The organism is Propionibacterium acidifaciens DSM 21887 (assembly GCF_000426605.1).
GTDB classification, from domain to species: Bacteria; Actinomycetota; Actinomycetes; order Propionibacteriales; family Propionibacteriaceae; genus Propionibacterium; species Propionibacterium acidifaciens.
In genome coordinates this window covers 1-57671 of the sequence record NZ_AUFR01000011.1, presented here as the reverse complement: position 1 = coordinate 57671, position 57671 = coordinate 1, and the positions used below count along the sequence as shown (strand labels likewise).

52 protein-coding genes and 1 pseudogene (1 of these 53 running past the window's edge) are annotated in these 57671 nt (G+C 71.1%); 30 read left to right on the top strand and 23 right to left on the bottom strand.

What is annotated here, in order from left to right; translation table 11 throughout:
• Together K336_RS0105540 and K336_RS0105535 are read left to right on the top strand one after the other, a co-directional pair.
• On the top strand, positions 1-892 hold the 3' portion of the coding sequence (locus K336_RS0105540) for a MalY/PatB family protein (protein WP_021796392.1). 299 nt of this gene lie to the left of the window's left edge; only the last 892 of its 1191 coding nucleotides appear in the window; its start codon lies off the left edge, out of view; its stop codon occupies positions 890-892.
• A 3-nt stretch (positions 893-895) separates the two neighbouring features.
• Complete coding sequence (locus tag K336_RS0105535) at positions 896-2026, top strand: hypothetical protein (protein ID WP_028706496.1); 1131 nt, start codon at positions 896-898, stop codon at positions 2024-2026.
• Between the two features lie 66 nt (positions 2027-2092).
• On the opposite strand, the gene K336_RS0105530 is transcribed toward K336_RS0105535, so the two are convergent.
• Complete coding sequence (locus K336_RS0105530) at positions 2093-2968, bottom strand: hypothetical protein (RefSeq protein ID WP_123826091.1); 876 nt, start codon at positions 2966-2968, stop codon at positions 2093-2095.
• 224 nt (positions 2969-3192) lie between these two features.
• Between K336_RS0105530 and K336_RS0105525 the strand changes: the two genes are divergently transcribed.
• From K336_RS0105525 to K336_RS0105405, 24 genes are all read left to right on the top strand, one after another.
• A complete protein-coding gene (locus K336_RS0105525) occupies positions 3193-4422 on the top strand; it encodes a glycosyltransferase (protein ID WP_233418726.1) in 1230 nt (409 codons plus the stop codon).
• Between the two features lie 75 nt (positions 4423-4497).
• Positions 4498-5295 (top strand): PIG-L family deacetylase, encoded by a 798-nt coding sequence (locus K336_RS0105515; RefSeq protein ID WP_021796376.1) that lies wholly within the window; start codon positions 4498-4500, stop codon positions 5293-5295.
• 553 nt (positions 5296-5848) lie between these two features.
• The gene (locus tag K336_RS0105510; protein ID WP_051245442.1) at positions 5849-6784 is read left to right on the top strand and encodes an ABC transporter ATP-binding protein; all 936 of its coding nucleotides are present in this window, start codon (positions 5849-5851) and stop codon (positions 6782-6784) included.
• Positions 6785-6904: 120 nt separating this feature from the next.
• Positions 6905-7630 carry an ABC transporter permease gene (locus K336_RS14730; protein WP_043120194.1) on the top strand — a complete coding sequence of 242 codons (726 nt, stop codon included), beginning with the start codon at positions 6905-6907 and terminating at the stop codon, positions 7628-7630.
• 37 nt (positions 7631-7667) lie between these two features.
• Complete coding sequence (locus K336_RS14725; protein WP_021796381.1) at positions 7668-8558, top strand: ACP S-malonyltransferase; 891 nt, start codon at positions 7668-7670, stop codon at positions 8556-8558.
• Entirely contained in the window at positions 8555-10027 is a 1473-nt protein-coding gene (locus K336_RS14720; protein WP_155945001.1) for a class I adenylate-forming enzyme family protein, read from the top strand. Before K336_RS14725 ends, K336_RS14720 begins: the two co-directional genes overlap by 4 nt.
• Positions 10028-10058: 31 nt before the next feature.
• Positions 10059-10298, top strand: a complete 240-nt coding sequence (locus K336_RS18955) for an acyl carrier protein (RefSeq protein ID WP_021796388.1) — start codon at positions 10059-10061, stop codon at positions 10296-10298.
• 10 nt (positions 10299-10308) lie between these two features.
• Positions 10309-11484, top strand: a complete 1176-nt coding sequence (locus K336_RS0105485; protein ID WP_021796378.1) for an aminotransferase-like domain-containing protein — start codon at positions 10309-10311, stop codon at positions 11482-11484.
• Positions 11481-13847, top strand: a complete 2367-nt coding sequence (locus tag K336_RS14710) for a lantibiotic dehydratase (protein ID WP_021796379.1) — start codon at positions 11481-11483, stop codon at positions 13845-13847. Before K336_RS0105485 ends, K336_RS14710 begins: the two co-directional genes overlap by 4 nt.
• On the top strand, positions 13844-14932 hold the full coding sequence (sbnA, locus tag K336_RS14705) for a 2,3-diaminopropionate biosynthesis protein SbnA (protein ID WP_081660613.1): 1089 nt from the start codon (positions 13844-13846) through the stop codon (positions 14930-14932). The genes K336_RS14710 and sbnA overlap by 4 nt, the downstream gene beginning before the upstream one ends.
• Complete coding sequence (gene sbnB, locus K336_RS0105470) at positions 14929-15957, top strand: 2,3-diaminopropionate biosynthesis protein SbnB (protein ID WP_021796409.1); 1029 nt, start codon at positions 14929-14931, stop codon at positions 15955-15957. The genes sbnA and sbnB overlap by 4 nt, the downstream gene beginning before the upstream one ends.
• Positions 15957-16718, top strand: a complete 762-nt coding sequence (locus K336_RS0105465) for an SDR family oxidoreductase (RefSeq protein WP_043150363.1) — start codon at positions 15957-15959, stop codon at positions 16716-16718. Before sbnB ends, K336_RS0105465 begins: the two co-directional genes overlap by 1 nt.
• Positions 16719-16797: 79 nt before the next feature.
• Positions 16798-17094, top strand: coding sequence for an acyl carrier protein (locus tag K336_RS0105460; protein ID WP_028706492.1), 297 nt, complete (start codon positions 16798-16800; stop codon positions 17092-17094).
• Positions 17091-17618, top strand: a complete 528-nt coding sequence (gene fabZ / locus K336_RS0105455; protein ID WP_233418725.1) for a 3-hydroxyacyl-ACP dehydratase FabZ — start codon at positions 17091-17093, stop codon at positions 17616-17618. The genes K336_RS0105460 and fabZ overlap by 4 nt, the downstream gene beginning before the upstream one ends.
• A gap of 43 nt (positions 17619-17661) precedes the next feature.
• Entirely contained in the window at positions 17662-19734 is a 2073-nt protein-coding gene (locus K336_RS14700; RefSeq protein ID WP_081660612.1) for a GNAT family N-acetyltransferase, read from the top strand.
• Between the two features lie 104 nt (positions 19735-19838).
• Positions 19839-20852, top strand: a complete 1014-nt coding sequence (locus K336_RS0105445; protein WP_028706490.1) for an aminomethyltransferase family protein — start codon at positions 19839-19841, stop codon at positions 20850-20852.
• A 5-nt stretch (positions 20853-20857) separates the two neighbouring features.
• Positions 20858-21631, top strand: coding sequence for a beta-ketoacyl synthase N-terminal-like domain-containing protein (locus K336_RS19690; protein ID WP_233418724.1), 774 nt, complete (start codon positions 20858-20860; stop codon positions 21629-21631).
• Positions 21558-23159: a beta-ketoacyl synthase N-terminal-like domain-containing protein gene (locus K336_RS14695; protein ID WP_233418729.1), complete on the top strand. Its 1602-nt coding sequence runs from the start codon at positions 21558-21560 to the stop codon at positions 23157-23159. The genes K336_RS19690 and K336_RS14695 overlap by 74 nt, the downstream gene beginning before the upstream one ends.
• Positions 23156-23791 (top strand): hypothetical protein, encoded by a 636-nt coding sequence (locus K336_RS14690; protein ID WP_021796373.1) that lies wholly within the window; start codon positions 23156-23158, stop codon positions 23789-23791. The genes K336_RS14695 and K336_RS14690 overlap by 4 nt, the downstream gene beginning before the upstream one ends.
• A gap of 5 nt (positions 23792-23796) precedes the next feature.
• Positions 23797-24966: a hypothetical protein gene (locus tag K336_RS0105430; protein ID WP_028706489.1), complete on the top strand. Its 1170-nt coding sequence runs from the start codon at positions 23797-23799 to the stop codon at positions 24964-24966.
• Positions 24967-25033: 67 nt separating this feature from the next.
• Entirely contained in the window at positions 25034-27469 is a 2436-nt protein-coding gene (locus tag K336_RS14685; RefSeq protein WP_043150361.1) for a class III lanthionine synthetase LanKC N-terminal domain-containing protein, read from the top strand.
• Positions 27470-28015: 546 nt separating this feature from the next.
• A complete protein-coding gene (locus K336_RS16880) occupies positions 28016-29041 on the top strand; it encodes a sensor histidine kinase (RefSeq protein WP_155945000.1) in 1026 nt (341 codons plus the stop codon).
• 19 nt (positions 29042-29060) lie between these two features.
• A complete protein-coding gene (locus tag K336_RS0105410; protein WP_051245438.1) occupies positions 29061-29708 on the top strand; it encodes a response regulator transcription factor in 648 nt (215 codons plus the stop codon).
• 125 nt (positions 29709-29833) lie between these two features.
• Positions 29834-30811, top strand: a complete 978-nt coding sequence (locus tag K336_RS0105405) for a ribose-phosphate diphosphokinase (protein ID WP_028706487.1) — start codon at positions 29834-29836, stop codon at positions 30809-30811.
• 44 nt (positions 30812-30855) lie between these two features.
• Here K336_RS0105405 and K336_RS0105400 read toward each other — a convergent pair whose 3' ends face one another.
• The 6 genes from K336_RS0105400 to K336_RS19905 form a co-directional block, all read right to left on the bottom strand.
• On the bottom strand, positions 30856-31686 hold the full coding sequence (locus K336_RS0105400; RefSeq protein WP_155944999.1) for an ABC transporter permease: 831 nt from the start codon (positions 31684-31686) through the stop codon (positions 30856-30858).
• Position 31687: 1 nt separating this feature from the next.
• On the bottom strand, positions 31688-32608 hold the full coding sequence (locus K336_RS0105395) for an ABC transporter ATP-binding protein (protein WP_051245449.1): 921 nt from the start codon (positions 32606-32608) through the stop codon (positions 31688-31690).
• A 168-nt stretch (positions 32609-32776) separates the two neighbouring features.
• Complete coding sequence (locus K336_RS14675; RefSeq protein WP_051245437.1) at positions 32777-34120, bottom strand: MFS transporter; 1344 nt, start codon at positions 34118-34120, stop codon at positions 32777-32779.
• Positions 34121-34642: 522 nt separating this feature from the next.
• Complete coding sequence (locus tag K336_RS0105385) at positions 34643-35305, bottom strand: response regulator (RefSeq protein ID WP_021796393.1); 663 nt, start codon at positions 35303-35305, stop codon at positions 34643-34645.
• A 267-nt stretch (positions 35306-35572) separates the two neighbouring features.
• On the bottom strand, positions 35573-36772 hold the full coding sequence (locus tag K336_RS14670) for a sensor histidine kinase (protein WP_051245436.1): 1200 nt from the start codon (positions 36770-36772) through the stop codon (positions 35573-35575).
• Between the two features lie 494 nt (positions 36773-37266).
• Positions 37267-37401 carry a hypothetical protein gene (locus tag K336_RS19905; RefSeq protein WP_267879355.1) on the bottom strand — a complete coding sequence of 45 codons (135 nt, stop codon included), beginning with the start codon at positions 37399-37401 and terminating at the stop codon, positions 37267-37269.
• A gap of 261 nt (positions 37402-37662) precedes the next feature.
• Here K336_RS19905 and K336_RS0105370 point away from each other — a divergent pair, with 261 nt between their 5' ends.
• From K336_RS0105370 to K336_RS0105360, 3 genes are read left to right on the top strand one after another with little or no spacing between them, the layout of a single operon-like run.
• Positions 37663-38112, top strand: coding sequence for an HIT family protein (locus K336_RS0105370; protein ID WP_021797930.1), 450 nt, complete (start codon positions 37663-37665; stop codon positions 38110-38112).
• 3 nt (positions 38113-38115) lie between these two features.
• Entirely contained in the window at positions 38116-38664 is a 549-nt protein-coding gene (locus K336_RS14665) for a MogA/MoaB family molybdenum cofactor biosynthesis protein (protein ID WP_021797938.1), read from the top strand.
• The gene (locus tag K336_RS0105360) at positions 38661-39632 is read left to right on the top strand and encodes an SLAC1 family transporter (RefSeq protein ID WP_028706484.1); all 972 of its coding nucleotides are present in this window, start codon (positions 38661-38663) and stop codon (positions 39630-39632) included. The genes K336_RS14665 and K336_RS0105360 overlap by 4 nt, the downstream gene beginning before the upstream one ends.
• 160 nt (positions 39633-39792) lie before the next feature.
• Here the strand turns inward: K336_RS0105360 and moaC are convergent, their stop codons facing one another.
• The 13 genes and pseudogenes from moaC to moaA all read right to left on the bottom strand — a co-directional run bounded on the left by moaC (position 39793) and on the right by moaA (position 54767).
• Positions 39793-40293 (bottom strand): cyclic pyranopterin monophosphate synthase MoaC, encoded by a 501-nt coding sequence (moaC, locus tag K336_RS0105355; protein ID WP_081660611.1) that lies wholly within the window; start codon positions 40291-40293, stop codon positions 39793-39795.
• 264 nt (positions 40294-40557) lie between these two features.
• A complete protein-coding gene (locus K336_RS18455; RefSeq protein ID WP_155944998.1) occupies positions 40558-40947 on the bottom strand; it encodes a hypothetical protein in 390 nt (129 codons plus the stop codon).
• A gap of 275 nt (positions 40948-41222) precedes the next feature.
• Positions 41223-42467 carry a molybdopterin molybdotransferase MoeA gene (locus tag K336_RS0105345; RefSeq protein ID WP_028706481.1) on the bottom strand — a complete coding sequence of 415 codons (1245 nt, stop codon included), beginning with the start codon at positions 42465-42467 and terminating at the stop codon, positions 41223-41225.
• A 48-nt stretch (positions 42468-42515) separates the two neighbouring features.
• On the bottom strand, positions 42516-43271 hold the full coding sequence (locus K336_RS0105340; protein WP_226906014.1) for a HesA/MoeB/ThiF family protein: 756 nt from the start codon (positions 43269-43271) through the stop codon (positions 42516-42518).
• Between the two features lie 74 nt (positions 43272-43345).
• A complete protein-coding gene (locus K336_RS0105335; protein ID WP_021797931.1) occupies positions 43346-43765 on the bottom strand; it encodes a molybdenum cofactor biosynthesis protein MoaE in 420 nt (139 codons plus the stop codon).
• Positions 43766-43840: 75 nt separating this feature from the next.
• On the bottom strand, positions 43841-44077 hold the full coding sequence (locus K336_RS0105330) for a MoaD/ThiS family protein (RefSeq protein WP_021797934.1): 237 nt from the start codon (positions 44075-44077) through the stop codon (positions 43841-43843).
• A 36-nt stretch (positions 44078-44113) separates the two neighbouring features.
• Positions 44114-44983 carry a helix-turn-helix transcriptional regulator gene (locus K336_RS14660; protein WP_155944997.1) on the bottom strand — a complete coding sequence of 290 codons (870 nt, stop codon included), beginning with the start codon at positions 44981-44983 and terminating at the stop codon, positions 44114-44116.
• Between the two features lie 50 nt (positions 44984-45033).
• Entirely contained in the window at positions 45034-45837 is an 804-nt protein-coding gene (gene narI / locus K336_RS14655) for a respiratory nitrate reductase subunit gamma (RefSeq protein WP_043150376.1), read from the bottom strand.
• Positions 45838-45842: 5 nt separating this feature from the next.
• Positions 45843-46487, bottom strand: a complete 645-nt coding sequence (gene narJ, locus K336_RS14650; protein ID WP_196807793.1) for a nitrate reductase molybdenum cofactor assembly chaperone — start codon at positions 46485-46487, stop codon at positions 45843-45845.
• Positions 46488-46693: 206 nt separating this feature from the next.
• Positions 46694-48217 carry a nitrate reductase subunit beta gene (narH, locus tag K336_RS0105310; protein WP_021798519.1) on the bottom strand — a complete coding sequence of 508 codons (1524 nt, stop codon included), beginning with the start codon at positions 48215-48217 and terminating at the stop codon, positions 46694-46696.
• Positions 48217-51918 (bottom strand): annotated as a pseudogene (locus K336_RS14645) (nitrate reductase subunit alpha). The gene narH and the pseudogene K336_RS14645 overlap by 1 nt, the downstream one beginning before the upstream one ends.
• A 168-nt stretch (positions 51919-52086) precedes the next feature.
• Positions 52087-53418 carry a nitrate/nitrite transporter gene (locus K336_RS0105300; protein ID WP_081660610.1) on the bottom strand — a complete coding sequence of 444 codons (1332 nt, stop codon included), beginning with the start codon at positions 53416-53418 and terminating at the stop codon, positions 52087-52089.
• Positions 53419-53732: 314 nt separating this feature from the next.
• Positions 53733-54767, bottom strand: coding sequence for a GTP 3',8-cyclase MoaA (moaA, locus tag K336_RS0105295; protein WP_021798521.1), 1035 nt, complete (start codon positions 54765-54767; stop codon positions 53733-53735).
• Between the two features lie 328 nt (positions 54768-55095).
• On the opposite strand from moaA, the gene mobA reads away from it, so the two are divergent.
• The gene (gene mobA / locus K336_RS0105290) at positions 55096-55734 is read left to right on the top strand and encodes a molybdenum cofactor guanylyltransferase (RefSeq protein ID WP_051245435.1); all 639 of its coding nucleotides are present in this window, start codon (positions 55096-55098) and stop codon (positions 55732-55734) included.
• Positions 55735-55921: 187 nt separating this feature from the next.
• Here the strand turns inward: mobA and K336_RS0105285 are convergent, their stop codons facing one another.
• The 3 genes from K336_RS0105285 to K336_RS19320 all read right to left on the bottom strand — a co-directional run.
• Entirely contained in the window at positions 55922-56437 is a 516-nt protein-coding gene (locus K336_RS0105285; RefSeq protein WP_155944996.1) for a hypothetical protein, read from the bottom strand.
• Between the two features lie 73 nt (positions 56438-56510).
• Positions 56511-56957, bottom strand: coding sequence for a hypothetical protein (locus K336_RS14640; protein ID WP_211223455.1), 447 nt, complete (start codon positions 56955-56957; stop codon positions 56511-56513).
• Positions 56958-57388: 431 nt separating this feature from the next.
• A partial coding sequence (locus tag K336_RS19320) for a hypothetical protein (RefSeq protein WP_211223454.1) occupies positions 57389-57671 on the bottom strand: 283 nt, incomplete at its 5' end.

Sequence of the window (57671 nt, the reverse complement as noted above, 5' to 3'; positions counted from 1 at the left end):
CTCGTCCTTCTACTGGATGATCAGCGCCTTCACCGAGCCCGGCGACGCCGTCCTGCTCACGACGCCGGTCTACTACCCGATGCACAGCGCGGTGCGCGACACCGGCCGCCGGCTCGTCACGAGCGAGCTGGTCCGCGACGGGGCCGGCGAGTACGGCTTCGACCTCGACGGCTTCGAGCGCGCCGTCGTCGACGGCGGCGTGCGGCTGTGGATCGCCTGCTCCCCGCACAACCCGGTCGGCCGCGTGTGGACCGAGGACGAGCTCGACGCGGTGCTGGGCATCTGCGCCCGCCACGACGTCCTCGTCGTCGCCGACGAGATCCACCAGGACATCCTGCCCGGCACCCGCCCGTTCATCGCGATGTCCGAGGTGGCCGGCGGACGCCACCGCGACCGCGTCATCACGTTGAGCGCGGTCTCCAAGACCTTCAACCTGGCCGGCCTCGTCCACTCGCACATCGTCATCCACGACGAGGGCCTGCGCGCCCGCTACGACTCCTGGGCGAGGGCCTACGTGCAGACCGAGCCGAACATCCTGGGGCTCACCGCCGCCGAGGCCGCCTGGCGGGGCGGCGCGGACTGGCTGGACGGCTTCACCGAGCTCCTCCGCGTCAACGACGCGGGCTTCCGGGCCCGGGTCCGCGAGGTCGCCCCGACCGCCCTCATGCCGACCCTCGAGGGCACCTATCTGCTGTGGCTCGACCTGCGCGACTACGTCCGGCCCGCCGACATGCGCTCGTTCCTCCAGGACACCTGCGGGCTGGCCGTCGACTACGGCGAATGGTTCTCGCCGCAGGCGAAGGGCTTCGTCCGCTTCAACCTGGCCACCACCCCGGCGATCCTCTCCCAGGGGGTCGAGCAGCTGGTCAACGGCCTGTCCGGGCTCGCCTGAGCCATGGCCGCCGGACCGGCCGGGGGCTCGCGCGCTGCAGGGGCCCGGGACGGGCGGCGCGCCGGGGGACGACGGGCCCTGCGCCTCGGCGGGACCGTCTGCGCCGTCGCGGTGACCGCGGCGCTCGGCTGCGCGGTGGCCCCCGGTCTCGTGGCCCGCGCCGGGGCCGAGGCCCCGCTGGACGACGCCGTCACGAGTGCCCCGTTCCTCGCCTGGGCGGTGAGCAGCGTGCGCGCCGACTCCGGGGCGACCGGTTTCGTCTCCGCGTCCATCGCCCGCGCCGAGCTCGAGCTGACCGTCCGCGCGCCCGACGGCCGGGACCAGCTGTGGAGCGTCCGCCCGCAGTCGCTGCCACGGCTCGTCTCCGGCTCCCCGCCGCGCACCGGGGAGACGGCCGGCGAGTTCTTCCAGGCCGACGCCGAGCAGCTCTCGCGCGCCTGGACCCGCTACGCCGGGTCGATGACGGCCTGCGGCGAGGAGTTCACACGGGTCGAGGCGGCCGCCGGGGCCGGCGGGGCCGCCCGCATCACCGCGCACTGCACGCGCGGCGACTGGACCGGCACGCCGACCGTGGGCATCGTGCAGGACTGGATCGGGACGCGCGTCGTCCAGGTGCACAGCGATCTGGGGACCGCCGCCGCCCTCGGCTCGGTGCTCGGCGACCTGGACCGTCTCGCCCCGGCCGGGGGCGCGGCCGTCGTCCGGCTGGCGAACCGGCAGGACTGCGCGGCCGAGGCGCTGTGGCCGGCCGAGGACGCCGGCGGCGCGCCGGGCGGCGGCCGGCCCTGGATGGACCAGACCCGCCTGTGCTCGGGAGGGGGCCCCTCGGAGGGCAAGCTGCCGCTCACCGTCGTCGACGAGCCCTCGGCCCCGGACGGCGTCGGGGATGCCGGGGCCGGGGATGCTGCGCACCGCGTCGATCCGGGCGGGCTCGACGCCGGGCTGCTCGCCCGGCTCCTCGCCGTCCCCGAGCTGCCCACCGCGTCGCCGACCGCCGAGGCGCTGAGCATCGGCTGGTCGGACGCCCACGGGCAGGTCGTCATCGTCGCCGACAGCCGCATCGGCCAGGACGCCGGCGCCCGGCGCCTCACCATCACCTACGCGCTGGACGGCGCCGAGCTGGCCCGCGGCTGAGGGGCCGGTCCGAACCCGCCCGGACGGGCGCAGGGCCGTCCCGGTCGGACGAGCGGTGGGCGCCGTTCAGCCGTTGGCGACGCCCACCTCGTCGGTGTAGGCGCAGTACCAGGTGAGCGAGTCGCCGTCGGCGCGGAAGAGCACCTGGTGGAAGCCGTTCGTCGTCTGGTCGCGGCCGCCGCCGAGGGCCACCCACGTGACTCGGTCGAGCGGGAGCTCGGGGGCGCCGGCATCGGGCGCCAGTTTGAACGGCCTGGTGGCGATCTCGGTGGTCGCGCGGCCGTCGGAGGCCGGGTTGAGGCACGGGCCGGCCGAGGCGCGGACCGGGGCCGTGCGGATCGGCACGCCGTTCTCGAGCGTGATCGTGTTGGTGACCTCGTGCGACGGAAGATCCGAGCAGGCCTCGCCGTTGCGGATGAGGCGCGTCGCCGTGATCGTGCCGGCCGCCGCGTCGACGCTCAGGGACTTCGTCGCGTTGCCGCACGAGGAGTCGTCGGTGATCGGGTACGGCGACTGGACGGCGGTGCCCCGGGCGGCGTCCCAGGTCCAGATGTAGGCGTGGTGCCAGTAGCCGTTGCCCTCGCCGCTCGTCAGCCAGACGACGGCGTCCTCGTCGCCGTCGTGGTCGAGGTCGGCGTACTGCACGGGGTTGCCGCTGGTCCCGGTGTCGACCTGCCACCAGAAGTCCTGCGAGGGCGTCGAGCCGGCGTGGAGCGTCTGCCCCGAGCGGGCGTCGTACCAGTCGGCGCCGGCGAAGTCGAAGCCCTCGATGGCCTTGGCCCCGTCGGTGCTCGTGGCGCCGGGGGAGGTGCTCGTGGGGCCGAAGCCCGACGGGTCGCCGTTCTTGGCCGAGGGGTTCTGGGCGCAGCCGGCGGCCGACAGGACGGCGGCGGCGAGGAGCGCGGGGACGATGCGGCGGGTCACGGGGCCAACACGGTTCATGGGGCCAACCCTAGGCGAGGCGGCCGCCCTCGGGCCGCAGCGACCGGCCCGGGCCCGTCGGTCGACCCCGAGGCGCTCCCCGATGACGGGGCGTCGACGACCCGGGCGGGCCCCCTGCGGACCCCGTCGGGCGTCCCCTGAGGGGCCCCCGACGGCGGCGCCCCCCGACCAGGGGCGATCCCCGGATGCGATTCTTTCGCCCGGCCATCTGTGGAACACTTGCCGTGACGACGGAGGTGGACTCGATGGTTGAGCTGGCGCGCATCGCCTTCGTCTCGTTGCACACCTCGCCCGTCGCGTCCCCCGGCACGGCCGACGCCGGCGGCATGAACGTCGTCGAGCTGAACTCCGCCATGGCGCTGGCCCGGGCCGGCCACGAGGTCGACCTCATCACCCGGCGCGACGACCCCGACGCGCCCGACCGGGCCGAGATCGCGCCCGGCGTGCGGCTCATCAACCTCGACGCCGGCCCGGCCCGGGTCGTCGCCAAGAGCAGGGCCGAGGCGCTCATCGAGCCCTTCCGCGAGGCGATGGGACGGCTCGACCACGACTACGGGCTCGTCCACTCGCACCACTGGTTCAGCGGGGTCGCGGCCCTGCCGCTGGCGCGGCGCTGGGGTGTCCCGCACGTCCAGAGCTTCCACTCGGTGTCGGCCCCGCCCGGCACGCACTCCCTGTCGGACGGCGAGCCGCCCGAGTCGCCGGGCCGGCCCGGCGGCGAGGCGCTCGTCGCCGAGGGCTCCGACCTCATCGTCTCGGTCTCCGAGGCCGAGAGGCGGACCATCATTGAGCGCTACGGGCCGCTGTCGACGCCCATCGTGCCGGTGCACCCCGGCGTCGACGCCGACCGCTTCCACCCCCTGCAGCCCGGCGAGCGGCACTGGGCCTGGGGCGCCACGGGCGGCTGCTACTACCTGTTCGCCTCGCGCCTCCAACCGCTCAAGGGCCCCGACCTGGCCATCCGCATGATGGCCGAGATCCCCGAGTACGACCGCCCGCACCTGATCGTCGCCGGCGAGGCCTCGCAGGACTTCACCGACTACGAGGGGCGGCTGCACCGGCTCGTGCACGAGCTGGGCCTCGACGAGCACGTCGTCTTCCTCGGCTCGCAGAACCGCGACGAGCTGGCCTGCATGCTGCGGGGCGCCTGCGCGCTCATCAACCCGAGCTACTCGGAGACCTTCTCGCTCGTCTGCCTCGAGGCCGAGGCCAGCGGCGCCCCGGTCATCGCCGGCCGCGTCGGCGGCATCCCCGAGGCGGTCCGCGACGGCGTCACCGGGATCCTGCTCGAGGGCCGCGACCCGGCCGAGTGGGCCGCGGCCGCCCAGTCGGTCCGCAACGACGAGGCGCTGCGCGAGCGCATGGTGCGGGCCGCCCGCGACTTCGCGCGCGAGCGCAGCTGGGACCGCACCGCGGCGGGACTGCTCGCCGCCTACCGCCGCGCGACCGGCTGACCGGTCGTCCCCCGGCGGGGCGCCCGGCGGACGGGGCCGGCCCCGCTGACCGTCCGGGAGAAGAGGAGCAGCACCGTGCCCATCGACAACACCGCCGTGATCGAGCGACTCATCGGCGACCCCGCGGGCCTGCGCGTGCTGCTCGTCCACGCCCACCCCGACGACGACACCCTCTCGACCGGCCCGCTCGCCGCCCGGGTGACGAGCCGGGGAGGCCGCGTCGACCTCGTCACCTGCACGCGCGGTGAGCGCGGCGAGGTCGTGGACGGCGTCCTGCCCGCCGGCACCTCGCCCGACGGGCTCGTCGCCGTGCGCGAGGGCGAGCTCGACGCCGCCTGCGCCGAGCTGGGCATCGCCGAGCGGTGGTTCCTCGGCTCCGCACCGTGGCGCGCCGCCGGGCTGCCCGAGTGCCGCTACGAGGACTCGGGGATGCGCTGGGTGACGCCGACGCTGGCCGGGCCCGCCGCCGGCGCCGGCGCGCGCGCCCTCACGAGGGCGCCGCTGGAGCAGGAGGCCGCCGACCTGCTCGCAGGGCTGGAGGGCCGCGGCTACGACGCGCTCGTGAGCTACGACGACGGCGGCGGCTACGGTCATCCCGACCATGTGCGCTGCCACGAGATCGTCGCCCTGACGTGCGAGCGCGCCGGCCTGCCCTTCGTCCAGGTGCTCTCGCAGGAGGACAACCCGGCCGCCGGCGACGCCGCCGCGGCCGCCTGGCTCGACGTCGACGACCCGGCGCTCGAGGCCCGGGTCGTCGCGGCGCTGCGCCGCTTCCGCACGCAGCTCACCGTCGTCGGCTCCGGCGCCGAGCGGTGCATCCGCCACGTCGGCGGCCAGCGCCAGGCGATCCCGCGGAGGATCGGCCTGCTGTGAGGGCTGGGGCGGACCGGGGGCGTTCGTCGTGACGAGGATGCGTTCGGGGCGGGACCGGCGGGATCGATTCACGCACGGCGACAGCCTCCGCACCGACTCGCGGGGCGGAGGACGGCGGCCATCCCAACGGGCGGGTCCGCGTCTTCCCCGCCGACGCTGACGGATTCGGCGCGCAGCCCGCCCGATCGGGGCTGAGCGCGTGCCGTCCGCGAAACCGACAACGATCCGGAGAACGTCCGGCCCCTCGCGGCGCGCCCGAGCGGTTCGTCTGCTGCGACTTCATCGATCTCTCCTCCGACCGGGACCCGCCCATGCATGACGGCTGGTGGATCCTTCCGCGCAGTGATCCGGGAGGGCCCGGTGGACTTGCCGCGCCGTTCCGCTGAACAAGCGTGCGTGGCGGGCTGTCATGACATCTGTCACATCGACCGGCACACAGGTGCCCCGACTTCTCATGAGCCTCCCATGTTCCCTCGCCAGAACGGTTCCCGGCGTCACAGGATCGATGGCGGAACAAGGATTACCCGCTCCTCGGCGCACTGAAAGGATCCTCATGGCCCAGTACCTGAATGACCCGTTGACATCTCGTGAGCATGATCCGAATGCAGCGATCCGTCTCGAATCCCTCACGAAGACGTTCCGGGCCCCGAGCGGAGGAACCATCACCGCCGTCGATGACGTCTCGTTCACCATCGACCGGGGCGAGGTCGTCGCCTTTCTCGGCCCCAACGGCGCTGGAAAATCCACGACGATCGACCTGGCCCTGGGACTGCTCGGGCCGGATTCCGGAAGCGCACGCATCTTCGGACTCGACCCGATCACTGCCGCCCATGCAGGACTGGTCTCCGCCGTCATGCAGTCCGGAGGCATGCTCCCGGACCTCACCGTGCGCGACCTGATGCACATGGTCGGAGGCCTGTTCCGCGAAGCCGAGGTCGACAGGTGCATGGCGCGGGCCAACATCAACGAGCTGGCGGACCGGAAGATCTCCACGTGCTCGGGCGGGGAGATCCAGCGCGTCCGCTTCGGGATGGCCCTCATCCCGAATCCTGAGCTGATGATCCTCGACGAACCCACCGCCGCCATGGACGTGGAGGCCCGGAGGACCTTCTGGGAGCGCGTCCACGAGGACGCGGACCGTGGCCGCACGGTTGTCTTCGCCACCCACTACATCGAGGAGGCGGACCAGTTCGCGGACCGGGTCATCCTCATCCAGGACGGTCGGATCATCGCCGATGACACGGCGGACAACATCCGAGCCGCGAGTTCGGGCCGCATCGCCTCCTGCGTCCTGCCGGCTGACGCCGCGCGGACGGTCCTCGATGACCCGGGGGTCAGCATCGTCAAACGGTCCGCGGGCCGCACCTATCTGCACAGCACCGACTCCGACGCCCTCGTGGGCGATCTCGTACGAGTCGGAGCCACCGACATCGAAGTTCTCCCGCAGAGCCTCGAGGACGCCTTCCTCACCCTCACCCGCAAGAACTGAGAGACCATCATGTCCCTGCTCACCACTGCACCTGTTCTCGCCGATCACGCTCCGGCCCGGGCTGTCAAGACATTCGCCCCCGTCTCCGCGAGGCCGGCCGGTGGCCTCAGCCTCACCTACTTGGGCCACGAGTTGAAGCGGCCCTTCAACAGGCAGGCCCTGCTCATCAATGTGGCGCTTCCCGCAGTCCTCTATCTCGCGCTCCACCGGACCGGCAGCTCGCACACCGCTCCCCCGCACGGAAATTTCGCCATGTGGATGATGATCGGCATTGCGGTGTACGGATCGGCCACGGCCTCCACGTCGACCGCAGTGGGAATCGCCATTGAGAAGTCTTCGGGCTGGATGCGCACCATGCGTCTCATGCCGATCTCATCGGTCGGATATGTCCTGTCCAAAGTGGCTTCCGCCATGCTCTCGGCCGTGCTGCCCGTCGTTGTCGTCGGTCTTCTCGGCTGGGGGACCGGCGCCGAGGGGAATCTGCGGGTCTGGATTCTCGGTCTGCTCACCGCATGGGGCGGTTCAGCGGTCTTCGCCGCATTCGGGCTCGGTATCGGGTTGACCCTGCGCGCCGAGATCGTCACGTCGATCCCCGGTCTCACGACGACTGCACTCGCCTTCATCGGCAACCTCTTCCTCCCCCTGTCGGGCAGGGTGCTCCAAGTCGGCCGCTGGACTCCGATGTTCGGGGTGTCCGACATCGCTCGTCGTGCCCTCACCGATGGCTGCTCCCTGTCCGGTGTCCACTCCTCGTTGACCTTCGTGCTCCTCGACGTCGGCGGCTGGTTCGTCCTGTTCGTGCTGCTCGCCGCACGCGCCTACACGAAGAGTTCGGGCCGCGCGTGAGCGGTCCTGCACGAACCACGGGGGAGGAAGGATGGAAATGACCACCGCGATCGTCATCTGCCCAGGGCAGGGGGCCCAACGGCCCCGAATGCTGACGCCCTGGATCAGGGAGCCGGCCGCCTCCGCACGGTTGCGCGAGTGGTCCCTCCGGGCGGGGATCGATCTGGCAGCGCTCGGCACGGAGGGCTCGATGGCCGAGATCTCCCGCACGGAGAATGCCCAACCGCTGCTCGTCGCCCAAGCCCTTCTCATCATGACCGAGGTGACCGGCCGGAGCATCGCGGTGGCCGGTCACTCCGTCGGCGAACTGTCTGCCGCGGCGATGGCCGGTGTGCTGGAGCCGGGCGAGGCCGTGCGGTTGGCCCGTCTCCGCGGGTTGGCCATGGCCGAGGCCTGCAGGGCGGCGGAGACGACGATGGCGGCCGTCCTGGGGGGCGACCCCGCGGTCGTCGCCGATGCCATCGGGGCGGCCGGTGCATCCGTGGCCAATCGCAATGGCACGGGGCAGGTGGTTGCGGCCGGATCGCTGAAAGCCATCGAACGACTGACCAGTGCACCTCCGGAGGGCTGCGCGGTGAAGCGTCTGGCGGTGGCGGGAGCCTTCCACACCCCGTTCATGAGGCCCGCACTCGAGGCCTTCGGCCTGGCGGCAGACGAAGTCCCCTTCCGTGCAGCCCCCATTCCGATCATCCAGAACCTGGATGGTCGAGTCATCCGTGACGGGGACGAGCTCCGCGATCGTCTGGTGCGTCAGATCACCGCTCCCGTGCGCTGGGACCTGTGCATGGACACGATCGAGTCGCTCGACCCGGGGATGATCGTGGCCGCTCCTCCCGGCAGGACGCTGAGCGGCCTGGCCCGCCGTCGGCTCCCCTCGTCATCGGTCATGTGCGTCACCACCCCTCGAGATCTCACCCGGAAGGCATGATCATGGTCGTCCAAGAACTCCTCTGGAACTCCGTGAGGAACCGCCCCGACAGGCCCGCCGTGAGCGATCGCACGGAACGGCTCCGCTGGTCGGAACTGGGGGCGAGGGTCGCCGCAACGGCCGATGAGCTCACCGATCTCGGTGTCCGCCCTGGTGACCGCGTCGTCGCTCTCGCCGGGCCGTGCGTCCGAACCGTCGTCCTCATGTGGGCGGTGCTGGAACTCGGTGCCGTGTTCGTCCCGCTGCACCCGGGTCTCACGAGAATGCAGGTCGACCACGTCGTCAACGACTGCGATGCGCGAGTCGTCGTCGCCGACGGTCCGGCCGGTGCCCCCCTCGCCGGAGGCCGACGGGTCATCGACCTCGCCGATCTTCCTCGCGTCAGTGCCACGCCCCGCCCCCGTCGTGCAACGACCTCGGAGAACGCTCCGGCCCTGCTGATCTACACCTCGGGCACGACCGGGAATCCCAAAGGGGTCGTCTGCCCCCATCGTCAGGTGCGTGCAGCAGTCGAGTCGATCGGTTCCTGTCTCGGCTACCGCAGCGACGACGTCATCGCCTGTCGTCTTCCGCTCGCCTTCGACTACGGCCTCTACCAGCTCCTTCTCGCCGCTGACTGCGGGGCCGAGGTCGTCATCGTCAGTGCCGCCGAGGACGTTCGCCTGCTGCGCATCATCGTGGAGCGGGGCGTCACGGTCGTTCCGCTGGTTCCATCGCTGGCCCGCATGCTCATCGCCCTGCACCGGCACCGTCCTGTCGGCACGGTGCTGCGCCTCGTGACGAACACCGGCGCCCGGATGGCGCCCGCGCTCATGGAGGAGTTCCTGGAGCGTTTCCCCCGGGTGCAGTACGCCTCCATGTACGGCATGACCGAGTGCAAGAGGATTTCGATCCTGCCCACCAACGAATGGCGGGCTCATCCCGAATCCGTGGGACGAGCCATCCCGGGGGACGAGATCCTCATCCTCGACGAGAACGGCGAACCGGTCGGGACGGGTCATCCCGGTGAGATCGTCGTCCGCGGCCGCACCGTGATGAGTGGCTACTGGGGTGTCCCCATGGAGGCTCAGGACCGCTATCGCCGGGCTCCGGACGGATCGGTCGAGTTGCACACCGGCGATCGAGGTCGCCTGGACGACACCGGCAGGTTGTTCTTCATGGGCCGCAACGACGACATCGTCAAACGCCATGGCATTCGAATCTCGCTCAACGAGATCGAATCCGCGGCCGAGCGGGTCGAAGGGGTGGATGCTGCCGTCGCCCTCCACCCGTCCGGGCCCTCCGAGAGCCTCACCCTCTGCTTCACGGGTCCGGCCGATCCCGACTCCCTCGGCATCACTCTCGAGGAGTTCCTCGATCAGGCGAGGGCCCCCGACCGGATCATCCGCATGGACTCCATCCCCCTCACGCACAACGCGAAACCCGATCGACGTCAGCTGGAGAACCTCTGCCTCGGCACCGTCTCCTGAGCGTCGCCTCAACCGGAACAAGGAGCAGAACATGACCATCGAAGAATTCACCGCAGTCATCTCGACCGCAGCGCGAGTCGAGCTCGATGACCCCCAGACCAGTTTCACGGCCCAGGGACTCGACTCGCTCGGTCTCCTGAACGTCCTCGTGGCTGTCGAGGACAGCTACTCCATCGAGATCGACCCCGCGTCGTTCGCCGATGGGCTGCCCCGGACCCCGGCGGAGATGCATGCCTACGCCGAGAGCGCGGTCACGACTCATGCGGAATGAGCGCATCGCCATGACCGCAGGAGCAGCGCACCTCTTCGACGTGCCGTCCGGAGGCATCTCGCTGGCCGGCGGGGTGCCCGATCTGAGCCCCATCGAGATGAGGGGACTCTCGGAGCAGGTCGGCCGCCAGATCCGCCTGGGCGGGCCCACCATCCTCCAGTACTCGACCATGGAGACGCCGAGCGACCTCGTCGAGGCGATCGAGGACCTGGCCGGCCGGGAATCGATGCACCCCCTCGCCTCGAACCTCGTCCCCACCAGCGGCAGTCAACTCGGCCTGGTCGCCGTGTGCCGGGCGCTCGTGGCCGACGGGGAGTACATCGCGACAGAAGAGCTCACCTACCCCGGTGCCCTCAGCGCTTTCGCCTGGTGCGGAGCCCGCGTCGCCCCAGTGCCCATGGATGAGGAGGGCCTCGTCCCAGAGGCCCTCGTCGAGACCGTCACGCGTGTTCGAGCGTCTGGGGGCCGGCTCGACGTGCTGTACACGGTGCCAACCTTCCACAACCCGACCGGGCGCACCCAGGGCACGGGCCGGCGGCAGAGGCTCCTCGAGGCCTGCGAGGCGCTCGACGTGCACGTGATCGAGGACAATCCCTACGGGATGCTCTCATTCACGGGCCGTGAGCTACCCGCACTGAAATCCATGAGCCCCGCCGGCGTCACCTATCTGGGGACCTTCTCGAAGGTCTTCGTTCCCGGCCTGCGGTGCGGCTGGATCGATCCGGCCGCCCAGTACCACGAGAGGATCCGTGGCGCGGTCGAGACGGCGACCCTGTCGCCCTCGCCGATCGCGCAGGCGATCATCGCCGGCCATCACCGCAGATGCGGCTGGGACCGTGCCATTGCACGGTTCCGCGAGATCTACGCGGGGAAGGCCATGACCCTGTCGGAGGCGCTGGTCGCCTCCGGGCTCGACCGCGATCGTTGGAGCTGGCGCGAACCTGACGGGGGCTTCTACCTCTGGCTCACCGACGCGACCGGAGTCGACGCCTCCGGACTCGCTGAGGCGGCGCGGCGGGCCGGGATCGCTCTCGTCCCCGGAGCGCGGTTCGGCGGTACCGGAGCGGCCAGGGCCGGCCTGCGGCTGTCGTTCAGCGGCGCGAGCGAGAGCGAACTGCACGTCGCCGCCGATCGCCTCTGCGCGGTCATCTCCGGGGCAGGGACCGTTCAGGAGGGCGCGGCATGACGACCCCGACGATCACGAGGAATCGCAGAACGATTTCCAGGATCAAGGATCTCGTTCCGGTCGGGGACTCCGATTGGAGGGCGTTCGGTGCGGGTGTCCTGCGGAGCGCCGGCTTCCCGGTCGAAGGACTCGACCTCCTCTCGTGTCCCGAGCTCTGCACGGCCGCTCAGCGGTACATGGACGGCATCATCGACGAGACCGAGTACCGTGATGCGTTCGCCGGGGAGCGGCTCCGTCTGTCCACCAGGATCACAGGTCTCCTCCGCCGGGAGGATTTCCTGTCCGCCTTGACCTGGCAGAACCGGAACGTCCTCTCCCATGGAATGCACGAGCTGTCCACGGAGGCCGAGCGGCTGTCCTCGCGACGGCGCCGGAGGGAGGAGGCCGCGGCTCTCTACTGGCAGCGTTACTGCAGCAAGGCGGAGACGATCGGCTTCTTCGGCCCCTTCGCGTGGATCCCCGTCGGTACTCCGGGCGTGGCGCTCGGGTTCACCCCGTCGGCTGAATCCGTCGAGGACCTGTGGGTCTGCATGGAGGCATGGGCCGTGCAACGCCTCGGAACCGTGTTCTCCGAATCGGGGGGTCGCTGGTGGTTCCCGCCACGAGTACGACCGGATCAGGGCCTCGACGAGGAGCTCGGCGAGCTCGTCCGCCCGGGCCACGTGAATCCGCACGTACCCGCTCAGGACATGCGCGTCCTGCGTCTCGTCGATGGATCGCGGAATGGATCCGACATCCTTGCCGAGCTCGCCGGTGGCCCCGACGCCTCCGCGTGGAGCAGGGCCCGGGTGGAGAAGACCCTGGTGAAGTACGTCCACAGGAGGTTCCTCACATGGGACGCCGCCATCCCGGTCAGTCCGGCGGCGCTCCCTCTCCTGATGAAGCGCGTGGAGCGCATCGGTGACGAAGGACTGCGTCGCCGCTTCAGCGGTGTCCTCGACGGCATCATGGCCCGGCTCCAAGAGCTGGGGAACGCCGCCGACCATCGGGAACTCCGCGAGCGACTGACGGAGTTCGACGAGTATTACGAATCCATCGCACACGGGCCCTCGTATCGTTCCGAGGGAAAGGCCTACGCGGCCCGCACCACGGTCTACATGGACGCGACGAGGCCCTGCGCGGCGTCCGTCGGCGAATCTCTGCTGACCCGCATTGCCGAGCCACTGGACCTGGTCCTGCGTTCCGCCGAGTGGTTCGGCGAGAGGCTCTGCCTCGCCTTCGAGAGGTCGATGACTGAGTTCATCGTCTCGACGGGCGGTGGAGCGGGAACGGTCGCCGACGTCTGGGACCATTCCCTCGAGCTGCTGTGGGGCGAGACCGAGGACAACCCTCTCAGGACCGTCGAGGAGGAGCTGTCCCGCCGTTGGGCGGGCATCCTCGGCGAGCCCGGCGCGAGTGCGACTCGGATCCGCCTCGAGAGCCGTCGCATTCGTGGGGCGGTCCACGAGTGCTTCCCCCGGACGGAGGCGCCGGTCCCCGCGATGTCGGTGCACAGCCCCGATCTGCAGATCGTCGCCCGCTCGGCCGAGAACGTCGAGGCCGGTGACTACCAGGTCGTTCTGGGCGAGCTGCATGCCTGTCTGGCGACCCTGGAGATGCCGGCCGTCGAGAGCAGCGCCGGAACCGCTGTGACTCCGGTCGTCAGGGACACGATCAACCGGGCCCTGGGCACCAGCCGAACCGTGCCCCTGTTCCCCAGCGGTTGGCGGCGCAACACCGGCCGGGTCAAGCCGGCGCGCATCGGAACCGGCGAGACCGGCATCGGGTTCACCAATGCCGTCGCGGCCGATCCCGAAAGGGTCGTCCCGGCCTCGCGCATCCTCCTGACGGACACGCCGGCGGGAATCGTCGGTACCATGCCTTCCGGTCGGGTCCTCACCCTGCGGGAGATCTGGGGCGTTCCCCTCTCGATCCTGTGCGCGGACGCGTTCAAGATCGGTCTGCCGGGTGAGCACACGCCCAGACTGTCCATCGACGACCTGGTCCTGTTCCGGGAGGCGTGGACCCCAACCCCGGAGGAGCTCATCCCGCCCGGCCGCGGGGACCCCGCCATGGATTTCGTGCGGGTCCAGGAATGGCGCACCTCGAACGGTCTGCCCACGCGCGTGTTCGCCAAGTTCTCGCACGAGACGAAACCGATCCACGTGGATTTCACCAGCCCTGTTCTCACGGCGAATCTCGTGCGCATGGCACGCAGGGCGAAGGAGCTCGGTGCCACTGCCGTGATATCCGAGTGCCTGCCGCTTCCCGAGGACAACTGGCTGTGCGACGACTCCGGCCAGCACTACGTGAGCGAGCTCCGCTTCCAGATGACGCGAGGCCCCGTGAACCCATCCGCAATCCCAGTGAAGGAGGAGTCATGACCATCCGCACCCCCGTGGCGGATCCCCCGAACGAGTCGACCGGTGGGCCGGTTCCCCATGCGCTGCGCCTGATTGGTGACACTCCGATGGTGAGTCTGGAGCGCCTCTTCCCCCCGCCGGGCCCACGCTTCTTCGGCAAGATGGAGAAGCTCAACCCGGGCGGCAGCATCAAGGACCGCACCGCTCTGTCCATGCTCACCGACGCCCTCGGGTCCGGACGGATCGTTCCCGGGCGCACCACGGTGGTCGAGTCGAGTTCGGGCAATCTCGGGATCGCCATGGCTCAGATCTGCAATTTCCACGGCGTTTCCTTCCGCTGCGTCACCGATCCGAAGATCACCTCGATGAACCTCGCCCTCATGAGAGCCTACGGCGCCGATGTCGAGGTCATCGATCGTCCGGACGAGGCGACCGGGGAGTACCTGCCGGTCCGCATCCGACGGGTCAACGAACTCATCGCGGGCCTGCCGGATTCCTGGTGGTCGAACCAGTACGCGAATCCTGCCAACGCGCGGGCCCACCACCGGACGATGGAGGAGATCCTCACCGCCATCCCCGGCCTGACGCACCTGTTCCTCGCAACGGGTTCCTGCGGTACCCTGCGGGGATGCGCCGAGGGCCTGCGCCGAGCGGGCCGTCAGGACGTGACGGTCATCGCGGTCGACTCGTGCGCCAGTCGCATTTTCGGAGAACCGCCCCAGCGCGCCGCACGTGTCATCCCAGGGCACGGCGCTGCGCTGAGACCACCCCTGATGAGCAACGACTCGGCCGACTGGCTCGTGCGGGTCGACGATGCGGACTGCGTGGTCGGCTGCCACGAAATGCTTCGCAAGGAATCCCTGCTGGTCGGCGGTTCCTCCGGGGCCGTCCTGACCGCTGCACTGCGTTTCGCGCCGCGGCTGCCTGAATCGGCCCGGTGCGCGCTGATCCTGCCGGACGGCGGGGAGCGCTATCTCGACACCATCTACGACCGGAGCTGGGTCCGTCAGCACATAGGTCCGTTGCCCGAACCATCCCGATGGGCGGGGCCGAGCTGCTCCTACCCGCCCATCCATCTCACCGACCACGAGGAGGCAGCAGCATGAGAATCCTCAACCACGATGACGTCGCGATCGCCCTGCGCAGTGGCGCCTTCTCACCGGTCCGAGCAGTTCAGGACGCGTACATGGCCCATTGCCTGGGTCAGACGGCGCTGCCCTTCTCCTGCTTCCTCCGACCGCTGGGGCACCAGGACGACCGGATCATCGCCCTGCCCGCACATCTGCACGGCCAGCAGGATGTCATGGGGATCAAGTGGATCTCGTCCTTCCCCGGGAACACCGAGCGAGGATTGCAGCGCGCATCCTCGGTGATGGTGCTGAACGACCCCAGGACCGGTTACCCGGTCGCGGTCCTCGAGGCCAGCCAGATCTCCGCCACGAGGACCGCCGCCAGCGCAGCGCTGGCGAGTCAGACCCTGCATGGCATGAAACCCGTTCTCACAGCCGGATTCATCGGTTCCGGGACGATCAACCGCAGGGTGCTCGACTTCCTCGTCGCGCTTCACTCCGATCTTCGGGCCATCCGCGTCCAGGACGTCGCTCCTGAACGGGCCACGCGCTTCGCGAGGTCTGCGCTGGTCGCCCATCCATTTCTCGACGTCGAGGTGCGCCAGAGCGCGCAGGACGTCCTGCAGGGGTCCGACACGGTGTCGATCGCGACGACCGACTCGACGTACTGGCTCGATCTGGACAACGACTCGGCGGGCGAGGACCAAGTGATCCTGCACCTGTCCTTGCGCGATCTGAGCACCGCCTCGATATTGGCGGCGACCAACGTCGTGGATGACGTCGAGCATGTCTGCCGGGCGGGAACGAGCATCGAGCGCGCTGCCGAGGAGTCAGGGGGGAGCGCCTTCATCTCGGCGACCATCGGGGAGCTGCTGAGCGATGCGAGGGAACTGCCGCGGAACGGGAAACCGATCATCTTCTCTCCCTTCGGTCTGGGGATCCTCGATCTGGCCGTTGCAGGACAGGTCCTCGATTTCGCCGACATCAATGGCCTCGGATCGGAGATCGGCGGCTTCGACCCAGGCCGTCAACAGTTCAGCGATTCTCGGAGGAGCGGATGATGAGAGGCCTCACAGGCGTTTTCCCCGACGGAGCGGTCGCCCTCGTCACCGGCGGTTCCCGCGGGATCGGTGCGGCGGCGGCACTCGCCCTGGCGCAGGCCGGATGTCGTGTCGTCGTCGCCTACCGCGCCAAGGCGGACAAGGCGGAGAAGACGGCGGTGCGCGTTCGGGAACTCGGTCGTGAGTGCCTGACCGTTCGCGCGGACGTCACCGATGAGACGCAGGTCATCGCGCTGTTCCGGACGATCCGCGAGCAGTTCGGCCGACTCGACACCGCGGTCCTCAACTCCGGCGTCACCGCCGACGGACATGCGGCGGGCATGAGTCTCGCCAAGTGGGACCAGGCCATCGGCACCAACCTGACCGGAACGTTCTGCTGCCTCCGGGAGACCGTGAGGGCCATGTACTCGGCCGGAGGGTCGATCGTCCTCACGAGCTCGACGAGTGGCGTGGCGGGACGTCCCGGGCAGGCGAACTACGCGGCCAGCAAGGGCGGGATCATCGCCATGGCGAAGAGCGTCTGCCAGGAGACGGCCGGTCGCGGTATCCGGGTCAACTGCGTGGCTCCAGGGTTCATCGCCACGGACATGGTCCGGAGGACGCCCAGGAGGGTCGTGGAACAGGCCGAGCGGCTGATCCCCCTGGGGCGACTCGGTCAGCCTGAGGAGGTCGCCAACGCCATCGTCTTCCTGGCCAGTCCGCTGGCCTCCTACGTCACCGGCAAGGTGCTGACGATCGACGGCGGGATGATCAACGGCTGACATGTCCGGATCCCGGTCACGTCACGAACCGGGCACTGTTCCGGAGAATCCATCACCAGAAGAAGAAAGAGGAGACATCATGTCCACCACCGTCAGGCCCTCGGGCGTCCGTCAGCAGGCCGAGGCCCGCATGGCCAAGAATTTCAGGCTCAAGGAGCAGATCATCAACAGGCTCGGCCTGGACACCACCCCCGAAGTCGTCTCGGACAACCAGCCGCTGTTCGGCCGGGGTCTCGAGATGGACTCGCTGGACACCCTCGAAGTCGTCGTCATGGTCAACAACGAGTTCGGGGTGAGCATCAACGACGACGACGCGAAGGCGTTCGGCTCGATCAATGCGATGGCTGATCACATCGAGGCGAACGAGGTCCGATGATGTCCACGTCCGTCATCACCCGCCCGCTGCCGACGTCGAGCACCGGACACGGGGAGAGCGTCCTGCACGACTATGCGGCGGACCGGATCAGGAAGATGCTGCCCCATCGCGCCCCCATGCTCCTGCTCGACCGCGCCTACGATGTCGAACCCGGCGTCTGCGGGTACGGGATCAAGGCGGTCTCGGTCAACGAGCCGTACTTCGCAGGGCATTACCCGGACGAGCCCATCATGCCCGGTGTCCTGATCGTCGAGGCCATGGCCCAGCTGGTAGCCGTCATCTACGTCTCCGAGCATCTCGAGAACGCAGTTGACGGGTCCGGCGAGGATCAGAGCAGCCGGGTCGGCTACCTGGGCGCCATCAGGAGCATGAAGTTCAGCCGTCTGGTCGTACCCGGTGACGTTCTCACCCTGAAGGCCAGGATGGGCACCAGACTCGGCGGACTCAGGACCGTCAGGGTCAGCGCCGCCGTCGGCCGCGCAGCCGTTGCGAGCGGTGAGTTGATCGTCAGCGAAAGAGCCTGAAAGAATTCACGCCCGCAACCCATCATCACGAAACGGATCCACCATGTCCATCTCCGTACGGCCCTTCGAGCAGGCCGACGCAGAATCCATTGCACGACTGTTCAATGCGCACAAGGACAGTCCCAACCCAGTGGAAGGGGGAATCACCGGCGACCAGCTCGCTCTTGAGATCCGGGAGAGGGGCGTGGAGTCGTTCCTCGTCGCGGTCGACGGAGAACAGGTCATCGGAACCTTCGGCGTTTTCCGCAGCAACGGTCGGCGATCCGTCGCCGAGCACGAGGGCTTCGCCGACATGTTCTTCGTCGCGCCGGGATACCGGCGCTCCGTGGCCTCGGGTCTTCTGTTCACCGAAGCGGTGGAAGGCCTGTTCCGCTCGGGGAGACGCGTCCTGCGTCTGACCGTCAACCCCGCCAACAGCACCGCATTCCGGCTCTACCGACGAGTGGGCTGCATGAGCTTGGGCTATGGTTCTCCGGGCGAGGACGGGAACGTCCAGCTCTACAACTACATACCGCTCATCATGCGCGCCGTCGTCGGGGACCTCAGCGACGCCGACCGTGAGCGGCTCGGGGAGCTGCGTTCGTTCGGCAGCATCTCCGAGCGTCTCGACGACCACTTGGCCTCCGATGCCTTCCTCCACGACGGGCGACTGGCCCTGCAGTACCATCTTGCGCTGGGCGGGATGAAACTGAATGCTCTCGTCGACGCCCACGCGGCCGTCGTCGTGGAGGCCACTCTCATCGGGCCGGACGGGAGCGTTCGACGACTCGAGCTGGACAATCCGCAGGCAATCCCCGAACCGGACGTCCCGGCCATGGTCGCCCGGTGCGGTGATCTCACCCTCACCGTCGATCCCGTCGACGGCACCGTCGACGTCGGCCACCCCGACCACTACGGTCCGCTCGTGTCCGTCACCTGGCCGGGGCGACCCGGCTTCCGCGCGGCGGGATGGCGTGAGTCCGATTCACGCGCCTTCAGGATGGAGCGGATCTCCTCCGGCGTCCGGATCACCGAGTTGGAGACCTCGATATCGTGCACGGCGCGGGTGGAGGATGATGCGCTGATTCAGGATTTCGTCGCTGAACCGAACTCCGAGTTGCGCATGTTCGAGTCGGTCGGACTGCGCACCGGCTGGTTCGACGCGGTACCGGTCCGCGGCCCCAGCCTCACCTGCGCGCCGGTGGGCGCCGGGTTGGCCGTGCGCGACTGCACCGAGGTGGTGGCGGCATCGGTCGAACTCGACCCGTCCTTCCCCGCCACGTGGTACGGGGAACAGGGGGAGAAGGTCGTGGAGACCACGGGCCGGCGCACGTCGATGATCCACTCGACGCTCCTGGATCGCCGCTTCACGACCGACGAGTCCGGTGCTGCCCGGATCGTCACCGTGGTGCATCCACCGGCGCGCAGCCGTCCCGGCGCCCTCACCTTCGGCGGCCTCGTCGCCGATCCGGTCGTCTCGACGAAGGAGAGTCTGCGTATTCGCGAGAGTGCCGCAGGAGTGGCCGACTGGCGCATCAACGGACGCCGGCTCGTCCGCACGCCCTTCCCGAGGATCCGTGGATTCGCCTGCAACCCCTACTGGAGAGCGGGCGTGTGGGCAACGCATGAACCGGAACGCCACCGCCGCGAGCACGGCATGGGATGGGGCCTGTCGCGCCAGACCTGGAGCACCACTCAGACGGGAAGTCTCATCAGCGACGACCGCCGCAATCTGTTCACCATCAACGACAGTCTCGTTGTCGGCCGCCACGAGTTCTCCGTCACGAGCGTGGAGACCGACGGCGAGGACGTCCTGTGGCTCACCCCCATGACCGGACCGGGAACCCGCGTCGTGTTCCCGGGGCTCCGCGGTCCGTGGAGCACCCCGAGCAGTGGCGTCTGGCAGCGGTGGACGCCGTCGACGCTCATCGAGCTGGACCAGGGCATCTGGCTCAGCATCGCTCCGGCTCCCGGTCACGAGGAACTCGTCCCCGAGATCCTCGTTCGCTCGACGCCATCGGGCCTCCTCGTTGGGTGCACGAGCCGCGCGGGCCTGGAGGAGGACCCGATGGTGTGGCGAGTGCGCGCCACCGGGGCGCCTCTGACCCGGATGACCCGGGTCGGGACGGCGGCCTGATCCGACGAGACGGAATCCGCCGACGACCAGGAGAACAACGACCAACAGACACAGCTCGTCGACCCGGACCACAGGGATCGACGTCACGAAGAGGAGAAGGAAGCATGACTGCACAGACCGATTACCAGATCATCCGCAACAGCATTGCGGTCCACACCCTCGGCGCGCCGCTTGTGCGGCTCACGGGCGATGACCGGTTGGAGTTCCTCGACGGCTTCCTGTCGAGGTCCAGTGATTTCGTCGATCCTGACACCGCCCGCGAGTGCCTCGCCCTGGGGGATGACGGCCGACCGTTCGCGATCCTGCTGCACCTGGAACTGGACGAGGTCTCCTGGCTGGTCCCCCGTAGCGCGGTCGGCGCAGAGGAACTGGTCGACTACCTGGGGAGCATGGATGTTCCCGACGGCGTCACGGTGGACGTGGCCCCTTCCGGGTGGAGGGCCATCGCCTTCGAGGGGGCCGGCGCGTGGAAGGTCGCCGGGGACTTCATCGACTACGACATCTCCGGTCTGGTCCTGCACGGCATCACCGAGATCACCATCCCCGGGGCGGACAGGGGGACGTCGGCCATCATGGCCCGCGTGTCCACCTCGGGGGAGTACGGCTACCTGGTCGTCACGGACGCCGCCGGCATCGCGGAACTGACCATCGCCGAGAAGGCCCGTGCCCTCGGCGGGGCCGTGATCGGCGATGCGGCCCTGGCGCGGGTCGAGGCCGAGGCGGGAACCCCGCACTACGCCTTCGGCGTCAGGGGCCGCGATCTCACCGAGATGGATCTGTCCTGGCTCATCGACTGGAACCGCGTCGGGGAGTTCCGGGGCTCGGATGCGTTGACCGCTCCCACCCGCGAGCAGCGTCGGCTCGTCCCCTTCATCGCGGCCGCAGGTTCCACGATCGAGCCGTCGGCCCCGGTCCTCGCCGACGGGCAGCGGATCGGTGAGGTGATCTACGTGACGCCCTCGGCCAATCCCGATGAGGAACTCGGCTTCGCGATCGTCGAGGCCCCCTTCTGGGTCCCGGGCATCGAGCTGAGCCTGGAGGGTGAGGACGGCACGACCATCCGAACCGTCGCTCTGCCCCGAGTCCTGGCCCGCTCCTCCGTCGAGAGGATGGCGTGACCGTGATGAGCGGGAACAGCGTCATGGTGACCGGTGTCAGCCTGGTCACCGCGGCAGGCGGCACCACCCGGGAGAGCTGGTCCTCGTTGCGCGCGGGGCGGACCGGAATCGTCAGGAACAGTCTTTTCGACACCTCCGAACTGCTCAGCGACTGGGCGGGCCAGGTGACCACGGAACGGACCGGACGTATCGACCGCTGCTACTCGCTGGCGGAGAGGGGTGTCGCGCAGGCTCTCGCCCAGGCGGGTCTGACCCCGTCGGATCTTCCCGGGCCGCGGACCGCTCTGGTCGTGGGCTCGAGCCTGGGAGCCATGGAATCACTGCAAGCCGCGCACCGTGAAGCCGTTCTCAACGACACGGTCGACGCCGTCACGGCCCTCGACTCCCAGATCCACTCCGTTGCCGACTTCATCGCGACACGATTCGGTGTCACGGGCCCCCGCGCGGTCACCTCCAATGCGTGCGCCGCCGGCGCGATCGCCATCGGCTACGCGGCGGAACTCCTGTGGAGCGGTGAGGTGGACCGGGTCGTGTGCGGCGGGGTCGACCCGCTGGCCAGCCTGTCCAGCTACGGGTTCTCATGCCTGGGCGCCTTGGACGCAGAGCCCTGCAGCCCCATGTCCGCCTCGACCGGACTGACCCTCGGTGAAGGCGCCGGTTTCCTCGTGCTGGAACGGCGGGAGACGGCCGAGCGCAGGGGCCGAGATCCTCGCGGAGATCGGCGGCTACGGGACCAGCTGCGACGGCTACCACCAGACGGCGCCCGATCCGCGTGGTGAGGGCGCCTTCCAGTCGATGGCGGACGCCCTGGCGTGCGCCGGCTGTGAACCCGCCGATGTGAGCTACGTCAATCTGCATGGAACGGGAACCCCGACGAACGACGCCGTCGAGCCCAAGGCGATCTCCCGTCTCTTCGGCGAGACGGCTCCGGTGACGAGTTCCACGAAGTCGGCACTCGGCCACACCCTCGGCGCGGCCGGGGCCGTGGAGGCGGTCTGCGCGGTACTGGCCATCAGGACAGGAACGATTCCCCCGACGATCAACACCCGCGGGATCACGAGCCCATCCGGTCTGGACATCGTTCCCGACCAGGCGCGAAGCGGCCCGGTCGACGTGGTCCTGTCGAACTCCTTCGCCTTCGGCGGCAACAACGCCTCCTTGGTCGTCACCGGCCCCCGCGGGAAGCCCTCCCCCGCCTCCGGAGCGCACCGGAGCGATGTGATGATCACCGGCATCGCGGGGGTCTGCGGGAAGGCCGCCACGACCGAGGAGCTGATCGCCGCGTTCGCGGACGGAGGCGAGTTCGAGGAGCTCGAGAACCTCCCTGGCGGTATCGGGGGAGCAGTACCGTTCGCTCGTTCGGACCTGACCAGGCTCAGGCGCGGGGTCAACCCGGCCCGCGCCCGCCGCATGGATCCGCTGAGCCTGCTGGCCAATGCGGCACTGACGGACATGTACTCCAGGTACGGCAGACCCACACGGGCCGAATCGGCCGGAACGGGCATCGTCTTCGCCACCGGCTACGGCCCCCTGAGCGCTCTGCTCAGCTTCCACGAGGGAGTCGTGAAGGAGGGCATGAGGGGCGCGGACCCGCTCGTCTTCCCGAACACCGTCGTCAATGCCGCCACGGGGCACCTGGCGATGCTTCATCGGCTGCGCGGGTACACGGCCACTCTGGCGGGAGCGGGCGTCAGCTCCATCATGGCGCTGACCCTGGCCAGGCACGTGATCGCTCGAGGCGGCGCAGAACGCATCGTCGTCGTCGTCGCGGATGAATTCCCCGATCTCGCCATCTCCTCGGCCGTCCTCCGGGGTGGTTTCAGACGGGTCGGCGAGCAGTGCGGAGCGGTCCTCGCCGATGGCGCGGTGGCGATCATGCTCGAGTCCCGTCGGAGCGCCCGAGAACGCGATGCGGCCCCGCTGGCCCGGATCATGTCCAGTGCCGCCACGGGGACGGCTGAGGAGCCCTGCGGGGAGGACTCGGCCGAAAGGTCCTGGGCGGATTGCCTGAGCACGGCGCTCCAACGCGCTGGAGCCGACTCCGAGGACATCGCCACCTTCGTCTCGGCGCGATGCGGCGACCCCGCCCATGACGCCCTCGAGAAGAAGGCGGCTCGGAGGGTGGGCCTGAGCGGCACCCGCACCCTCGCTCCGCAAATGCTCATAGGGAATTCGGCCGGTTCGGCCGCCGGTCTGGGGCTGTTGAACGCGCTCGTCGACGAGGAGCGGAGGAAGGACGACCTGATCATGCTCTCATCCTGCTCGGACGGCGGTGCCTTCGCCTCGATGGTGGTGGAGTGCGCATGAGCGGCACCGCGACGACCCATGACCCCCTGCGCTGCGCCCCGACGATCGAGTGCCTGCTCATCCGCCACGAAGGCCTGCCTCGAGGGCCCCGCGGGGAGAGGATCCCCCCGGGCGGGCGTCATCTGCTGACGCAGGCGGCCCGCCTGCTGGCCGGGCGTCACGACGTCCCCGCTCGCGATGAGCACAAGCGGTGGCGCTGGGACGATGGACTGAACGGGTCCCTGTCCCACTGCGGTGCGTGGAGTCTCACCGCCCTGTGCGCCGGGGGCCCCATCGGCGTGGATGTCCAGGATCACCGGAACCGGCCGGGGGCTCTCGCATGGCTGGGCGGGCTCGTCCATGAGCCCGATGGTGCGCCTGCGAGCATTCGGCAGTTCGCCGAGTCCGAGGCCATCATCAAGGCGACCCGGCTCACGAAGGAGACCTTCTCGCAGGTGAGGCTGCCCCGTTGGCGGCCCGGATGGCGACGACTCGACGACTCGACATGGCTGTGGAGCAGCGACTGCAGTGGGGCGGGAGCCATCGCCGTCGCGGCCACCCGGCCTGCAACGATCCGGTGGTGGGTCTCCCGCTCCTCTCGCGGGGGGCGCCTCGCATCGCCCGTTCGTACCCGCATCCAACCGAAGGGATGAAGAACATGACCGCCGCGCAGTACTCGCGCCGCATCACATCGATCGAACGCGGTTACCTGAATGCCGCGACCCAGGGGGACAATCCCATCATCAGCTTCGTCATCGAGGGTCGCGGGCGGCTCGACCCTCAGGAATTGGAACGTGCCATCGTCGTGACGAGCCGGGCCAACCCCGGCCTGTCCGTCGCGAGGAAGGGGAAGCTCTGGCTCGGTACGGGCGAGCCGCCCGCCCTCGAGGTGCATACGACAGGGGCCGGTGAGGAGTGGACCGATCATCCCTTCCTTCACACCCCTCTCGATCTCGTCCACGGTCCGGTGGCGAGTGTCGGACTCATCAGCGACGGCCACGTGGACCGGCTCGTCATCCGGGTCAGCCACGCCGTGGCCGACGGACGCGGCATCGAACGCTGGACGGATGATCTCTTCCGGGCCCTGCGCGGGGAGGAGCCGGCCGGCTCCACGTCGACCGTCACCGACCAGTACTTCCTCTCCAAGGCACGACGGCGCCCGGCCCCCGATGCCCCGTGGGCGAGCCCCGGCTCGCCTCAGCCCTCACCGCTGGGCGCCGGGCGGGATGACGCGGATCTTCCCCGGTGGTCCCACGTCCGGCTGGACGGCGACTTCCCCTTCATGACGGCCAGGATCATCAGCCGGCTGGGGGACGTGTGCCCCGGCGCGCGCGTCCTGGTCCCCGTCGACCTGCGCCGGCACGACCCCACCATCGATTCCACCGCCAACCTGAGCGCCCCCCTCTACATGGAGGCCCGCCCCGGGAGAGGCTGGCGGGAGGTGCAGGGGAGGATCCTGCGGGCCATGGCGAACGGGGACGAGCTGCGGGCCATCATGGCCCGGTTCGTCGCATCCAACCCGATGGCCCGTTCCCTCGAGCAGGCCCGCTCGGCCGGCCGGGACGGGCTCTTCCCGTGCACCGCCATCGTCTCCGACCACGGCCGGATCGACGCCGATCATCGGTACGCCCTGCCCGAGTGGCGGCCCGAGGCGGTCTTCACCCTGCCGATGCTCGTCCCGTACGCGGCGATGTTCATCAGTTCCTTCTCGGTGAACGGACGGACCTCCCTGACCCTGGGCCACCGCAGCAGCGACAGCCGGCAGCGGGCCACGGGCTTCTTGCAGACGATCGTCGACGCCGTTCAGGACGGAGAGGCGGCGGCGTGAGGGGCAGGGCCGGGACCGCATGCTGATACGCTGAACCGACCCGGCACGAGTATCTAAACTCCTTCTCATGACGGAAATGGACCGGGTCTCGCCCTACATGCTGTGGCGCAGCCCCTTCTTCGAGGTGGCGTGGGCCCCCGGATCGCCCTTCCTGCGGACCCCCATCCGGCCGGAGGGTCCCATCCCCGGATGGGTCGGTCGTGATGCCGGCCCCTGGTCGACCTGGGCGCCGCTCGCCCCAGCCGAGCCGCTGCCGCGACAGGGGTGGAAGATCCATGTCTCGGCCCTGCCACGGGATGCCGCCGCCGTCGTCGGGGCCGCCGCCCGGATCTGTCGCGAGCAGGGCGTCGCCCACAAGATGCTCCGCACGCGAGAACTCGTCCTGGCGAGCCAGCTCAAGTACGCCGATCCTGTCCAGTCGGGGAAGGTCTTCACGTGCTACCCGGCCGCTGGGCGACTCGAGGCCCTGGCCCTGCGGCTCGCCGATGAGCTGCCGTGTCTGCCGCACCCACCGGTCCAAGGCGAGCCGCACCTGGCCGGGTCGCCGGTGAGCCTCCGCCACGGGGCGTTCCAGGCCGAATGGCTGCTCGACACCGCCGGTACGCCGCGTCCTGGCGTGAGGGTCGACGGCGCAGTGGTCGAGGACCGGCGCGGCATCGAGCAGCACTCGGCGCCCGGCCTGCCAGCGGCCCTCATGGCCCGCGTGGAGGCCACGAGCCCGGAGGACGAGCATCTGGAGATCTCGCAGGTCCGCCTGCTCCACCGCTCCAACGCAGGGGGCGTCTACTCGGCCCAGTGGCACGGACGACGGGTCGTGCTCAAGGAGGCCCGCGACCACTGCGGCCTCGACCTCGAGGAGCAACCCGCGGGCATCAGACTGCGGCACGAGTGGAAGGCCCTGCGCAGGCTCGCCGGCACCGGCGTCGCACCCGAGCCCCTCGACCATCTCCGGGTCGGCAGCAGTGAGTTCCTGGTCATGGGCCTCGTGCCGGGCGCCTCGCTCGCCACGGTGCTGAAGACGAGGCATCCATCGGCCGTTCCGAATGCCGACCGGACGGGATACCTGGAGTGGCTGGACGGCGTGAGCGGAAGACTGGACGAACTGGTCGCCACGATGAACCGGATGGGGATCGTCCACGGTGACCTCCACCCCGGCAATCTCATGGATGGGCCGGACGGTCTGGTCGCGATCGACTTCGAGTCGTGCACGATTGACGGCGCGGGCCCCTCGGCCGGACTCCACCATCCCCAGTTCTCCCGGGCCCGTGATGCACCTGACGACCATGCGGACGAATCGGCCCGGCGCAGGATCATGGCGGTTCTCGAGGTGCCCGCGCTCATCTCGGCGGACCAGTCCGGACCGGTGCAGACCGAGATGCTGCGCGTCGGTTCGCAGGAGCTGCGCGGCGATGGCGCGCCACTGCCGACGTCGACGAGAACCGAACCGCTGCGGGTCGAGGAGCTGGTCGAGGGGATCAAGGCTTTCGCCGACCCGTCCCGACCCGAGCGTCTCTTCCCCGGCGATCCCGTCCAGTTCCAACGTCCCGGTGCGGGGCTGGGACTGCTCCACGGCAGCGCCGGCGTGCTGCTCTCGCTTCACCTGCTGGGCGAAACGGTGGACCAACCGCTCCTGGACATCCTGTGCGAGCAGATCCGCGCCCTTCAGGTGCTTCCCCGGGGCGTGGCCGATGGGGCTGAGGGGATGGCCTGGGCCCTGCTCAGGATGGGGCGCCCGGACGAGGCGGAGCAACTCCTCGAACGCTGCATCGCGCGCGGACTGCCCGACGCCGATTGCCCCTGGTGGGCCAACGGGACGGCCGGGATCGCCGCCGTGCTCGACAAGGCGGGCGCGGCCCTCGAACGCGCCGACTTCACCCGCATGGCCGGGCAGCAGCGGCGACTGACGTGCGAGGCTCTTGAGAGCGGGATGCCGGGACGGGCCGGTCTTCTCCACGGCTGGGCGGGGGTGGGTCTGGCTCTGCTCCCATTGAGGAGCGATGGCCCGTCAGTTGGACAGGCGGCGGCTGCGCTCCGACTCGAGAGGGGACGGCTGTCCATGGACGGACGGGTTCTCACTGCGGTCAGCGGCAGCAGACGCATGCCGTACCTCGGTCATGGGGGGCTCGCGGCGGCCCTCCTCGCCCGGATGCTGCCTCCCGGCTCATTTGGCGACGACGATGCCGTGCTCTCTCTCATCGCCGCGGCCGGGGCGAGCTGCCGCAGCCCTCACGTGCTCGAAGCAGGCCTGATACGGGGCCGGGCCGGTCTTCTTATGGCGTTGAGAGCTCTGGCCCCTGGTGACCGGGTGTCGGCAGAACACGCTCGGCGGCTGCGCTGGGGATGCACTCGGGTCACGGACGGAAGCGGGGCGCCCCGCACGGTCGTCCTCGGCCGGGCGGGTGCCCGAGCCGGACTTGACCTCGCCTCAGGAAGCGCTGGCGTGGCGCTGGCACTGGCCCCCGACCCATGGGCCGTGGTGAGCGATGCGTTGGCACTGGCATGACACTCATCATCCCGAGTCGGTGATCATGGTGACTGGTTCGGAGCCTTCGCGCCGAAGAGAATGGAATCACAACGGAAACCACTACATGAACGGACAATGCTATGAACCTCACCGATCTTCATGCTCTTGCCACCCAGGAGGACGAGCTGATCGACTCCCCAGTCATCATGAGCTGGTCTGTCTTCTGTCATTGGTGAACCGGAGGTTGTGCAAAACTCAAGCGTCACTGGAAAAATCCTGACCCCGAAGGAATGAGATGAGAGTGGGATGAGATTCTGCATGGCTCCCGAGTCTTTTGAAAATGGCTCCACCGCAGGATACTCCTCTTGCAGACACTCCATCATCTGGTTGCAATCCAGTGACGTCGATGACAGTTTCTGGATGGCAGTGTGGGTGGCGCATGCGGATTTGAAACCTGGAGTTTGAGACGTGTCGAGACAATTCAGATCCTTCCTGGACCTCATCACTCCCCGTCAGGTGCAGCGAACGGCTCTTCTCGTCGTCTTCCTGTGCTACGTGGCCTGCTGTCGCGGCGCCCTCGTCGGGGTGACCTCCTACGAGGTCACCCCGACCGCGGGCAGAGTGGCGACCGTCATCTACCTGGTCGCCGTGACCGGGCTGATGCTGTGCTACCCCGCCATCCAGAAGTCAGTCATCGTCGATCGCGTCGACCGTTCGTGGTCGATCGCGTCGACGGTCTTCATCATCGCGATCCTCATCACGGAGGGCCTCGTCTCGGCCGCCTTCTTCGATGCCGTCGTGGTGGTCGCCCTCCTGCTCCTCGTGTCGTCGCAGCGTCACCGCATGGTGATGATCACGATTGTCATCCTCGTCGAGGTGGCACTGTTGTGCATCCGGCCCTACACGATCGCTGGGAAGCTCGTGCTGGTCTGCCTCAACATCGTTGTCGGCATCGTCCTGTTGACCTTTGCTCTGCTGGCCCGGACCCTCATCCAGTTGGAGGTTTCCAGGGAGCGGTTGGCTCGGCTCAGCGTTGATGAGGAGCGGTCGCGGATCTCTCGTGATCTGCATGACATCATTGGGCGGACTCTGGTGGCGGTGTCGTTGCGTCAGGAGGCTGCTCTCAATCTGTTGGATCGGGATGTCGGGTTGGCGCGGCGGCAGTTGGTGGCGTCGGGGGAGACGGTTCGTGAGGGTCAGGCTCAGTTGCGGGCTCTTACGCATGGGCCGATGGTGGCGGGGGTCGAGGAGGAGCTCGGGTCGGCGCGGGCGTTGTGTGAGCGGATCGGTGTTCGGTTCGAGGCGAGTGCGGTGCCGGTGGGTGGTGCAGATGCCGAGTGCGCTCTGGTGGTTCGTGAGGGGGTCACGAACATGCTCAAGCATGCCGATGCCTCGTCGTGCCGGGTCGAGGTGGGGATCGAGGGCGGTTGTGCTGTCGTGTCGGTGGTCAATGATGGTGTCCTGGACGGTCGGCCGGTGGGTGGGGACGGCAGTGGTGTGGGGCGGATGCGTCAGAGGGTCGTTCTTCTCGGGGGGAGTCTCGAGGCGGGTCCGGTGGAGGGCGGCAGGTTCCGTCTCCGTGCCGTGATCCCCCTTGTCGGAGCAGAATGAGCCGCGGCACAATGCTGCCATGAGCACAGTCACCCCCCACCCGCCCTCCGACGAGAGGAGCAGATTGCGCATCCTCCTCGCCGAGGACGTCGACCTCGTCGCCGAGGCCTTCGAGGCCCTCCTGAGCACCGAGCCGTCCTTCGAGGTGGTGGCCCGCGTCAGCCGCGGCGATCTCGTCCTGCGGGCCGTCGCGGTGCACCGCCCCGACCTCGTCCTCATGGACGTCGACATGCCCGGCGCGACCGGTATCGAGGCCACCGCGCAGCTGCGCGGGAAGGGCTACCGGGGCAGGATCCTCCTCCTCACCGCGCTCCAGGGCAGCGGCCACCTCCACGCCGCGATCCAGGCCGGCGCCAACGGCTATCTGCTCAAGACCACCACCGGCGCGCGCCTCATGAGCTCGATCAGGGCGGTGATGGGCGACCACACCGCGATCGACCCGGACCTGGCCGCCGAGGCCCTGCGCGTCGGCCCCTGCCCGCTCAGCGAGCGCGAGCTGGAGGTCCTGCGCCTCATCGCGGACGGGTCGTCCACCTCCGAGGTCGCGAAGCAGCTGTGCCTCTCGCAGGGGACGGTGCGCAACTACCTGTCGGCCGTGATGACCAAGCTCGACGCGACGAGCCGTATCCAGGCCATCGAGACGGCCCGCTCCCAGGGCTGGCTGTAGGACGGGCGGAACCGGTGGAACCCCATCGGGGGCTCCCCGACGGCTCGCCGGGTGCGTCGAGTGCGGCACGGACCCCGCGGACGTCTAGGCTGGTTGCGCACCGATCCGCTGCGGGAAGGACGGCCGTGGAAGACATCGTCGTGTTCTCGGGCTCGGCCCATCGCGAGCTCGCCGCGAACATCTGCCGGTGCGCGCGGGTCGACCTCTCACCGGTCGGGATCAGCCGCTTCAGCAACGACTGCCTCCAGGCGCAGCTGCTGGTCAACGTGCGCCAGCGCGACGTCTACATCGTCCAGCCGCTCGTGCCGCCCACCCAGGACCACCTCATGGAGCTGCTGCTCATGGTGCAGGCCGCCAAGTCGGCCTCGGCCGCCCAGGTGACCGCCGTCATCCCGCACTACTCGTACGCCCGCTCCGACAAGAAGGACGCCTCGCGCATCAGCGTCGGCGGCCGTCTCGTCGCCGACCTGCTCGTCACCGCGGGCGTCGACCGCGTGCTCACCATGCAGCTCCACTCCCCGCAGGTGCAGGCCTTCTTCTCGGTGCCCGTCGACCAGCTCACCGCCCTGGGCGTCATCGCCGACCACTACCGCGGCGCCTGCGAGGACGCGGTGGTCGTCAGTCCCGACTTCGGCAACGCCAAGTCCGCCTCGAACTTCGCCCGCCTCCTCGGCCTGCCCGTCGCGGCCGGCTCCAAGCGCCGCCTGGGCGACGACCGGGTCGTCATCGACATGGTCGTCGGCGACGTCGAGGGCCGGCACTGCATCGTCCTCGACGACGAGATCGCCACCGGCGGCTCGATCATCGAACTCACCCGCAAGCTCAAGGAGCAGGGCGCCCGATCGGCCTCTGTCGCCTGCACGCACGGCCTGTTCGCCGGGCGCGCCGCCGAGCGCCTGCGCGCCGAGGAGTTCATCAGCGAGGTCGTCACGACCGACACCGTTCCGGCCCCCGCCGACTGGCCCGGGCTGACGGTGCTGTCCATCGCCCCGATGTTCGCCGAGGCCATCGACCGCATCCACCGGGGCCGGTCCATCTCGAAGATGTTCGACGGCGTCGACCCCGCCTACGCCCCGCCCAAGGACCAGAGCAAGCTGTTCTGACAGGCCTGCCCCGGCCCGCCGGGCGGGGGCGCCGGGCGATGGGGTCAGACGCGCCCCGTGCTCTTGGTGAACCTGCGCGCCGCCCAGAGGGCGAATCCGACCAGCCAGCAGGCCGCGTTGACGACCGCCCAGCCGAGCGAGTCGTGGTCGGCGCTGAAGCTGCTGCCACCGGTCAGGCTCCAGCGGGCGATCGTCGCGGCGCCGTACATCGGGGTGAAGCGCCCGATCGTGAGCATCGTGCCCGACAGCGGGATGAACAGATTGCCGAGGAAGGCCAGGGCGGTGATGACCAGGCCCGGCACATGGATGACGACCTCGGCGCGCAGGGCCAGGCCGATCGCCAGGCCGAGGGCCGAGAAGATCGCTGACGACGCCCAGGCGCCCACCAGCCCGCAGGCCCATGCCGCCGCGGTGCCCCGCGCGCCGGTGAGCAGCCCGAGGAGGCCGGCGACGCCGACGGGCAGGATGCTCATGGTCATGGCGCCGGCGATCTTCGTGAGGACGTAGCCGGCGGTGCTGAGCGGGGTCAGCCGCATCGTGCGCATCCAGCCCGACGCCTTCTCCATGGCGATGGAGGCGGCCGCGCTCGTACTGGCCGCGGCCGAGCCGTAGACGGCGATGCCGATCATCATCCACAGTGCGAAGTTGCCGCCGGGCAGGTTCGCGTCGGACGGGCCGGCGCGGAACAGCGCCAGGTAGAGCACCGCCGGCAGCGCCAGGTTGAAGATCAGGTTCGAGCGGCGCATCGGACGGCGGAGCTCGCACCACAGGTAGCTCAGCGGGATGCCGCGCAGCCGGGTGCGCCGGGGCGGCAGCCGCACCGAGTTCGTCGCGGTGGGGCCGGGGGCCGTGGGGGTGTCGGTGAGGATCGTCATGTCAGTTCTCCGTCGTGGTCGAGGTCAGTGCGAGGAAGGCGTCGTCCAGGCTGCGTGGGACGACCCTGATCCCGCGCCCGCCCAGTTCCAGCAGGCGGCGGGTCAGCGCGTCCGAGTCGGGGTTGTGCAGATAGGTGCGCCCGGAGCGCTCCTCGAGCAGCCGCGTGCCGGCCAGGCCGATGCGGTCGAGGGTCCCGGGGGTCAGTTCCGCCGAGACGGTGCAGCCGCCGGCGGTGGTGCGGATGGCGTCGGCCGTGTCGTCGGCGATGACGCGCCCCTCCTTGATGAGGATGACGCGGTCGGCGAACTCGTCCACCTCGTCGAGGTAGTGCGTGGCGAAGAGGATCGTCCGGCCGGCCTGCGCCTCGGCGCGGATCTCGCGCCAGAAGTCGCGCCTGGCCCGGACGTCCATCCCCGCCGTCGGCTCGTCGAGGATGAGCAGGTCCGGGTCGGGCAGCAGGGCCAGGGCGAAGCGCAGCCGCTGCTGCTCGCCGCCGGAGCACTTCGACACCTGGCGGTCGGCGAGGTCGGTGATGCCGGCGCGGCTCATGCACGAGCCGATGCTCGACCCCGGGTGGAGGGCCGCGATGACGCGCATCGTCTGCTGCACGGTGTTCTCGGCCAGCAGGCCGCCGCTCTGGGCGACGGCCGCGGTCCGCCCGCTGCGCGAGGCGTCGAGCGGCGCTCCGTCGAAGACCCTCACCGTTCCCGAATCCGGGTGGGTGAGACCGAGGATCATGTCGATCGTCGTCGACTTCCCCGCGCCGTTGGGGCCGAGCAGGGCCACGACCTCGCCGCTGCGGATCGTGAAGCTCATGCCCCGAACGGCGTCGACCCGTTCGTCCCCCGCGGTGCGGAAGGACTTGCTGATCGAGTCGACCTCGATGGCGGCCTGTCCCGGCACGCTGACTGGTGCGCTCATGATGTCCCCTTCTGGGTCGGTGAGGTGCTGCACGCCCCAGTCAATGACTGAAAACCGCCTCTGACAAGTGGTTCCCAGGATCCGGTGCGCCTCGTCATGCCGGGGCGTGATGAATGTCACGTCGACGCCGGGAGGGGAGGGCTCGGCCGGTGCGCTTCGCCCGTCGGCTCAGGCCCGTGCGCCGGCCCGCTCGTCCGCGGCCCGGGTGCCCCGGTCGAAGGTCGCGCCGCCCAGGGGTCGCGTGGCCGCCAGGAAGCCGAGCCCGGCGAGCAGGGCGCCGGCGCCGAGGGCGGCCATGGCGGGCGGGCTCACCGCATCGGGCGGCAGCACGACGGCCGCGAGGACGGCGCCCAGTACCGTCGAGATGTTGTAGAGCACGTCGTAGAGCGTGAAGACGCGTCCGCGGTGGTCGTCGTCCACGTGGGCCTGCACGACGGTGTCGGTCTGCACCTTGAGCGACTGACCGGCCAGCCCGGTGAGGAAGGAGTTCACGAGCAGGGCCGGTACGGCCATGATGGCGCCGACGGTGGCCTGCGAGAGCCCCATGACGAGCAGCATCGCCCCGATGCAGCGCCGCACGCCGATGCGCTCGGCGACCGGCACCGACACGACCCCGGACAGGACGAAACCGACGCCGCTCACGGCGAACCAGCCGCCCGCGCCGGCCATCGCCGATCCGAGGCGCCCCTCGCCGGCGAAGTGGTGGCGGTGGATCACGACGACGAAGGCCATGAGGAAGCCGTAGCCGATGCGCACGACGGCCTCGGCGAGCAGTGCCAGCCAGGCCGGCGGGCGGTGCGCCAGGTGCCGCATCCCGGTGGCCAGGCCGTGCGCCACGTCGCCCACCGTCACCCGTTCGGCGTCCTTCGCCGGGCCGAGGACCGTGCGCCCGATCCGGCAGGCGGTGCCGGCGGCGCCGACGAACAGCGCCGCCGCGAGGACGAAGATGAGCCCGTTCGCGGCGTCCGTGCCCAGGGGACCGCCCAGCGCCAGGCGGATGGCCCCGGCCGCGGCGCCGCCGACGAGCGCGGCCAGCGGGCCGATCATCGGCATGATCGAGCTCGCCTCCAGGTACTCGGCCTCCTCGACCGTCCCCGCCAGGCCCGCCTGCAGGCCGGCCAGCGTGAACCGGTTGAGGCTCAGCATGACGAGCAGGAGCACGGCCAGGACGACGCTCGCGCCGCCGCCTGTCCGGTGCACGGCGATCATCGCCGCCAGGGCGAGACTGCACACGGCGCGCGTCACGTCGACGAGCACCGAGATGCGCCGGCGCGAGAAGCGGTCGAGCAGCACCGAGACGAAGGGGCCGAGCAGCGAGTAGGGGAGCATCGTGAGGGCGAGCACCCCGGCGACCGCCCAGGCGCTCGTCTGGCTCTGCGGGCTGAACAGCAGGTACGAGGCCATGCCCACCTGCGCGGTGCCGTCGCCGCACTGGCCGCACAGCCGCACGAGGACGAGCCGACGGAAGTCGCGGTGCCTGCTCAGCCTGCTCAGTCTCCGGGTGAATTCCACACGCGCCCCCTCCCGCGGTCACGGGGAGTCTAGACGGTCAGCATGTGCGGGCGGCGGGCGCGAGGGCATGCACCATCCCGCCGCGGCGGCCCGCCGTCGGGGTGGATCATCTCGTCGAACGGGCGTCGGGATCCATCGGGCGCGCACGCACCGGATCCCCCGTGACAGCGCCTCGTCGCGCGTTGGAAGGGGCACCAGAGGGCTGCTGGTCACCCCCAACAGCCCCCTGGGCGTCTGCGGGCCGCGAATGCGGCGGGAATGCCCTGGATCCTGCGGGCCCGCGGTCGACTGCGTCATCGGGCGAGACGGACTGCACGGGCAGGACATCCGATGCGTTCCTCATGATAGACCAGTGGGAACTCCGGGGGGACGAAAACGACCGGAATGTGATCGCGATCGGTCCGCAAGGGTGCGGTCGAGCCTCTGAGAGAGACCATCAATCCTTGTCGAAGAGCACGTGACGCGGTCCGGGCGGCCCTGCGGGGCGGGCAACGGATGGCAGGACGGGGCGCCCGGGGCCGCTCAGGGATGGACGAGACCCGTCTCGTAGGCGATGAGGACGAGCCCGACGCGGTCGCGTGCCTCGAGCTTCGACAGCAGCCGCCCGATGTGGGTCTTCACCGTGCCCTCGGCCATGAACAGGTGCTCGGCGATCTCGGCGTTCGTCGCGCCGCGCGCCACCTCGCCGAGGACCTCGAGCTCGCGCTCGGTGAGCACCGACAGGCGGTCGTCCTCCTCGCCGACGTGGTCGGGCAGGCTGGGGGCGACGTGTTCGAGCAGACGGCGGGTCGCGCTGGGGGCGACGACGGCGTCGCCGGAGGCGACGGTGCGGATGGCCGCCAGCAGCTCCTCGGGCCGGGCGTCCTTGAGCATGAAGCCCGAGGCGCCCGCCTTGAGCGCCGAGAAGACGTACTCGTCGAGGTCGAAGGTGGTCAGCACGAGGACGCGCGTGTCGAGGCCGGACGCGATGATGCGCCGGGTCGCCTCGACGCCGTCCATGACGGGCATCCTGATGTCCATGAGGACGACGTCGGGCCGCAGACGGTCCAGCTGCTCGAGGCTCTCGGCGCCGTCCGCCGCCTCCCCGACGACGCCCATGTCGTCCTGGGCGTCGATGAGCATGCGGAAACCGCTGCGCACCAGCTCTTGGTCGTCGACGAGAAGCACCGTGATCGGCTCGGCCATGATTCCTCCTGCACTCGCGTCCGGCGCCCGCCGGACGTCCCGCGTGGTCGGGTGCCCCCACGGTAACCGCGCCGCCGGGCCCGCCCGACGGCGACCGGCGGTTCGACGTCCGCAGGGCACCGTGGGCGCCGCCCCGACGGCTCTGCCGAGGACGGTCGCCCGTGGTCGCCGGGCGAGCACGACGGCGCCGGCGATCCGCGCGGACGGGGCGGAACGGGAGGGGCCGAGGCCCGAGTCGACGCTGTCCGGCGACTCGTGGGCGGGTCCTCAGCGGCCCGGCTGCTCCAGCGGCAACTCGGCGTGCACGGCGAACCCGCCCTCGGGGCGGGGCCCGGCGTCGGCGGTGCCGCCCATCGCGGTGGCCCGCTCGGCCATGCCGCGCAGCCCGTTGCCGGCCCCGTCGTCCAGCACGGCCGCGCCCGCCCCGTCGTCCACGACGTCGATGACGATGCGCTCGGCCCCGTAGTCGAGGCGCATCCAGCAGTGGGCCTTCGGGCCGGCGTGCTTGAGGAAGTTCGTCATCGCCTCCTGGCAGATGCGGTACGCGGCCAGCCCCAGCGTCGGCGGCACCTGCGGCGGGCTGCCGACGACCTCCAGGTGCACGCGCTCGCCGGCCCGCTCGACCATGGTCGGGATGTCGTCCAGCCCCGGCTGAGGACGGTACTCGGCGGGCCCCTCGCGCAGCACGCCGACGATGCGGCGCATCTCGACGAGCGCGTCCCGGCTCATGTCGGCGATCGTGCCGAGCACGTGGACCGCCGCGTCGGGGTTCTTCGCGGCGAGCGCCTTGCCGCCCTGGGCCTGGACCGTGATGACGCTCAGCGAGTGGGCGACGACGTCGTGCAGTTCGCGGGCGATCTCGTTGCGGACGCGGGCCTCGGTGGTGCGGGCCCGTTCGGCCTGCGCGGTGAGCTCGGCCTCGTACTGCGCCTCGGCCGCCAGCTCGCGTTCGAGCTCGACCCGGTCGCTCTCGCGGACGCGGCGTCCGATGAGGTAGGGGACGAGCACCATCGCCGTGCAGATGAGGAAGAGCAGCGTGAAGACGCTGCTGGGATCCGGACCGGGGATCCACGGCTCGCGCGTGTGCGACCAGCGGTAGGGGCCAACGACCGCGCCGATGAAGCCGGCCAGGACCGCCAGCCGCGAGCCGTGGCCGTCGACCCAGCGGGCGACCGAGTAGGTGATGATCGGCACCGCGATGAGCGAGGGGGTCGGGGCCTCGACGGCCACGCACTGCACGAGGCCCCCGACCGTGGCGATGGCCAGCATGAGCAGGGGCCGGCGGCGGCGCAGGACGATCGGCGTCGTGAGCGGCAGGCCGGTGAGCAGCGTCGTGAGGTAGGAGTCGCGCTGGGGGACGGTGACGTCCCCCCAGAAGCAGGTGAGCGCGGTGAGGCAGGCGGCCAGCGCCCCATCGGCGATGAGCTCCCGGCGCGCGGAGCGGCGGAGTGGGGGGACGAGGCTCATGATCGGAGTCTACGGTCGTCTCCGCGGGCCCGGACCCCGCCGGGGCGTCCGGGCGAGGGGGTCTCGGGGAACCGTTCCCGGGCCGGCCGCGGGGTTCCCGGCCGGGGCCCGTCGCGGGCCGATCGAGGAGTCCGCGTGAGCGAGGGCGCGCGCCCCGGCGCAACGGGCCGGTGCGGGCTCGGGGGACGAGGGTACGACGGTGGTGTCGGTCGCGCGGGCGCGGCGCCCGGGGTTCATGGGCTCGTCGTGCCCCTTCTGGAGGGGTCGGGGTCGCGCGGGCGCGGCGCCCGGAGACGGGTTCGCCGGTCGGGTGCGGCGCCCGGGTCGTCGGGGTGGCCCGGGACTCGGGCCAGCGGGGTCGAGCGTCCAGGACCGCGCTGCGCGCCCGACCGGTGATGGCGGGCGGCATGCGCACGAGGCCCTCGGAGCTCCGAGAGGAACGGGGGTCGCAGGCGGATTCGATCAGGTCGGTGGCGGGCGTGCGCACGAGGTCCTCAGGGCCTGAGGCCGCGACCCACCTCGGCCCACAGCTCCGCCTCGTACCGCTCGGCGCGGTGGCGGTGCAGATGGGCCAGCCCGAGCAATGCCCCGACGACCGCCGCGAACCATCCGGCTCGTCCTCGTGCCATGACCGAACCTCCTCCGCGCGTCCGGGGAGGGGCGGCGCTCCTGCGCCGGCCCGGCGGGACGCCGACGTGCAGCAATCCTCGCGTTCCGGCCCCCGGCGCGCAAGCCCGGTCTCCGGAGCGCAGGGCCGGGCCATTCCCCCCGCCCCCGGACGGCGTGTTCGCACACCCGACCGGTCCGGAGCGCGGGCCGTGCCGTCCACCGCTTCCGCCGCCGCCCGGCCCCGTCCCGAGGCCGGGCCCTCGGCGTGCCACGATGGGGCCATGAGCACTGTCTTCACGAAGATCATCGAGGGTCGGATCCCCGGGCGCTTCGCCTGGGCGGACGAGACGTGCGTCGTCTTCGCGTCCATCAACCCGATCACCGACGGCCACATGCTCGTCGTGCCGCGCCAGGAGGTCGCCAAGTTCACCAGCGCCGACGACGCGCTGCTGGCCCGCCTCATGTCCGTCGCCAAGATCATCGGCCAGGCGGTCGAGCGGGCCTTCGACTCGCCGCGCGCCGCCCTGCTCGTCGCCGGCTTCGAGATCCCCCACCTCCACCTGCACGTCCTGCCCGCCTGGGGCGAGGCCGAACTGAGCTTCACCAACGCCCGGGCCGAGGTGCCCGGCACCGAGCTGGACGCCGCGACCGAGCGGGTCCGCGCCGCTCTGCACGAGCTCGGGCACGGTGCCGCTGTGCCCGTCGCGCCCGGCTCGCCGGCGCTGGCCTGAACCGTGGCCGGAACCACCGGGGACGGGCCCCTGGCGAGGGTCGTCACCGTCTCCGACCGCTGTGCGCACGGCGAGCGCGAGGATCTGTCCGGTCCGCTCGCTGCTCGTCTGCTCGCCGATGCCGGCATCGCGGCCGGCCCGGTCGTCGTCGTGCCCGACGGCGTCGAATCGGTGAGGGCTGCCATCGCGGCCGCCCTGGCCGACGGCTGCCGCCTCGTCCTCACCACCGGCGGCACCGGCATCGGCCCGCGCGATGTGACGCCCGAGGCCACCGCGCCCCTGCTCGCAGCCCGCCTCGACGGGCTCGCCGATGCGATCCGCCGTCGCGGCGAGGCCTCCGCGCCGACCGCCTGTCTCGGCCGCGGCCTCGTCGGCATCAGTGCGCGCGGTGCCGACGCCGCCCTCGTCGTCAACGCCCCGGGCTCGCCCGGCGGGGTGCGCGACGCCGTCGCCGTCGTCGCGCCGCTGCTCGGGCACGTCCTCGACCAGCTCGACGGCGGCGACCACCCCGCGCCGGCCACAGGCGCGACGAGAGGGCGCCGGCCCTCATGAGCGCGCCCGCACCAGGGCAGGGGGTTCCCGACGGGCCCGCACCGCGCCCGTTCGATCTGAGCGCCCTGGCCGTCGCGCTGGGCCTGAGCGGTCTGGCCGGGGCCTGGGGGAGCGCCGTTCCGCTGCTCGGAGCGCCCGGGTGGTGCGCCGATCTGCTCGCCCTCGCGGCCCTGGCCGCCGTGCTCGTCATCGCCGTGCGCTACGTCCGCGCCTTGGCGTGCGGGGCCAACCGCTTCGGCGACGACCTGGACGGCTTCGCGTTCTCCTACTTCCCGCTGGTGGGGGTGCTGCTCGGCGAGCGCCTGTACATCCGGGCTCCGACCGCGGCGTTCTGGCTCATCATCGCCTGCGCCCTCGTGGTCGGTCTGTTCGGCGCGCGGCTCGTCGCCCGCTGGTGCATCCGGCCGGTGCGGGTCGAGTCCCTGCACACCGGCTACTTCGTCCCGCTCATCGCGGGTGCCTTCGTCACGAGCCCGGCGCTCTCGCTCGTCGGCGCGCGGGGCCCGGCCATGGCCGAGTTCGGCATCGGCATCATGCTGTGGGTGATGATCGGCGCCGTCGTCACGGTGCGACTGTGGACGCGCGAGCCGCTGCCGCCCTCCCAATGGCCGCTGTTGGCCATCCTCGTCGCGCCGCCTGCCACGGCCGGCACCGCGTGGGTGACGATGAACGGCGGACGCGGCGATGCCGTCGTCGAGATCCTCGTCGGCATCACGGCGCTGTTCATCGTCGTCGAGCTCTTCCTGGTGCCCGGTTGCTATCTCAGGGCCCCTGCGACGACGGCCATGTGGTCGTTCACCTTCCCCTCGGCCGCGACGGCGAACTTCCTCGTGCGGTGGTTGGCCACCGCCCCCTTCGGGCCGTGGCGCCCTGCGGCCTGGGCCGTCCTGGCCCTGGCGACGGCCGTCGTCGTCGCCGTCGCGGGCCTCACCGTCCGTGCGCTGCCGGGTGCCCGACCGGTGCCCTGACTCGGCTGGCCCCGACGGACCGGCCCGGCGGTCGGGCGCTCGGGGCGGTCGGCGTCCCTTGATCGCAGCTGGGGCGTCCGCCCGTGCATGGTGCGCGGTCGGGCCCTCTCGGCCGCATCCGGGGACGGGATGCGGGACGAGGTCGGGCTCCGGGCCCGGCTCACCCCCGGCCCGGGCGGGTCCAGTCGCCTGAGCGCCCGCCCGACTTGTGGACGATCATCGCCTCCCGGACGACGGCCGAGCGGTCGACGCCCTTGACCATGTCGACGACGGCCAGGGCGGCCACCGTCGCCGCGGTGAGGGCCTCCATCTCGACGCCGGTGCGATCGGCGGTGCGGACCGTGGCGCGGATCGCCACGTGGTCCTCGGCGAGGGACAGGTCGAGCTCGCAGCCGTGCACGCCGATGCGGTGCGCCAACGGCAGCAGGTCGGGGGTGCGCTTGGCGGCCATGATCCCGGCGACGCGCGCCACGGCCAGCACGTCGCCCTTCGGCACGGTGCCGTCGCGCAGGGCGGACATGACCCGCGGCGAGCAGCCGACCTCGGCGACGGCGGTGGCCTCGCGCACGCTCGGCGCCTTGGCGGTCACGTCGACCATGAAGGCGCTGCCGTCGCCGCGCAGGTGCGGCAGGCGCACCGGATTCTCCGGCGTGTCGGTCATGTCGCTTCCTCTCCGACGCACAGCCGTACACCTTCCGGGAGGCGCATCGGACCGTCCGGCGTGTCGGTCATGTCGATCCTCCGCCGGCCGGGGAGGCTCTCCCGCGTCCGGCGGTCGTGCGGACTGCTCGGCCGGCTCCCTCGGCTCAGCCGGGGCCCGCCGCCGGCCCTGCCGACTCGGCCTCGATGATCCGCCCCGGCCACCGGACCTGGCCGGCGGGTCGCCCGAAGTCCTCGACCCGGAAGGAATTCCTGGTCAGACAGATCATACGGCCGTCGGCCAGATGCAGCCGGCGGAAGCAGTCGGCGCCCAGGACGGCGCGCAGCTGCGGGCCGAGCACCGGCGCCGGGGAGGGGCCGTCGTCATGAGGGCCCACTCCTCGTCGAAGGCGCGGTCGCCGGTCAGCGCATTGCAGGTCACCGGAGGCCCGGCAGGCACCGGCAGGGCCATGTCGGCGAAGCACCGGATGCTCTCCCCCTTGCCCCCGCGGACGAGGAATTCGCCGCTGCGGGTGCCGTCGGGGCGCTCCACGACGCGTCGGACCAAGACACGGGCCCTGCGGATCCCGCACGGCTGCTCGAGCCGCGCCGCGTAGGGCGCGTCGTGGTCCGCGTGGCGCAGGCCGGCGGCCCGCGCCGCAGCGGCGTCCTTCACACGTGCCTGCGACGGCGGGAGAGGATGACCCGGCCCGGAGGGCGGCCATGAGCGAGCGTCCCCGGCACGATCGGGCCCCGCAGCGGGATTGCCGCTGTCCTCCCGGGCGGCCTGCCGGAGCGGATGAGCAGGAGGGTCTCCGCCTCGAACAGGCAGGGGCGAGCAGGCACAGGGCGAGGAGGCCGCGTCGCCCCCACGGGCTGGCGCCTCCACCGGTCATCTCTGCCTTCCGTGTCCGGGGCCGCGGCGTCTTCGAGTCCGCCCGCTTGCCGCCCTCAGCGCGGGTGCGCCGCGATGAACTCCAGTTCCGTTCCGGGCTCCACCCGGCCCGTGCCGACCGGGACGACGGCCAGCCCGTCGGCGCGGGGCAGCGAGGCCACCAGGTGCGACCTCGAGCCGAGCGGGTGCATCGGACGGACGCGCTCGCCCTCGCGCACGACCGGCATGAACTGCACCTTCGCGGCCGGTCCCGACCAGGGCTCGGCCGCCACGACACGACTGGTCCGCGGGGCGGTGCCCGTGGCCCGCCCGGCCAGCACCCGCAGCACCCCGGCGGCGAGGACGTGGAAGCCGGCCCACACGCTCACGGGGTTGCCCGGCAGGCACAGCACCGGGGTGGGGCGCCCGCCGACCACGGCGGTGGCCAGGCCCTGCGGCCCGCCCGGCTGCTGGGCGACGCGGTGGAAGCGCGAGGCGGGGCCCGACAGGGCCTGGCGCACGACCTCGTAGGCGCCTGCGGAGATCCCGCCGGCGGTGATGACCAGGTCGAGCGCGGGCCACTGCGCGAGCAGGCCCAGCAGCTTCGCCGGGTCGTCGGGCGCGCGCCCGACCTCGACGGGCTCGCAGCCGGCCTCGCGCACGAGGCCGGCCAGCAGATGGGAGTTGGAGTCGGGGATCTGCCCGGGCCCCAGCGGGTCGCCGGCCTCGCGCAGCTCCGAGCCGGTGGCCAGCACGCCGACGCGCGGACGCGGAACCACCTCGAGGGTGGTGTGGCCGACCGAGGCGGCGGCGGCGATCGCCACGGCGTCGAGCGGGATCCCGGCCGTCAGGACGGGATCGCCGGCCTCGACGTCCTCGCCCGCCCGGCGCACGTTCGCGCCCTCCTCGGCCCCGCGGAGGATCGTCACGGCCTCGGGCGCCCGGTCGGTGCCCGGACGGTGGTCCGTCTCCTCGACGCGGATCACCGTGTCGGCCCCGGCGGGCATCATCGCGCCGGTCATGATGCGTTCGGCGGTGCCGGGACGCAGCGGCGTCGCCGCGGGGTCGCCGGCGGGGACGTCGGCGATGACGGGGAGCCTCACGGGATGCTCGGGGGAGGCCCCGGCGACGTCGACGCGGCGCACGGCGAAACCGTCCATCGCCGAGTTCGTGAACGGGGGCACCGGGATGCGGGCGGGCGCATCGGAGGCCAGCGTCAGGCCCAGGCACTCGTCCAGCGGTTTCGTGGCCGTGCCCCGGGCGGGGATCCGCGCCTCGACGAGGGCCCGGTACTCGTCGAGGCCCAACGGCTCGTCACCCATGTCATCCACCTTCCCGGGCCGCCCACGACAGTCGGCCGGCCCTGCCCGTCAGCGCGCGAAGCGCAGCGTCTCGTAGCGGTTCCGCGCGGCGTCGCCGACGAGGACCCGCCCGATGAGCGGGTCGCCGGCGCCCGTGATGAGTTTGACGGCCTCGGTGGCCATGGCCGTGCCGGCCTGTCCGACGACCGTCCCGAGGACGCCCGCCCGGGCGCTCGTCGGCGTCGAGCCGGGCTCGGGCACCCGCGGGTGCAGGGTCCGCAGGCTCGTCGCCGGGAGCCCGGTCGGCGGGCGCGACCAGAACACCGACAGCTGGAAGCCCATCCCCACGACGGTACCCCAGACGAGGGGCGCGCCGGCCTCGGCCGCCCAGTCGGCCACGAGGTACTTGGCGGTGAAGCTGTCGGTGCAGTCCATGACGACGTCCCACTCGGCGCCGTGCTTGTCGAGGAAACCCCTCGTCGCGTGCGGGTACTGCTCGACGCGCACGGCCGAGTTGAGCCCGCCCAGGTGGGCGGCCGCGCTGGCCGGCTTGGGCGTGCCGACGTCCGCCTCGCCGTGCAGCAGTTGGCGCTGGAGATTCGAGAGCTCGACCACGTCGGAGTCGCACACGCCCAACGTCCCGACCCCCGCCGCGGCGAGGTAGAGCAGCACCGGGGAGCCCAACCCGCCGGCCCCGATGACGAGCACCCGCGCGGCGGCGAGCCGGGCCTGACCCCGTTCGCCGATCCCCGTGACGAGCCGGGTGCGGCGGTGGCGGGCGGCCGTCGCGTCGTCGAGGGGCCCGACCCGGTTGCGCAGCGGCACGCGCACCCCCGTCCGGCTCCCGGCCGGCGCACGCGCGCCCTCGTTCCCGGCCGGCGCGCGGTCCCCGCCGGCGCTCATGCGATGCCCGACCAGACGTGGGAGCCGTCGGGGAGCCACTGGCACTTCCACGCCGGCAGCTCGGCCTTGACGAGGTCGACGAGATCGGAGACGGCCGTGAGGGCCTGGCCCCGGTGCTCGGCGGCCGCGGCCACGACCATCGCGACGTCGCCGACGACGAGACCGCCGGTGCGGTGCCAGGCGCCGACGGCGTGGACGCCCTCGCGGGCGGCGATGCGCCGGCAGATGCCGTCGAGGACCCGCCCGGCGGCCGGGTGCGCCGAGTAGTCGATGGCGGTCACCGGCATGCCGGCGTCGTGGTCGCGCACGACGCCGACGAAGCAGGCCACCGCGCCGGCGCGGTCGTCGCCGATCCGCGCGCACAGCGCCGCCGGGTCGAGCGCCTCGGCGGTGATGCCGGAGAGAACAGCGTTCATGTCATGCCTTCGGGCGCCCGGGCGTCAGGACCCGGACGGTGGAGCGGATGGTGGACGGTGCGGTCGGGCCCGGGCTCAGCCGCCGGCGAAGGGCGGCAGGACGTCGACGAGCGCGTCATCGCCCAGGGGCGTGTCGGCCGCGGCCGAGGCCTCGTCGACGAGGAAGCTGCACACGGGCAGGACGCGTTCGAGGTCGGGGTGGGCGTCGGCCAGCGCCGCGGTCAGCTCGTCGAGGCGCCCCGCCGGGGCGCACTGCTCCGACTCGACGCCCGCGGCCTCCGCCGCGCCGCCGAAGTACCGTACGGTGATCATGGATCCCCCTTGTCGTGCCCCGGTCGGGCGGGACCTTCAGGATGCCGCGGCGCGCACCGGCGCCTCGGCGTCGCCGCCGGAGGCCGGCCCCCCGTCGGCGAGCCGGTCCTTCGGGGTGAGGATGATCTCGCAGCGCAGCGGGTGGTTGACGTCGACCATGACCTGGGCGTCGGCCATGCTGCCCGCGGTGCGCTCGATGACCCGCTCGAGCAGGCCGTCGCGCATCTCGAGGGCCAGCGAGTCCGGGCACGACTCGTCGGTGCAGCCGAACGGGCAGCCGTGCAGCACCAGTCCGGTGTCGATGCGCGGATGCGGCTGCGCCGCGAAGCCGAGCGAGGTGAGGAACAGGCGCATCTTGTTGAGGTGCCCCGCCATCGTGAAGCCCCCGGTCGGTTTGAGCCGCGTGTGGTCGGGCACGTGCATCATGGCCAGCGCGTCGTCGGCCCAGTAGCGGCCCATCTCGTGGGCCGCCTGGCGCGGGTCGGCCACGTGGGCGGTGAGCCAGGCGAACATCGCATGGCTCACCTGGGCGAGCGTGCACGCCGGGAACGCCGGGTCGGTCGGCGTCCAGCTCTGATAGCCCAGGGCGGGGCGGCCGCGGCCCCTGATCGGCATCTGCTCGCAGGTGACCAGGCCGAGGTTGACGAGCGCGTCGAGGGTCTCGCGCACCGAGTTCGGGTGCAGGCCCGACTCGGCGGCCAGCTCGGCGACGGTGACGGACCCGGCGTGCGCGGAGATGCGGCGCAGCAGGGCCTGCTGCGCGGAGGTGAGCCGGGCCATCCTCCTGAGCGTCTCGCTCAGATCGGGCGTGCTCGCGTCGTACTGGTGGTCCCGGTGGCTGCAGGCGCAGTCGAGGGGAGCCCGGTGGTCGGTAGGCATGGATGAGGCCCTTCGTTCGCTGTCCACTGCTCCGATTCTAGGGCGCGGCGTCCGGGGAGGGTCGCGGTCGGGATCCGTCACGCGAGCGCCGTCCGGTCGCTCGCGGTGCGGGCGGCGGACCGGCGGCCCCGCCGGCCGGGGCTCTCGAAGGGGCGGTCCCAGCCGCGGGCCGCGGGCGCCGAGGCGACGGGGCCCTCCCGCCTGGAGCGGTAGACGACGTTCGGGCGCGTCACGTAGCCGACCGGCGCCGAGACGACGTGGACGAGCCTGGTGAACGGCCAGATGCACAGCAGGAGCATGCCGGCGAGGATGTGCAGCTTGAAGACCATCGGGACGTCGGCCATGAGCTCCGGCCGCGGGTGCAGCATCGGGATGGAGCGGAACCAGACCGAGATCGTCTCGCGGTAGTTGTAGCCGCCGGCGGGGCCGACGAGCTGGGTGCTGACGGTGGCCGCCGCGCCGAGCGCGATGGGGATCGTCAGCAGCGCATAGGTGAGGATGTCGCCCCTCGAGGTGTTCAGACGCACCGACCTGACGACGATGCGGCGGTACAGCAGGCCGACCAGGCCCACGACGGCGGCTGCGCCTGCGATCGAGCCGGGGATCGTCGCGACGAGATGGTAGACGTGGTGCGGGATCCCCATCGCGTCGGTGGCGCTCTGCGGGACCACGAGGCCCAGGACGTGCCCGAGGGCGACGAGGAGGATGCCCAGGTGGAACAGCGGGGAGCTCCAGCGCAGGATCGCGCTCTCGCGCCACTGGCTCGACCTGCTCGTCCACCCGAACTGGTCGGTGCGGAAGCGCCAGACGAGCCCCCCGATGAGCAGGACGATCGACAGGTACGGCAGGACGACCCAGGCCAGGACCGTGGCGGCGGACATGATGGTCACCCCTCCTTCGGGGAGTTCGGTTCGGTTGGGGGCCCGTCGACGGCCGACGCGCGGCCGCCGACCGGGGCGCCCGGGCGCCCCGCGCCCAGACCCACCAGCTCGGTCGGCGGGCCCTGGCTGATGAGTTTCTGGTAAGCGGCGATGGTTCGCTCGTCGGGCTCCGGCAGGGTCGCCACGAGCGCCTCGACGAGCTCGGCGTAGGGCGAGCCGGCGTCCACGAGGGCGGCCCGGATGACCTCCAGCCCCTCGCGGTGGGTCTCGAGCAGCTCCTCGCCCATGCCCTGCTCGTCGTCGAGGGCGGCGAACTCGAGGACGACCGGCAGGTAGTCGGCCAGTTCCTCGCGGGCCTGCTCGAAGCCGGCGGCCCGCATGATCTCGCGGAAGGCCACGATGGCCTGCCCGCGGCCGCGGGTGTCGCCCTGCTCGTAGTAGCTCAGGTACAGCGCGCAGCGGCGCCGCTGGTCGAAGGTCTCGACGTAGTGCTCGCGCAGTCCGCGCAGTCCGAGGGCCTCGGCACGGGCGCAGAAGGCCTCCAGGTGCTCGGCGACCGGTGCGGGCAGGGTCGCCAGCTCGGCCCGCACGGCCGTGCACTGCTCGGCCAGCTCGTCGGCCGGGTAGTCCAGCAGCAGCGAGCAGGCCATCTCGACGGTCCGCCGCTGGGCGCGGTCGGTGGGCACGTGCCGCCTGACGGGCAGGCGAGGTGCGCCCATGAAGACATCGGTCACCGGATGGCCCTCCTCGTGCCGCAGCAGGCCCGTCCGCTGCGGCCGGTCCGGCCGGGCGGCGTCCGGGGCCCGGAGCGCCCGCTGGTTCCGGGCCGTGCCCGAAGACATTGCGCCGAGGGCGTTCATCGCAGCACCTGCAGCGGAATCGACGGGTGACGGCCCTTGCCGCGGGCCGTCGGGAAGAAGGCGTCGTCGTCGAGACCGCGGATGGGGCAGCCCTCGAGCCGGGCGAGGCCTCGCGGCAGCTCCGAGTGCGTCGTGGGGACGACGAAGCGGTCGTCGTACTTGGCGATCGACAGCAGTCGGTACATGTCCTCCATGTCCTGGCCCGTCATGCCGACGGCGGCGGGGATCTCCTCGTCGCCCGGGGCGTCCATGAAGACGTCGCGCAGGTACGAGCGCATCGCGGCGAGGCGGCGCAGCGAGCGCTCCACCGGGGCCGTGTCGCCGGCGGTGAACAGGCCGGCGAGGTACTCCAGCGGGATGCGCATCTGCGACAGGGCGCTCAGCAGCACCCGGTGGTTCTCGCCGTCGCCGCCCGAGGCGGTCACCGCGTCGACCACCGGCGACAGGGGCGGGATGTACCAGACCATCGGCAGGGTGCGGTACTCCGGGTGCAGCGGCAGCGCCAGCTCGTAGTCGTGGATGAGCCTGTGGACCGGCGACTCCTGGGCGGCGACGAGCCACGAGTGCGGGACGCCGTTGGCCGCGGCCCGGCCGATCACCTCGGGGTCGTGGGGGTCGAGCAGGATCTCGCGCTGGGCGGCGTACAGCGCGGTCTCGTCGGGGCGCGAGACCGCCCAGTCGACGCGGTCGGCGTCGTAGAGCACGACGCCGAGATAGCGCAGCCGCCCGACGCAGGTCTCGGAGCAGACGGTGGGCTGGCCCACCTCCAGGCGCGGGTAGCACAGCGTGCACTTCTCGGCCTTGTGGGTCTCATGGTTGAAGTAGACCTTCTTGTACGGGCAGCCCGACACGCACATGCGCCAGCCGCGGCACCTGTCCTGGTCGACGAGGACGATGCCGTCCTCGGCGCGCTTGTACATGGCGCCCGAGGGGCACACGGAGACGCACGTCGGGTTGAGGCAGTGCTCGCAGATGCGCGGCAGGTGGAACATGAACGAGTCCTCGATGGTCTTCGAGACCCGCAGGCTCATCTGGTGCAGCACCGGGTCGGTGTCGAGCGTCTCCATGGAGCCGCCCAGATCGTCGTCCCAGTTCGGGCCCCACTCGATGGTGTCCATGGTGCGGCCGGTGATCTGTGAGCGGGCGCGGGCCGTGGGGACGGCCCGCTGCCCGGCCGGGGCGCTGAGCAGCTTGTCGTAGTCGTAGGTCCACGGCTCGTAGTAGTCGTCCATGCCGGGCAGGCAGGGGTTGGCGAAGATCTTCGCCAACGTCGACAGGCGCCCGCCCAGGCGGGGGACGACCCGGCCGCTCGCGGTGCGCCGCCAGCCGCCGTGCCAGTCGTCCTGGTCCTCCCAGCGGCGCGGGTAGCCGACGCCGGGGCGGGTCTCGACGTTGTTGAACCACATGTACTCGGCGCCCTCGCGGTTCGTCCACGCCTGCTTGCAGGTGACCGAGCAGGTGTGGCAGCCGATGCACTTGTCCAGGTTCATCACCATGGCGATCTGTGCCATGACCTTCATCAGAACTGCACCTCCTGGCTGCGGCGGCGGATCAGCGTGACCTCGTCGCGCTGGTTCCCGGTGGGCCCGTAGTAGTTGAACGCGTACGAGAACTGGGCGTAGCCGCCGATGAGGTGGCTCGGCTTGATGAGGATGCGGGTCAACGAGTTGTGGATGCCGCCGCGTCGTCCGCTGCGCTCGGTGAGCGGAGTGTTCGCCACGCGCTCCTGGGCGTGGTGCATGAACACGGTGCCCTCGGGCACGCGATGACTGACGACCGCGCGCGCCGAGACGATGCCGTTGCGGTTGTAGGCCTCGACCCACTCATTGTCGTGCACGCCGATCTTGTCGGCGTCGGCCGGGCTCATCCAGATCGTCTGGCCGCCGCGGCCCAGCGTGAGCATGTGCGGGTTGTCGTAGTACTGCGAGTGGATGGCCTACTTGTTGTGGATCGTCAGATAGCGCACGGCCACCTCGGCGGTGCCCTCGGGCGAGACGCCCTCGTAGCCGACGGGGCGTTCGCCGTACAGCTGCTGGAGGTTCACCGGGGGTCGGAACATCGGCAGGGACTCGCCCATGTCGCGCATCCAGTCGTGGTCGACGTAGAACTGCGGGCGGCCCGTCAGCGTGTGCCAGGGCTTGTGGCGCTCCATGTTCTGCACGAATGCCGAGTAGCGCCGTCCGCCGTGCTCCGAGCCGGACCACTCCGGCGAGGTGATCACCGAGCGCGGCTGGATGACGACGTCCCGGAAGGTGATGCGCTTCTCCTCGTCGCCGGCGGACAGGTCGGCCATCCGCGTGCCGGTGCGCTGCTCGAGGGTGCGGAAGCCCTGCGTGGCCAGGCGCCCGTTCGTCGTGCCCGACAGGGCGAGGATCGCGTTGATGGCCTTCACGTCGGTGTCGAGGAGCGGACGGCCCGTCCCCGCCCCGTCGAGCGCCCGACCGTTGAGTTCGCCGAGCTCGCCCACCTCGCGGTCGGGGTGGTAGACGACGCCCTTCGTGGCCATGCCGGGCGCCTCGGTGAGGGGGCCGAGGGTGTCGAACCTCTCGCCGATCAGCGTGTAGTCGCGCTCCACGCCGACGATCTTCGGCATCGTCACGCCGGGCACCCAGCCCTGCCGGTCGGTCACGACCCCGCCCGGGCTGGTCATCTCGTCGGGGCTGTCGTGGCCGAGAGGCGCGGCGACCGCGTCGACGTGCGAGCCGAGGTGCTCGGCGGCCATCCGCGAGACGAGATGGGCCAGCGTCCGGTAGGTCTCGAAGTCGGTGCGGGCCTCCCACGGCGGGTCGACCGCCGGGGTGAAGGGGTGGACGAAGGGGTGCATGTCGGTGCTCGACAGGTCGTTCTTCTCGTACCAGGTGGCCGCGGGAAGGACGACGTCCGAGTGCAGCGTCGTGCTCGTGTTGCGGAAGTCGGCGGTCCACATGAGATCGAGCTTGCCGGCGGGCGCCTCGTCGCGCCAGGTCATGGTGGTGGGGCGCCGGCCGGGCGGCAGCTCGGCGGCGTTGACGTCGTTGTCGGCGCCCAGCATGTGGCGCAGGAAGAACTCGGTGCCCTTCGCGGAGGAGCCGAGCAGGTTCGTGCGCCAGTTCGCCAGGATGCGCGGCACGTTCTCGCCGGCGTCCGGGTCCTCGGCGGCGAAGTGGAGCCGGCCGGCGGCGAGCTCGGCGGCGATGTACTCGCCCGGTGCCATGCCCGCCTTCGCGGCCTCGTCGCCGAGGACGAGCGGGGAGCGGTCGAAGGTCGGGTAGCTGGGCATCCAGCCGCGCTGGGCGGATTCGACGAGGCAGTCGGCCGTCGTCCTGCCGGCGAGCGTGCGGGCGCCCAGCGGGCTGGCCATGCGCTCGGCCCGCGCGCCGTCGTAGCGCCACTGGTCGGTCGTGAGGTAGTACCAGCCGGTGGCGATCATCTGGCGGGCCGGGCGCTGCCAGTCGAGGGCGAAGGAGTAGTTCGCCCAGCCGGTGATCGGGCGCACCTTCTCCTGGCCGACGTAGTGGGCCCAGCCGCCGCCGTTGACGCCCTGGGTGGCGCACATCGTCGTGAGCGCAAGGAAGGTGCGGTAGATCGTGTCGGAGTGGAAGTAGTGGTTCGTGCCGGCGCCCATGAGGATCATGGAGCGCCCGCCGGACTCGAGGGCGTTGAGCGCGAACTCCCGGCCGATCCGCACGGCGGCGCCCGCCTCGACGCCGGTGAGCTCGGCCTGCCAGGCCGGGGTGCCGGGGGCCGAGGCGTCGTCGTAGCCGGTGGGCCAGACGCCGGGCAGCCCGTCGCGGGCCACCGCGTAGTGGGCCAGGAGGATGTCGTAGACGGTGGTGACGAGGCGGCCGTTGACGCGGCGGGCCGGCACGCCGCGGCGCACGACGCCGGCGCCGATGCTCCCCTGATCCTCCTGGGCGGGCAGGTCGAAGCGGGGCAGCAGGATCTGCGCCGGCTCCCAGTCGTCGGTGTCCATGAGCGAGAGGACCGGGTCGACGCCGTCGAGGTCGAGGTTCCAGTGGCCCGCGCCCTGGGGCCCGAAGTGGTCGGCCAGCGTGCCGCCCGGATCCTTCACCCGCCCGTCGGCGTCGAGGACGAGCGGGCGGAAGGCCGCGTTCTCGGTGCGCTCGCAGGTGCCCTCGGGCATCTTGTCGGCGGTGAGGAACTTGCCCGGGACGAGGGCCCGCTCCTCTCCCAGGTCGCCGGCGCCGGCGCGGGCCCGGGCGTCGGCCTCGTCCAGCTCGACGAGGAAGGGGGCGTCCGAGAAGCGCTTCACGTAGTCGCGGAACATGGGCTCGCGGCGTTTCACGTGGAACTCGGTGAGGACGACATGGCCCATCGCGATGGCCAGGGCGCCGTCGGTGCCGGGGGCCACGCGCAGCCAGTCGTCGGCGAACTTCGTGTTGTCGGCGAAGTCGGGGCTCACGACGACGACCTTCTGGCCGTGGTAGCGGGCCTCGACCATGAAGTGGGCGTCGGGGGTGCGGGTCAACGGCACGTTGGAGCCCCACATGATGAGGTACTGGCTGTTGAACCAGTCGCCGGACTCGGGCACGTCGGTCTGGTCGCCGAAGACCTGCGGGCTCGCCGGCGGCAGGTCGGCGTACCAGTCGTAGAAGCTGAGCATCGTCGCGCCGAGGAGCTCGTGGAAGCGGGCGCCGGCGCCGTAGGACAGCATGCTCATGGCCGGGATGACGGAGAAGCCGGCGATGCGGTCGGGGCCGAAGGCCTTGATCGTGTGGACGTAGGCGGCGGCGATGATCTCGGTGGCCTCGGACCAGCTCACGCGGACCATGCCGCCGGTGCCGCGGGCGCTCTTGTAGGCCTTGGCGCGGGCCGGGTCGGAGACGACGTCGGCCCAGGCGTCCACCGGGTCGCCGAGGCGCTCCTTGGCCTCGCGGTAGGCCTCGAGGAGGACGCTGCGCACGTACGGGTACTTGATGCGGGTCGGCGAGTACTCGTACCAGCTGAAGGCGGCGCCGCGCGGACAGCCGCGGGGCTCGTACTCGGGCATGGTCGGGCCGGTGCTGGGGTAGTCGGTGCACTGCGACTCCCACGTGATGATGCCGTCCTTGACGTAGACCTGCCAGGAGCACGAGCCGGTGCAGTTCACGCCGTGGGTGGAGCGGGCGATCTTGTCGTGGCTCCAGCGCCGGCGGTAGAAGGCGTCGGCGGCGCGTCCGCCCTCGAGGAAGAGCTGGCGGCCGGAGGCGTCGGTGGCGCCGCGGCGCAGCCAGCTGCCCATGCGGAGCAACGGCGAGGCCTTGGCCGAGGCGGGGTCGGCTCGCGGGGTCCTGTGCGGGAGGGCGTCCTCGCGGGCCGGTTCGCCGCCGGTGGCGGCGGGGCTGTCGTTGATGTCGGTGCTCATGGCGAGGCTCCTCTGGGGATCGAGCTCTGACGAAGGGCGATGGGGTCAGCCGGGGAAGGGCGCCCTCGGGCGGGCGTACTGGATCCAGCAGATGACGGCGCAGACGGCCGCGTAGACCGCGCAGATCCAGAACCAGGTGCTGGCCGCCATGCTCGACAGGGCCACGCCGACGAAGAACGGGCCGAAGGAGGCGATGGCGGCGGTGAAGCCGATGGCGCCGCCGGCCTGGCGCTTGGGCATGATCATCGGCATCTGCTTGAAGGTGCCGGCGTTGCCGATGCCGCTGAAGAAGAAGAACGCGAGCATCGCCCACAGGAAGCCGGGGAACTGGTCGGGGCCGCTCGGGTCGAGGAACAGGGCGGCCCACACGAGGGTGCCGGCCACGCCGACGCCTGAGACGAAGGTCCAGATGGCGCCCCCGAAGCGGTCGCACAGCGGGCCCCAGGCGACACGGACGATCGAGGCGATGAGCGGGCCGAGGAAGGCGTAGGTGGCGCCCGCGGGCAGGCCCTCCATGCCGGCGAACCTGCTCGTCGCGCCGTAGGTGTTGTTGATGAGCAGGCCGAACTGGGCGCTGAAGCCGCTGAACAGGCCGAAGGTCATGACGTAGAGCAGGGTCATGAGCCACGTGTTCGGGTTGCCGAAGATGTCGATCTGCTCGCGGAAATTGGCCTTGACCGGCACGTCCTTGAGGTAGACGAACGCCAGGACGGCGGCCAGGATCGACCACGGCACGAAGAAGATCGCCGCATTGTGCACCCACAGGTCACCACCGCTGGTGTGCTGCGGGGCGATCCAGGTGATGCCGAACAGGCCGGAGGTCATGAGGACCGGGCCGACGAGCTGGATGACCGACATGCCCAGGTTGCCGATGCCCGCCTGGATGCCGAGCGCGGTGCCCGACAGGCGCTTGGGGAAGAAGTAGCCGGTGCTGGGCATGTAGCCCGAGAAGGTACCGCCGCCGATGCCGCAGGCGATCGCCAGGGCGAGGAGGACGCCGTAGTCGGTGTTCGGGTTCTGCACGGCGAAGAACCAGCCGAACATCGGGATGATGTACAGCAGCGAGCTCCAGGCCACCATCCTGCGGGTGCCGATGACGGGGGGCAGGAACATGTAGACGAGGCGGATGATGCCGCCGGACAGGCCCGGCATGGCGGTGAGCCAGTAGAGCTGGCCCTTGGTGAGGTGGAAGCCGATCGAGGCGAGCTTCGGGGCGATGGCGCTCACGAGGAACCAGACGCAGAACGCCAGGATCATCGAGTAGGTCGAGATGGCCAGGGTGCGCCAGGCGAGGCGGGAGTCCCAGCTCGCCTCGTCCTCGGGGTTCCAGTCGGTGACCACGTGCCTCGACGCGGTCGCGCTCTTCGCGGCGGACATGCGCTTCCTCTCGCTCCACCGGTGCCCCAGGCGCCCGGCGAGGGCGGTCACGGCATCGGCCGCTGGCGCGCAGGGGAATTAGTCCGGTTCCGGTCCCAAAAATAACTGGTGCGGGCTCCCCGCCGCCAATCCACGGGGACGCGGGGAGCCCGCGGGGCCCGCCGCCGGCGCCCCCGGAACCGCTCGGCGGGGTGTCGGCCCGGCCCGCGCCGGCGACTGAGGGCGGTCTTGCTCCGGGGCCGACGGGAGACACCCGGGCCCGGAGCGGGCCCTCCCCGGGCCGGCGCGGACACCGTTCGGCGACTAGGGAGTACTCACCCGCCGATGCGGCTCATGGTGCGGCTGGGGGCGGCGAAGTCCATGCCGTCGAGGCCGTGGGCGGCCGGTTTGGCGAGCATCGCGTCGGCCCAGATGCGGGCGATCCCGGCGTCGTCGACGCCCCCGCGGAGGGGCCCGCGGAGGTCAGTTTCACTGATCGCGAACAGGCAGCTGCGGATCTGCCCGTCGGCGGTGAGGCGGGTGCGGTTGCACGCGCCGCAGAACGGGTCGCTCACCGAGGCGATGATGCCGACCGTCCGGGAGGGGTCGTCGTCCACCTGCCACAGGCGCGCCGGTGCGTGCGGGTCGGTCGTCGGCGCCGGGCTCAGCCGGTGCGCCGCGCCGAGCAGGGCGAGGATGTCCTCGCGGGTGACGAGCCGGCTGCGGCGCCAGGCGTCGATGGGGCCGATCGGCATCTGCTCGATGAAGCGCAGTTGAATGCCCTCGGCCAGGCAGAAGTCGAGGAGCTGCGCGGCGTCGGCGTCGTTGACCCCGCGCAGGAGGACGGCGTTGACCTTCACCGGTGCGAGACCGGCGCTCCGGGCCGCGGCGAGGCCGGCGAGGACGTCGGGCAGGCGGTCGCGGTGGGTGATCCGCGCGTAGTGCTCCGGGTCGAGGGTGTCGAGCGAGACGTTGACGCGGTCGAGGCCGGCGTCGGCGAGCCCCCGGGCGCGGTGGGCGAGCCCGAGGCCGTTCGTCGTGAGCGCCAGCCCGGGCGCCCGCCCCCGGTCGGTGCGCATCCCGGCGGCCGCGGCGACGATCGTCTCGAGGCCGCGGCGCAGCAGCGGCTCGCCGCCGGTGAAGCGGATCGTGCGGATGCCGAGGCGCTCGACGCCGATGCGGCACAGCCGGACGACCTCGTCGTCGGTGAGCGTCTGCTCGGTGGGCAGCCAGTCGAGGCCCTCGGGCGGCATGCAGTAGCTGCAGCGCAGCGTGCAGCGGTCGGTGAGCGAGACGCGCAGGTCGGTCGCGACGCGGCCGAAGCGGTCGACGAGGGCCCCCGGAGCGGGGCCGGGCTGCTGCGCGTTCATGCCTGCGACTCTAACCGCGAGACGGGCCGGGCGCGGGCGCGCCGCCGGTGTGGCTCGGTCCGGGTGGGCGCCGTCGCGTCCTCCATGGGCCCGACGGCGACCCGTCTCCGGGCCCGTCCTCGAGGTCGGCCGTGGCGGTTGCGAGCGGGATGCCCTCTACAGCCCCAATCACTCCGCCAACTACCCGCCGCGGCTTGACCAACCCGCATAGGGGCACCCGCACGGGCGCGTCGCGAGAACCGGCGGAACACCGTGGGCGGTGTGGGCCCGGCTCCGAGGGTGCGCGCCGGGTCCGTCGGGGGAGGGGCCCGTGCGGCATGATCGGGTCATGAGCAAGGGTCCGGGTCCGGTCGGCGCCGGCAGGACCGGCGGGGTCGTCCATGCGGTCGTGCTCGCCGGCGGTTCCGGGGAGCGCCTCGGCGGGGTGAGCAAGGCCGACATCGTCCTGGGCGGGCGGCGGCTGCTCGAGCTGGTGCTGGACGGCCTGGGGCCGGTTGTGAGCGGGGCGCTCGTCGTCGTCGCACCCGGCTCGGTCGAGGTGCCCGAGGGGTGCCGGCGCACGCTGGAGGACCCGCCGGGGGGCGGCCCGCTGGCGGGCATCGCGGCCGGTCTCGACGTCCTGCCGGAGCCGGAGGGACCCGACGAGCTCGTGCTCGTGTGCGGCGTCGACACCCCGGGGATCGGGGCGCTCGCCGGGCGTCTGCTCCGGGCGCTGGGGGAGCACCCGGGCGGGGACGGCGCTGTCGCCGTCGGCGGGGAGCCGAAGCCCTACCGGCAGTACCTGGAGGGCCTGTACCGGCGCGACCGGCTCGCCGGCCTGCTGGGACGCGTGCGGGTGCGCGACCGGGGTGTGGCGCGGACCCTGCGCGTGCTCGACCTCGTCGAGGTGCTCGCGCCGGTTCAGCAGTGCCGCGACGTGGACTCCCCGGAGGACCTCGCCTGGTGGGCCGAGCGGCTGGGCGGTTGAGGGTCGGCGTCGGGCTCGTGGGGCCGACCCGCTCGCTCGGGGCTGGACGGGGCGGCGCCGGGGCGGTGGCCGCTTTCGTGGCCGAGGAGGCCTATTCATAAGGCCGGTTCAGGTTGTTGCCGGTGGTCCCGCGTGGGGCGTGCCGCAGAGGACGAAAAGGCGGCCTGCCCTGAGATGGTCAAGAGGGTTATGCGAACGAACCCGCGGCTGGCGGTGACAGGAACCCGCGGCTGGCGGGGTCGTGAACGCGGGCTCCGAGCCATTCGGTGCCGGCGATGCGGGCCTCGCCGCCGGGCCCGAGTCCGAGACCGCCGGGCAACACGGTTCGGGCTGTGGGCGGCTGGTAGGGGTCCCGGGGGTCCGTGTCGCGGTGGGGCCGCCATGAGGGTTCGAGCCAGCCGCCCGGCACGGTGGCGGTGAGGGGGCCGGCGTGGGTGATGGTCTGGTCACCGGCCTGGAGGAGCCGGCCGGTCAGGTCGTCGAAGAACACCTCCTCGTCGTTGACGCGGGTGAGCTGTCTGAGGGCGTCCACGACGGTCGTGGTCCGTACGGCCCGGTCGTCGTGGTGGTCGGTGATGGCGGACAGTGTCCACAGGCCGGTCCACTCGTACTCGCGGCGGCGGCCGTCGGAGTGCTCCTCGGCGGTGCGCCGGCCCGACCGGTCACAGGCGTAGGTGATGGTCCGGCGGTCATCCTCAAGCACGCCTTCGACCACGACTTCGAGCACCTCCGGCCCCGTGAAAATGAAGACGATTCTGTTTCATGACGGGCCTGTCTCAGTGACCACCAGTCAAATGCTTCCCATTCAGAGGGTCGTCATTCTCCTCTGCGACCCATGTGATCTTGGGAAGAGTCATGACCCATGGCTCCCATGTACTCGCTACCACGCGGAACCAGCCATCGCTGAGATCCAGATGCAACCAGTCGAGACCTGATTCAACAGAAAGCAGGTCCTGTCCTTCAAACTTCTGCAGGAGCAGGGCAAGATCTTTGGGATTCATCTCCTCCCACAACGCCTCGCGCCCACACTGCCCCACAAAGGATCCATTGATCTCGAGGGCCATGTCACCGGCATGCAACAAGGGTATCGTCTCGGAAACCAATTCGAACCTCGTCACAGGGGCAGGGAGGATGGAATCAAGCTGCTCATCAAGAGCTACCGACACAACAAGTCCCTCATTTTTGTCATGGCTCAAGCGTAATGTGGGTCCGCTCTCGAACATATTGTTTTCTGGCTGACCTCGAGAGTCCTTGCGGGGGCTGAACTGGCTTGCCTGCAAATGGATTCACGGATTGCTCATTTGCGTTGGTGAGACTTGCCCTGCGAGGTGCTGGGCCACTAGGTTCCATGATTCGCACCTTAGTTGTATCAGGAGTTGTATCAGGAAGGTCATAGCTTGTTCCGGGGCTTCTGGTTGGAGTCGTCGGGAATCCGGCGTTCTGGAGGCCTTCTTCGTGTCGTGTTCTGCTGGTTGGGATGATGGTTCCTTGGTCGTCGGCGCAGGTGTCGGGGCCTGTCGTGTGCGGGGGTTCGATCTGCGGCCGTGCAGGCGCGGCCGGTGGCTCTGCCCGTGGGGCGGGTGATGCGTTTGCTGGTGCTGCCCCGGGGTTGAGGGCGCTTCACGTGCGCAGAGCATGGTTCCGGGATTCCCGGTCAGGGTCCGATGTCGCCGAACGCCCACTTCCCGTCCGGACCCGAGGGAGCCCCATGGCCGTGCCCCATCCACGTGACCCCGGGCAGAGTCATGACCCATGACTCCCACTCCGTCGCCACCACACGGATCCACCCATCCGTGAAGCCCACGTGCAGCCAGCCCTCACCGGAGTCCACAGCCCGCAGCCGCTGACCCTCGAAACCCTTCAGGGCCGCAGTGAGCTCCTCCGGCTCCATCTCGTCCCACAACGACTCATGCCCCTGACGCCCCACGAAAGGCCCC

Coding starts and splice junctions, on each gene's coding strand:
- K336_RS14690 (WP_021796373.1), top strand. CDS start 23,156: ATGAGCGGCACCGCGACGACCCATGACCCCCTGCGCTGCGCCCCGACG.
- K336_RS14725 (WP_021796381.1), top strand. CDS start 7,668: ATGACCACCGCGATCGTCATCTGCCCAGGGCAGGGGGCCCAACGGCCC.
- K336_RS19690 (WP_233418724.1), top strand. CDS start 20,858: ATGAGCGGGAACAGCGTCATGGTGACCGGTGTCAGCCTGGTCACCGCG.
- K336_RS14685 (WP_043150361.1), top strand. CDS start 25,034: ATGACGGAAATGGACCGGGTCTCGCCCTACATGCTGTGGCGCAGCCCC.
- moaA (WP_021798521.1), bottom strand. CDS start 54,767: ATGAACGCGCAGCAGCCCGGCCCCGCTCCGGGGGCCCTCGTCGACCGC.
- K336_RS18955 (WP_021796388.1), top strand. CDS start 10,059: ATGACCATCGAAGAATTCACCGCAGTCATCTCGACCGCAGCGCGAGTC.
- K336_RS0105330 (WP_021797934.1), bottom strand. CDS start 44,077: ATGATCACCGTACGGTACTTCGGCGGCGCGGCGGAGGCCGCGGGCGTC.
- fabZ (WP_233418725.1), top strand. CDS start 17,091: ATGATGTCCACGTCCGTCATCACCCGCCCGCTGCCGACGTCGAGCACC.
- K336_RS0105485 (WP_021796378.1), top strand. CDS start 10,309: ATGACCGCAGGAGCAGCGCACCTCTTCGACGTGCCGTCCGGAGGCATC.
- K336_RS0105385 (WP_021796393.1), bottom strand. CDS start 35,305: ATGGCCGAGCCGATCACGGTGCTTCTCGTCGACGACCAAGAGCTGGTG.
- K336_RS0105510 (WP_051245442.1), top strand. CDS start 5,849: ATGGCCCAGTACCTGAATGACCCGTTGACATCTCGTGAGCATGATCCG.
- narJ (WP_196807793.1), bottom strand. CDS start 46,487: ATGGCCTGCTCGCTGCTGCTGGACTACCCGGCCGACGAGCTGGCCGAG.
- K336_RS14700 (WP_081660612.1), top strand. CDS start 17,662: ATGTCCATCTCCGTACGGCCCTTCGAGCAGGCCGACGCAGAATCCATT.
- K336_RS0105465 (WP_043150363.1), top strand. CDS start 15,957: ATGAGAGGCCTCACAGGCGTTTTCCCCGACGGAGCGGTCGCCCTCGTC.
- narI (WP_043150376.1), bottom strand. CDS start 45,837: ATGTCCGCCGCCACGGTCCTGGCCTGGGTCGTCCTGCCGTACCTGTCG.
- moaC (WP_081660611.1), bottom strand. CDS start 40,293: ATGACCGACACGCCGGAGAATCCGGTGCGCCTGCCGCACCTGCGCGGC.
- sbnA (WP_081660613.1), top strand. CDS start 13,844: ATGACCATCCGCACCCCCGTGGCGGATCCCCCGAACGAGTCGACCGGT.
- K336_RS0105460 (WP_028706492.1), top strand. CDS start 16,798: ATGTCCACCACCGTCAGGCCCTCGGGCGTCCGTCAGCAGGCCGAGGCC.
- sbnB (WP_021796409.1), top strand. CDS start 14,929: ATGAGAATCCTCAACCACGATGACGTCGCGATCGCCCTGCGCAGTGGC.
- K336_RS0105370 (WP_021797930.1), top strand. CDS start 37,663: ATGAGCACTGTCTTCACGAAGATCATCGAGGGTCGGATCCCCGGGCGC.
- narH (WP_021798519.1), bottom strand. CDS start 48,217: ATGAAGGTCATGGCACAGATCGCCATGGTGATGAACCTGGACAAGTGC.
- K336_RS0105430 (WP_028706489.1), top strand. CDS start 23,797: ATGACCGCCGCGCAGTACTCGCGCCGCATCACATCGATCGAACGCGGT.
- K336_RS0105445 (WP_028706490.1), top strand. CDS start 19,839: ATGACTGCACAGACCGATTACCAGATCATCCGCAACAGCATTGCGGTC.
- mobA (WP_051245435.1), top strand. CDS start 55,096: ATGAGCAAGGGTCCGGGTCCGGTCGGCGCCGGCAGGACCGGCGGGGTC.
- K336_RS0105530 (WP_123826091.1), bottom strand. CDS start 2,968: ATGAACCGTGTTGGCCCCGTGACCCGCCGCATCGTCCCCGCGCTCCTC.
- K336_RS0105410 (WP_051245438.1), top strand. CDS start 29,061: ATGAGCACAGTCACCCCCCACCCGCCCTCCGACGAGAGGAGCAGATTG.
- K336_RS0105400 (WP_155944999.1), bottom strand. CDS start 31,686: ATGACGATCCTCACCGACACCCCCACGGCCCCCGGCCCCACCGCGACG.
- K336_RS0105345 (WP_028706481.1), bottom strand. CDS start 42,467: ATGGGTGACGAGCCGTTGGGCCTCGACGAGTACCGGGCCCTCGTCGAG.
- K336_RS0105395 (WP_051245449.1), bottom strand. CDS start 32,608: ATGAGCGCACCAGTCAGCGTGCCGGGACAGGCCGCCATCGAGGTCGAC.
- K336_RS14720 (WP_155945001.1), top strand. CDS start 8,555: ATGATCATGGTCGTCCAAGAACTCCTCTGGAACTCCGTGAGGAACCGC.
- K336_RS14670 (WP_051245436.1), bottom strand. CDS start 36,772: ATGAGCCTCGTCCCCCCACTCCGCCGCTCCGCGCGCCGGGAGCTCATC.
- K336_RS0105360 (WP_028706484.1), top strand. CDS start 38,661: ATGAGCGCGCCCGCACCAGGGCAGGGGGTTCCCGACGGGCCCGCACCG.
- K336_RS0105300 (WP_081660610.1), bottom strand. CDS start 53,418: ATGTCCGCCGCGAAGAGCGCGACCGCGTCGAGGCACGTGGTCACCGAC.
- K336_RS0105535 (WP_028706496.1), top strand. CDS start 896: ATGGCCGCCGGACCGGCCGGGGGCTCGCGCGCTGCAGGGGCCCGGGAC.
- K336_RS14710 (WP_021796379.1), top strand. CDS start 11,481: ATGACGACCCCGACGATCACGAGGAATCGCAGAACGATTTCCAGGATC.
- K336_RS19905 (WP_267879355.1), bottom strand. CDS start 37,401: ATGGCACGAGGACGAGCCGGATGGTTCGCGGCGGTCGTCGGGGCATTG.
- K336_RS14640 (WP_211223455.1), bottom strand. CDS start 56,957: ATGTTCGAGAGCGGACCCACATTACGCTTGAGCCATGACAAAAATGAG.
- K336_RS0105335 (WP_021797931.1), bottom strand. CDS start 43,765: ATGAACGCTGTTCTCTCCGGCATCACCGCCGAGGCGCTCGACCCGGCG.